The sequence below is a fragment of the Flavobacterium frigoris genome (assembly GCF_900111075.1).
Lineage (GTDB): Bacteria > Bacteroidota > Bacteroidia > Flavobacteriales > Flavobacteriaceae > Flavobacterium > Flavobacterium frigoris.
In genome coordinates this window covers 1-57,078 of the sequence record NZ_FOFZ01000015.1, presented here as the reverse complement: position 1 = coordinate 57,078, position 57,078 = coordinate 1, and the positions used below count along the sequence as shown (strand labels likewise).

The following is a 57,078-nucleotide window of genomic DNA, read 5'->3' as shown; positions in this document are numbered from 1 at the left end:
CAAGAATATACCAAATGCATGCTAACAAGCAAAACCCAATCGATTATATCGAAGCAGGTGATATTGGAGCAGCAGTAGGGTTTAAGGATATCAAAACTGGAGATACATTGTGTGATGAGAAACACCCAATTATTCTTGAGTCAATGAAATTCCCTGCGCCAGTAATTGGTATCGCAATTGAGCCTAAAACTAAGGCTGACGTAGATAAAATGGGTATGGCTTTGGCTAAATTAGCTGAAGAAGATCCTACGTTTACAGTTAGAACAGATGAGGCTTCAGGGCAAACTATTATTTCTGGTATGGGTGAGCTTCACTTAGATATCTTAGTAGATAGAATGCGTCGTGAATTCAAAGTTGAAGTAAATCAAGGTGAGCCTCAAGTTGAATACAAGGAAGCTTTTACAAAAACTGCAATTCATAGAGAAACATACAAAAAACAATCAGGAGGTCGTGGTAAATTCGGTGATATCGTATTTAAGCTTGAGCCGGCTGATGAAGTTGACGGTAAAGTACCTGTTGGTTTACAGTTTGTTAACGCTGTAAAAGGTGGTAACGTACCTAAGGAATATATTCCTTCTGTAGAAAAAGGTTTTAGAGAAGCTATGAAAACGGGTCCTTTGGCTGGTTATCAAGTGGATAGTTTAAAAGTAACTTTAACTGATGGATCTTTTCACCCTGTCGATTCTGATGCACTCTCTTTTGAGTTAGCAGCAAGAATGGGGTATAGAGAAGTTGCTAAGGCTGCAGGTGCTGTTATTCTTGAACCAATCATGAAAATGGAAGTTATTACGCCAGAAGAAAACATGGGAGATATCGTAGGTGATATCAACCGTCGTAGAGGTCAGGTTAATGATATGGGTGATAGAGCTGGTGCTAAAACTATTAAGGCTGATGTGCCATTATCAGAGATGTTTGGTTATGTTACAACATTAAGAACACTGTCATCTGGTAGAGCAACATCTACTATGGAATTTTCACATTACGCGGAAACGCCTTCTAATATTTCAGAAGCAGTAATCAAAAAAGCAAAAGGAAACGCTTAATCTTTAAGAAAATGAGTCAAAAAATCAGAATAAAACTAAAATCTTACGATCACATGTTGGTAGACAAGTCTGCTGAGAAGATTGTAAAAACGGTTAAGAGTACCGGTGCAGTAGTAACAGGACCAATTCCATTACCAACTCACAAAAAACTTTTTACAGTACTACGTTCTCCGCACGTTAACAAGAAAGCGAGAGAGCAATTTGAAGTAATGTCATACAAGAGATTGATTGATATTTATTCATCTTCATCTAAAACTATTGATGCTTTAATGAAATTAGAATTGCCTAGTGGAGTTGAAGTAGAGATCAAAGTTTAAGGATTTACTTAAGAGTAAAAAGGGCACTTTGTTTAAGTGGAAATTTTTTTTGGATTGTGTGTAAATAAGTTATACTTTTGCACCACTTTAAAAATGAGTTCCACTTAAATGATGTGTTCTATTTTTATATTTAATAATTAATAATTAATATTTATGTCTGGGTTAATTGGTAGAAAAATCGGCATGACTAGTATTTTCGATGAAAACGGGAAGAATATTCCTTGTACAGTAATTGAAGCTGGTCCTTGTGTTGTTACCCAAGTCAGAACCATTGGTGTTGACGGGTACGAAGCGTTGCAACTAGGTTTCGATGACAAAAACGAGAAACATTCCACAAAAGCGGCTTTAGGTCACTTTAAAAAAGCGGGAACTGTAGCTAAGAAAAAAGTCGTTGAATTCCAGAATTTTGCAACAGAACAAAAACTAGGAGATCTTATAGATGTTTCTATGTTTGTTGAAGGAGAATTTGTAGATGTACAAGGTGTATCTAAAGGTAAAGGTTTTCAGGGGGTTGTAAAACGTCACGGTTTTGGTGGTGTTGGTCAAGCGACTCACGGTCAACATAACCGTTTAAGAGCGCCAGGTTCTGTAGGAGCTTCTTCTTATCCATCTAGAGTATTCAAAGGAATGCGTATGGCTGGAAGAATGGGAGGAGAAAATGTAAACGTTCAAAACCTTAGAGTTTTAAAAGTAGTTACTGAAAAGAACCTACTTGTTATAAAAGGATGTGTTCCTGGATGTAACAACTCTTATGTAATCATTCACAAGTAATGGAAGTAAAAGTATTAGATTTCAACGGAAAAGATACTGGAAGAAAGGTTGAACTTTCTGATTCAGTATTCGCAATTGAACCAAATAATCACGCAGTATACCTTGATGTTAAGCAATATTTAGCTAATCAAAGACAAGGAACGCACAAAGCAAAAGAAAGAGCTGAAGTAGCGGGAAGTACACGTAAGATTAAAAAACAAAAAGGAACTGGTACTGCTCGTGCGGGTAGTGCAAAGAATCCATTGTTTAAAGGTGGGGGAACAGTTTTTGGACCTAGACCAAGAAGTTATTCATTTAAATTGAATAAAAGCTTGAAACGTTTAGCAAGAAAATCTGCGTTCTCAATGAAAGCAAAAGAATCAAATATTATCGTTCTTGAAGACTTTAATTTTGAAACACCAAACACTAAAAATTTCATTAATGTTTTGAAAGCTTTAGAGTTAGAAAATAAAAAATCTCTATTTGTGTTGGGCGATGCGAATAAAAATGTATATTTGTCGTCACGTAATTTAAAGGCGTCTAATGTTGTAAGTAGCTTAGAATTAAGCACTTATGCTATATTAAATGCTAATAACCTAGTTCTTTTAGAAAGCTCTTTGGAGATAATTGAAGAAAATTTAAGTAAATAATAGGATATGAGTATCATAATTAAACCTATAGTAACGGAAAAAGTAACCAAAGAAAGTGAAGTTTTAAACCGCTTCGGATTCGTTGTTAACAAAAAAGCAAATAAAGTTGAGATTAAGAAAGCTATTGAAGCTGCTTATGGTGTAACTATTTTGAGTGTTAACACGATGAACGTAAGGCCGGATAGAACTACAAAATACACTAAAAGTGGTTTAATCAGTGGAAAGACTAATGCAATTAAAAAAGCAATTGTTCAAGTACAAGACGGAGAAACAATTGATTTTTACAACAATATCTAAGATAGAAAAATGTCAGTAAGAAAATTAAAACCTATTACCCCAGGTCAGCGATTTAGAGTTGTGAATGGTTATGACGCCATTACAACTGATAAGCCGGAACGCTCTTTGATAGCGCCGATAAAAAACTCTGGAGGTAGAAATAGTCAAGGAAAGATGACCATGCGTTATACGGGTGGTGGTCACAAGCAGAGATATCGTATCATTGATTTCAAAAGAACAAAGGAAGGAATTCCTGCGACAGTAAAATCAATTGAATATGATCCAAATCGTACTGCATTTATCGCATTGTTAGCTTATGCTGATGGTGAGAAAACTTATGTTATTGCTCAAAACGGATTGAAAGTAGGTCAGAAATTAGTTTCTGGTCCAGAATCTCAACCGGAAATTGGTAATGCATTGCCGTTAAGCAGAATTCCATTAGGAACTGTAATATCTTGTATTGAGTTAAGACCAGGGCAAGGAGCAGTAATTGCTCGTTCTGCTGGAACATTTGCTCAATTAATGGCAAGAGACGGGAAATATGCAACAATCAAAATGCCTTCAGGAGAAACAAGATTAATCTTGTTGACTTGTGCTGCTACGATTGGAGCTGTTTCTAATTCAGACCACCAATTAGTTGTATCTGGTAAAGCAGGTAGAACAAGATGGTTAGGTAGAAGACCTAGAACAAGACCTGTTGCAATGAACCCTGTCGATCACCCAATGGGTGGTGGTGAAGGACGTTCTTCTGGTGGACATCCACGTTCAAGAAATGGAATACCAGCAAAAGGTTATAGAACTCGTTCTAAGAAAAACCCGAGTAACAAGTATATCGTAGAACGTAGAAAGAAATAATTAAGATATGGCACGTTCATTAAAAAAAGGACCTTTCGTTCATTATAAGTTAGACAAGAAAGTTCAGGAAAACATCGCAGGTGGGAATAAAGGAGTTGTAAAGACATGGTCTAGAGCTTCTATGATTACTCCAGACTTTGTTGGACAAACTATCGCAGTTCATAACGGTCGTCAATTTGTACCAGTTTACGTAACAGAAAACATGGTAGGTCACAAATTAGGAGAGTTTTCACCAACTAGATCTTTTAGAGGTCATGCTGGAGCAAAAAATAAAGGTAAAAAATAAGAAGCAATGGGAGTTCGTAAAAGAGAAACAGCAGATGCGAGAAAAGAGGCTAATAAGTCTATTGCTTTCGCAAAATTGAATAACTGCCCTACTTCACCTAGAAAAATGCGCTTAGTAGCGGACTTGGTAAGAGGTCAGAAGGTAGAGAGAGCATTAAACATCTTAAGATTTAGTTCTAAAGAAGCTTCAAGAAAATTAGAGAAATTGGTTTTATCTGTTATTGCCAACTGGCAAGCAAAAAACCCTGATGCTAATATGGAAGAAGCAGGTTTATTTGTTAAAACGATTACAGTAGATGGTGGAATGATGTTGAAAAGACTTCGTCCAGCTCCACAGGGTCGTGCACACAGAATAAGAAAACGTTCTAACCACGTGACAATCGTGTTAGGATCTATTAATAACACACAAGCAATTTAATACAAGATGGGACAAAAGACAAATCCAATTGGAAATAGACTTGGTATCATCAGAGGATGGGACTCAAACTGGTATGGTGGAAATGATTATGGTGATAAACTTGCCGAAGATCATAAAATCAGAAAGTATATCCATGCTCGTTTATCAAAAGCTAGTGTATCAAAAGTAATCATCGAGAGAACTTTGAAACTTGTAACCGTTACTATCACTACTGCTAGACCTGGTATCATTATCGGAAAAGGTGGACAAGAGGTAGACAAGTTAAAAGAAGAACTTAAGAAAATTACTGACAAAGAGGTTCAAATCAACATCTTTGAAATCAAAAGACCTGAACTTGACGCGTATCTAGTTGCTACAAGCATCTGTCGTCAAATCGAAAGCCGTATTTCTTACAGACGTGCAATCAAAATGGCTATTGCTGCTTCTATGCGTATGAACGCTGAAGGTATCAAAGTTTTGATTTCTGGTCGTTTGAATGGTGCTGAGATGGCACGTTCAGAAGGTTTCAAAGAAGGAAGAGTTCCTTTATCAACTTTCAGAGCCGATATTGATTATGCATTAGCTGAAGCGCATACTACTTATGGTAGAATGGGTATCAAAGTGTGGATCATGAAAGGTGAAGTTTACGGAAAGAGAGATCTTTCTCCGCTTGCTGGAATGGACAAGAAACAATCTGGCGGAAAAGGTGGAGATTCTCCTCGTGGAAAATCTAACTTTAATAAAGGTGGAAAACCAGACGCTCGTAAAAGAAAGTAATTTTTAAATTAAAGAAAAATGTTACAGCCTAAAAGAACAAAATACCGTAAGGTACAAAAAGGTAAAATGAAAGGGAACTCTGGAAGAGGGCATGAACTTTCTAATGGAATGTTTGGTATTAAATCTGTACATGAAGATGGAATGTTTCTAACTTCTCGTCAAATTGAAGCTGCGCGTATCGCTGCAACTCGTTTCATGAAAAGAGAGGGGCAATTATGGATCAAAATATTTCCAGACAAACCAATTACTAAGAAACCTCTTGAGGTACGTATGGGTAAAGGTAAAGGTGCAGTTGAGTATTGGGCTGCCGTTGTTAAACCCGGAAGAATTATGTTTGAAGTTGGAGGAGTTCCTTTGTCAGTTGCAAAAGAGGCGTTACGTCTTGCAGCTCAAAAGCTCCCAGTAAAAACTAAGTTCGTTGTTGCTAGAGATTTCGAAGCATAATCTATATTATATTATGAAACAATCAGAAATAAAAGATCTTTCTGCAGCGGAGTTGCAAGAGAAGCTTAGTTTGACTAAGAAAACATATGCTGACCTAAAAATGGCTCATGCTATATCACCAATTGAGAACCCGCTTCAAATTAGAAGTGTAAGAAGAACAGTTGCGAGATTAGCGACAGAGCTAACTAAAAGAGAATTGCAACAACTGTAATCTGCTGAAAGATGGAAGAAAAAAGAAATTTAAGAAAAGAAAGAGTTGGTGTTGTAACTTCGGACAAAATGGATAAATCTATTGTTGTTGCTGAAGTACGTAGAGTAAAACACCCGTTATACGGTAAGTTCGTGTTGAAAACTAAAAAGTATCATGCACACGACGAAACGAACGACTGTAACATTGGAGATACTGTAAGGATTAGCGAAACGCGTCCTTTAAGTAAAACTAAATGTTGGAGGTTAGTTGAAATCCTAGAAAGAGCTAAATAATTATGGTACAACAAGAATCAAGACTAAAAGTAGCAGATAACACAGGAGCTAAAGAAGTTTTAACTATCCGTGTTTTAGGAGGTACCAAAAGAAGGTATGCTTCAGTTGGTGACAAGATTGTAGTTTCTATCAAAGATACAACTCCTAACGGAAGCGTTAAAAAAGGAGCTGTTTCAACTGCAGTTGTTGTACGTACCAGAAAAGAAGTGAGAAGAGCCGATGGTTCTTATATCCGTTTCGATGACAATGCATGTGTTCTTTTGAACGCTGCAGGGGAAATGAGAGGAACTCGTGTTTTTGGACCAGTAGCAAGAGAACTTCGTGAAAAACAATTCATGAAAATTGTATCATTAGCACCTGAAGTGCTTTAATTCGTTTTAAGATGATAAAGCTAAAAATAAAAACAGGCGACATTGTAAGAGTAATAGCTGGAGACCATAAAGGTTCTGAAGGTAAAGTATTGCGTGTTGACCGTGAGAAAAACAAAGCGATTGTTGAAGGTGTAAACATGGTTTCAAAACATACGAAACCAAGTGCAAAAAGCCCTCAAGGTGGTATTGTGAAAAAAGAAGCTGCTATTCAAATTTCTAATCTTTCTCTAATTGATCCTAAAACAAAGGAAGCAACAAGAGTTGGAATTAGAGTTGAAGGAGATAAGAAAGTAAGATTTTCAAAAAAATCTAATCAAGTACTATAGTAATGGAGTATACACCTAGACTAAAAGAAGAATATAAGAACAGAGTAATATCTGCTCTTAAAGAGGAGTACGGATACACAAACGTAATGCAAGTTCCTAAATTGGAAAAAATCGTTTTGAGCCGTGGAGTTGGAGCAGCAGTTTCTGATAAAAAATTGATTGACTATGCAGTTGATGAATTGACAAAGATAACTGGACAAAAAGCAATATCTACAATTTCAAAGAAAGATGTTGCATCTTTCAAATTGAGAAAAGGAATGCCTATTGGTGCTAAAGTTACTTTGCGTGGAGAAAGAATGTATGAGTTTTTAGATAGACTTATTACTTCTGCTTTGCCACGTGTTAGAGATTTCAGTGGTATAAAAGCTACAGGTTTTGACGGAAGAGGAAACTATAACCTTGGGGTTTTAGAACAAATCATTTTCCCAGAAATTGACATTGATAAAGTAAACAAAATATCAGGTATGGATATCTCTTTTGTAACTACTGCAAAAACGGATAAAGAAGCAAAGTCATTATTGGCTGAATTAGGATTACCTTTTAAAAAGAATTAAGATATGGCTAAAGAATCAATGAAAGCCCGTGAGGTGAAGAGAGAAAAAACGGTAGCTAAGTATGCTGAGAAAAGAAAAGCTTTGTTAGAGGCTGGAGATTTCGTAGGTTTGCAGAAATTACCTAAAAACGCTTCACCTGTTCGTTTGCACAACAGATGTAAAATAACAGGTAGACCTAGAGGTTACATGCGTCAATTTGGTGTTTCACGTGTTACATTCCGTGAAATGGCAAATAACGGATTGATCCCAGGTGTTAAAAAAGCCAGTTGGTAGAAAATTAATTTTAATTGGTTAAAGGTTCGACAGAAAATCTGAAGAAAACCATAGCCGCAAATTTATACATATGTATACAGATCCTATTGCAGATTATTTAACAAGAGTTAGAAACGCTGTGGCTGCAAACCACAAAGTTGTCGAAATTCCTGCATCTAATCTAAAAAAAGAAATCACTAAGATCTTATTTGATCAAGGTTATATCTTAAGTTACAAATTTGAAGACAACGCTGTTCAGGGTTCAATCAAAATTGCTTTGAAGTATGATAAAGATACTAAAGAGTCAGTAATAAAAGATATCCAAAGAATTAGTAAACCAGGTTTACGTAAATATTCAAGTTCTTCAACCATTCCAAGAATCCTTAACGGATTAGGTATTGCTATTGTTTCTACATCAAAAGGATTGATGACAGGAAAAAAAGCAAAACAATTGAATGTTGGTGGTGAAGTAATTTGTTACGTATACTAATAAATAGACTATAAGATGTCAAGAATAGGTAAAAGCCCAATTGTAATCCCTGCTGGAGTAACTGTAGAAGTTAAAGACGGTAATATTACAGTAAAAGGAAAAAATGGTCAGCTGACACAGGAGTTTTCGGACGTAACTGTTACAGTTGAAGACGGTCAAGTTCAAGTAGACAGGTCGTCTGATCACAAGGACCAAAGAGCAAAACACGGTTTGTACAGATCTTTAATCAATAACATGATTATTGGTGTAACTGAAGGTTTTACAAAATCATTAGAATTGGTAGGAGTTGGTTATAGAGCTTCAAATCAAGGACAAAAATTAGATTTAGCTCTTGGATATTCTCACAATATTGTTTTGCAAGTTGCTGCTGAAGTAACTCTAGAAACTATATCTGAAAAAGGTAAAAACCCAATTGTTAAGCTTACATCGTTTGACAAACAACTTTTAGGTCAAGTTGCGGCAAAAATTAGAGCTTTTCGTAAGCCTGAGCCGTACAAAGGAAAGGGAGTTAAATTTGTAGGTGAAGTATTAAGAAGAAAAGCAGGTAAATCAGCTTAAAAAATAAGATTATGTCATTATCAAAACCTGAAAGAAGACAGAGAATTAGATTCAGAATTAGAAAATCGATTAGTGGTTCTGCTACAAATCCAAGACTATCTGTATTTAGAAGTAACAAAGAAATTTATGCTCAACTTATTGATGACGTAAACGGAGTTACTATTTTGGCTGCTTCTTCAAGAGAAAAAGAAATAGGAAAAGGTACTAACGTAGAAGTTGCTATTGCAGTTGGAAAACTTGTAGCAGAGAAAGCGTTAAAAGCGGGGATAGAAGTTGTAACATTCGATAGAGGAGGTTACTTGTATCACGGTCGTATTAAATCATTAGCAGAAGGCGCGAGAGCTGCTGGACTTAAATTCTAATATATTATGTCTAATAAATACAAGAATGTAGAGTTGGTAAAACCAAGTGGTCTTGAATTAAAAGATCGTTTGGTGAGTGTTAATCGTGTTACTAAAGTTACAAAAGGTGGTAGAGCTTTCGGTTTTTCTGCTATTGTAGTTGTAGGTGATGAGAATGGTGTTGTAGGTCATGGATTAGGAAAGTCTAAAGATGTTTCTGAAGCAATTGCGAAAGCAGTAGAAGATGCGAAGAAAAATCTAGTAAAAATTCCTTTGAATGGTAAATCAGTACCACACGAACAAAAAGGTAAATTTGGTGGAGCTCGTGTGTTTTTAATTCCTGCCTCTCATGGTACAGGAGTTATTGCAGGTGGAGCTGTTCGTTCAGTTCTTGAGTCAGTTGGGATTCACGATGTATTGTCGAAATCTCAAGGATCATCAAATCCTCACAACGTAGTTAAGGCGACTTTTGATGCGTTGTTACAAATGAGAAGCGCTTATAGTGTTGCAAAACAAAGAGGAGTTTCTTTAGAAAAAGTTTTTAAAGGTTAATTCAAGGAAATTATGGCTAAATTATTAGTAAAACAAGTTAGAAGTAAAATCAACTGTCCACTTGATCAAAAAAGAGGATTGGAAGCTTTAGGTCTACGTAAAATGGGACAAATTGTAGAGCATGATTCAAACCCTACAATCCTTGGGATGATAAACAAAGTTAAACACTTAGTTTCTGTAGAAGAAGCTAAATAACAAATACTGGTATGAATTTAAGTAACTTACAACCAGCTGAGGGTTCAACACACAGTCAAAATAAGAGACTAGGTAGAGGAGAAGGTTCTGGAAAAGGTGGTACTTCGGCAAGAGGACACAACGGACAAAAATCTCGTTCTGGGTATTCTAAAAAGATTGGTTTTGAAGGAGGGCAAATGCCTCTTCAAAGACGTGTGCCTAAGTTTGGTTTTACAAACATCAATCGTAAAGAGTACGAAGGTGTAAATCTTGATACACTTCAATTATTAGTTGATAATGGTATTGTAACTGATGCTGTCGATATGACAACTTATGTTGCAAACCGTTTGGCTACTAAGAATGAAATCGTTAAGATTTTAGGAAGAGGAGAATTGACAGCAAAATTAAAAGTAACTGCTCACAAATTTACTGCTACTGCAAAAGCCGCTATTGAAGCTGCTGGAGGAGAAGCTGTAACAATGTAATTTTTCAATTAATATGAAGAAATTTATTGAATCAATAAGTAATGTTTGGAAAATCGAGGAACTAAAAAACAGAATCCTAATTACATTGGGTCTGCTTTTAGTATATCGTTTCGGAGCACATGTTACGCTTCCGGGAATCGATGCGACTCAATTAAATAGTTTAGCAGGTCAAACCAAAAGTGGTATTGGATCTATTCTAGATATGTTTACTGGTGGAGCATTCTCTAAAGCGTCAGTTTTTGCTTTAGGAATTATGCCTTACATTTCGGCTTCTATTGTTGTTCAGCTTATGGGAATTGCGATTCCTTATTTGCAAAAACTTCAAAATGATGGTGAGAGTGGTAGAAAAAAGATTAATCAGATAACACGTTGGTTGACTATTGTTATTACACTAGTACAAGGACCAACTTACATCTACAATCTATATAGAACTTTACCTAGTAGTGCATTTTTATTAGGGTTTAATTCTTTTGAATTCTTATTTTCTTCAGTGATTATCTTAGTTACAGGTACGATATTTGCCATGTGGTTAGGTGAAAAGATAACTGATAAAGGAATTGGAAATGGTATTTCGCTTTTAATTATGGTAGGTATACTTGCTAGATTTCCTCAAGCATTTATACAGGAGTTTACTACTAGAGTTACGAATAACAACGGTGGGCCAATGTTATTGGTTATCGAAATTATTATTTGGCTTTTAGTTATTGTTGCTTGTGTTTTATTAACTATGGCAATTAGAAAGATACCAGTACAGTACGCTCGTCGTACAACGTCAGGTGATTTTGAACAAGATATGATGGGTGGTAATAGACAATGGATTCCTTTGAAACTTAATGCTTCTGGAGTTATGCCAATTATCTTTGCTCAAGCTATCATGTTCATTCCTGCTGCTGTAGCTGGGTTGTCTAAATCAGATGCATCACAATCAGTTGTAGGCGCTTTTAGTAATATGTTCGGTTTTTGGTATAACCTTGTTTTTGCAACTTTGATAGTTGTATTCACATTCTTTTATACAGCAATCACCGTTCCTACTAATAAGATGTCAGATGATTTGAAAAGAAGTGGAGGTTTTATTCCAGGTATTAGACCAGGTGTAGAAACTTCTGATTTTCTTGACAAAGTGATGTCGTTGATAACTTTCCCAGGATCTTTATTTCTAGCTCTAATAGCTGTGTTCCCAGCGATTATTGTAAGTCTTATGGATGTTCAACAATCTTGGGCAATGTTTTTTGGGGGTACCTCATTAATAATTATGGTTGGTGTTGCCATAGATACAATTCAACAAATTAATTCATACTTGTTAAACAAACATTATGACGGTTTAATGAAGAGTGGAAAAAATAGAAAAGCAGTAGCTTAATCTTATGGCAAAACAATCAGCAATAGAACAAGACGGATCCATAATTGAAGCATTATCAAATGCGATGTTCCGTGTAGAGTTAGAAAATGGACATATTGTAATTGCTCATATATCTGGAAAGATGCGTATGCATTATATCAAATTATTACCTGGTGATAAAGTGAAACTAGAAATGAGCCCGTACGATTTGTCAAAAGCAAGAATTACTTATAGATATTAAAGGATATTCACAATGAAAGTTAGAGCATCAGTAAAAAAGAGAAGTCCCGAGTGCAAGATTGTGCGTAGAAAAGGGATATTGTACGTTATAAACAAAAAGAATCCTAGATTTAAACAAAGACAAGGATAATTATGGCAAGAATTGCAGGGGTAGATATCCCGAAAAACAAGAGAGGTGTTATAGCACTTACCTATATCTTCGGATTAGGAAATAGTAGAGCTATTGAGATTTTAGAAAAAGCTCAAGTTAGCCAAGATAAAAAAGTTCAAGATTGGAATGATGATGAGATCGGAGCGATTCGTGAAGCTGTATCAGAATTCAAAATTGAAGGAGAATTGCGTTCTGAGGTTTCTTTGAACATCAAACGTTTAATGGATATTGGTTGTTACAGAGGTATCCGTCATAGAACTGGTCTTCCTTTAAGAGGACAAAGAACTAAAAACAACTCTAGAACAAGAAAAGGTAAAAGAAAAACTGTTGCCAACAAGAAAAAAGCAACTAAATAATAAGTAATATGGCTAAAGCAACTGCAAAAAAACGTAAAGTTATCGTTGAATCAACGGGAGAAGCTCATATTTCTGCTACCTTCAATAACATCATTATTTCTTTGACAAACAAAAAAGGTGAAGTTATTTCTTGGTCTTCAGCTGGTAAAATGGGTTTTAGAGGTTCTAAAAAGAACACTCCATACGCAGCCCAAATGGCAGCAGAAGATTGTAGTAAAGTAGCTATTGAAGCAGGACTTAAAAAAGTGAAAGTTTATGTAAAAGGACCAGGAAACGGACGTGAGTCTGCGATTCGTTCTTTACATAACGGTGGAATCGAAGTAACTGAGATTATCGATGTTACTCCAATGCCTCACAATGGATGTCGTCCTCCTAAAAGACGTAGAGTTTAATAATATATTTAAGTATAACTAGGTAGAATAAACGATTATCGAAGGATATGACCTGAATTCATAATCTCTACCTTAATAAAATTTTTAGAAATGGCAAGATATACTGGTCCAAAAACTAGAATTGCTCGTAAATTTGGCGAAGCAATATTCGGAGATGACAAAGCATTCGAAAGAAGAAGTTACCCACCTGGGCAACACGGAATGGCTAAAAAAAGAGGTAAAAAATCTGAATATGCAATCCAATTAATGGAGAAGCAAAAAGCTAAATATTCTTATGGAATTTTAGAAAAACAATTCAGAGGTTTATTTAAAAAAGCATCAGCTACTAAAGGTGTTACTGGTGAAGTTCTTTTACAATTGTGTGAGGCAAGATTAGATAACGTTGTCTTTAGAATGGGTATTGCTCCTTCTCGAAGAGGCGCTAGACAATTAGTATCTCACAGACACGTTACCGTTAATGGTGATGTAGTAAACATTGCTTCTTACCACCTTAAACCTGGTGATAAAGTAGGAGTTCGTGAAAAATCTAAATCATTAGAAGCTATCGAACGTTCTTTATCTAATTCAAGTCATGTTTATGAATGGATTACTTGGAATAATGACGTTAAAGAAGGTACTTTCGTTTCTGTACCGGCTAGACTTCAAATCCCAGAAAACATTAAAGAACAATTAATCGTAGAGTTGTACAACAAATAATAATTGACTTAGTCGAAATTTATGGCAATATTTAATTTTCAGAAGCCCGATAAAGTTATCATGATCGATTCAACCGATTTTGAAGGTAAGTTTGAGTTCAGACCTTTAGAACCAGGTTACGGATTGACCGTTGGTAATGCACTTAGAAGAGTTTTGCTTTCAGCATTAGAAGGTTATGCAATTACATCCGTTCGTATAGAAGGTGTAGATCATGAGTTTTCTACTATCTCAGGAGTTGTTGAAGATGTTACCGAAATTATCCTTAATCTTAAACAAGTACGTTTCAAACGTCAAATTGAAGATATAGATAATGAGGCAGTTACTATTTCTGTTTCAGGTAAGGATCAATTGACAGCTGGTGATTTTCAAAAATTCATTTCAGGTTTCCAAGTTTTGAATCCAGAACTTGTTATCTGTAATCTAGATCCAAAAATCAAACTGAACTTCGATTTAACAATCGAAAAAGGTAGAGGATATGTTCCTGCAGAGGAGAACAAAAAACAGAACGCTGCAATTGGAACTATTTTTACGGATTCTATTTTTACTCCGGTAAAAAACGTAAAATATTCAATTGAAAATTTCCGTGTTGAGCAAAAAACAGATTATGAAAAATTAGTTTTTGAAATAAAAACTGATGGTTCTATCAATCCAAAAGATGCGCTTACTGAAGCAGCCAAAGTTTTAATTCACCATTTCATGTTGTTTTCTGACGAAAGGATTACACTCGAGGCTGATGAGATCGCACAAACAGAATCGTATGATGAGGAATCATTACATATGAGACAATTGCTTAAAACTAAGCTTGTTGATATGGACTTATCTGTAAGAGCATTAAATTGTTTGAAAGCGGCTGAAGTTGATACACTTGGAGATTTAGTATCGTTCAATAAAAATGACCTAATGAAATTCCGTAATTTTGGTAAAAAATCTTTAACAGAACTAGATGAACTAGTGGCTATTAAAAATTTGAACTTCGGAATGGATTTAGCGAAATACAAACTAGATAAAGAATAAATTACTTCATATTTTGATCTCCAAAACGGATAGTATCAAGATGAAAGTATAAAAACACACGTCATGAGACACGGAAAAAAATTCAACCACTTAAGCAGACAGACAGCGCATAGAAAATCTATGTTAGCTAATATGGCATGTTCTCTTATTGAGCACAAACGTATTAACACTACTGTTGCTAAAGCGAAAGCGCTTAAACAATTTGTTGAGCCTTTAATAACAAAATCAAAAACTGATACGACTCATAACCGTCGTATTTGTTTCGCTTACTTACGTAGTAAATATGCGGTAACTGACTTGTTCAGAGACGTAGCTGCTAAAGTAGGAGATCGTCCAGGTGGATACACTCGTATCATTAAAGTTGGAAATCGTTTGGGAGATAATGCTGATATGGCAATGATTGAACTTGTAGATTTCAATGAGCTTTACAATGGCGGTAAAAAAGAAGTTAAAAAAGCAAAAAGCCGTCGTGGTGGAAAAGCTAAAAAAGCAGATGAAGCTACTGAAGCTCCAGTTGCTGAAGCTGATACAACTACAGACGCTGCTGAGTAATTATGAAGATAATCATTCAATAAAATTTAAGGATAAACTATTAATAGTTTATCCTTTTTTTTTGTTTTTTTTTCGAACAAATGAATGTATAGTTTTAGATTTTTCTGCTATTCTGTTTGTTTTGTTACGTTCTATTAAGTAAAAGCGCTCATAAAGGCTAGTTTTTTCTTTTATAATAAATTTTAAAAGTTTGCATCCATTGTATTAATGGATTAAATTTGCACAATATTTAACTACTCATGAAATATACAACACGACAAAGCGCCATACTTTTACTAAGTGATGGAACCATTTTTCACGGAAAATCAATAGGTATCAGTGGAACAACTTTTGGAGAAGTATGCTTTAATACTGGAATGACCGGTTATCAAGAAATTTTTACGGATCCTTCTTATTTTGGACAAATAATGGTCGCCACTAATGCTCATATTGGAAATTATGGAGTAAATGAAAATGAGGTAGAATCTGATGGTATAAAAATATCAGGTTTAGTTTGTAAAAATTTTAGTTTCAATTATTCCAGAGCCGATGCTTCAGAAAGTTTAGAGGAGTATTTCATTAAACAAAACCTTATTTGTATTTCAGATGTGGATACTAGAGCACTTGTAAGTTACATTAGAGATAATGGGGCGATGAATGCTGTTATTTGTACTGACGGTACTTCTGTAGAGGATTTAAAGAAGTCTTTGGCAAATGTTCCTGATATGAAAGGGTTAGAACTAGCTTCAAAAGTTTCTACTAAAGAGGCATATTACTATGGTGATGAAAATGCTATCTACAAAATTGCAGCATTAGACTTAGGTATTAAAACAAATATCCTTCGTAACCTTGCTAAGAGAGATTGTTACATTAAAGTTTTTCCTTTTGATTCAACATACAATGATTTAGCATCTTTTAGTCCTGATGGTTTTTTCTTGTCTAATGGTCCTGGTGATCCCGAACCTCTTTCAGGAGCTATTCAAGTAGCGAAAGAAATATTGGATAACAATAGACCATTATTTGGTATTTGCTTAGGACACCAAGTAATTGGGCTGGCTAATGGAATTTCCACTTATAAAATGTTTAATGGACACAGAGGGATAAATCATCCGGTAAAGAACTTAATTTCTGGAAAGGGTGAGATTACCTCACAGAATCATGGTTTTGCAGTTAACAAAGAAGAATTGGAAAACAATTCTGATTTTGAAATCACACATGTTCATTTAAATGACGGAACAGTGGCAGGAATGAGAATCAAGAATAAGAATTGTTTTTCAGTTCAATATCATCCTGAAGCTAGTCCGGGACCTCACGACTCTTCTTATTTATTTGATCAATTTATTGAAAATATAAAAGGGTAAGATTGTAAGATCATATTTTTTATAGACAACTATTGGGGTGCTTGCTTTTTAAATAAAGGAAGCACCCTTCTTTTATTTAGAATAGTATAAATAAGTAGGGTTAAATAGATAGATTGACAGTGTTTATATTTTGTCAATTTATCTGATGTGATCATTTTTCACGAATAGGTTTAAGTGCTTTTATTGGGTAGAAATACATAAATTGTAGTTTATTTCTATAAAAGGAGAGGTGTAATTTTTATTTGGACATAATTATAACGTTTTCGTTAATAAGATTCATTATTTTCATATTATCATTAGAAAAGATAGAATATATTTGTATTATTAAATTTTAAATAAAGTAATATGAGTATTATTATCAAAATTCACGCAAGACAAATTTTCGATTCGAGAGGAAACCCTACTATAGAAGTAGATGTAGTTACTGAACACGGTGTTTTGGGTAGAGCAGCAGTTCCATCTGGAGCTTCAACTGGAGAACATGAAGCAGTGGAATTACGTGACGGTGGGAAAGCCTATTTAGGAAAAGGAGTTCTGAATGCAGTGAAAAATGTTAATACCCTTATTGCTGAAGAACTTTTAGGAACTTCGGTTTTTGAACAAAATGTAATTGATCAAATGATGATCGATTTGGATGGAACGCCAAACAAATCGAAGTTAGGGGCAAATGCCATTTTAGGAGTTTCGCTTGCTGTTGCAAAAGCAGCTGCTAATGAATTAGGCTTGCCATTATATAGATATGTAGGTGGTGTTTCAGCAAATACATTGCCAGTTCCTATGATGAATATCATCAATGGAGGTTCACATTCTGATGCGCCAATTGCATTTCAAGAATTTATGATTATTCCGGTAAAAGCAGTTTCTTTTACACATGCTATGCAAATGGGAACGGAAATTTTTCATAGTCTTAAAAAAGTACTTCATGATAGAGGTCTTTCTACAGCTGTAGGTGATGAAGGTGGTTTTGCACCAACATTAGCTGGCGGAACGGAAGATGCTTTAGATACAATTAAAAAATCAGTAGAAGCTGCAGGATATTCTTTTGGAGACGAAATAATGGTTGCTTTAGACTGTGCTGCTGCAGAATTTTATGTAGATGGGAAATATAATTATGCTAAATTTGAAGGTGAAACTGGTAAAATTAGATCTTCTGCTGAACAAGTAGACTATTTAGCTGAATTGGTTGCTAAATATCCAATTATCTCAATTGAAGATGGAATGGATGAAAATGACTGGGATGGATGGAAATTACTTACCGATAAAATTGGAGATAAAGTGCAGTTGGTTGGAGATGATTTGTTCGTGACTAATGTAGAACGCTTGTCTACGGGTATCGAAAGAGGTATTGCTAACTCAATTTTAGTAAAAGTAAATCAGATTGGTACATTGACAGAGACTATTGCTGCTGTTAATATGGCAAAAAATGCTGGGTATACTTCTGTAATGTCACATCGCTCTGGAGAAACAGAAGACAACACAATTGCTGACTTAGCGGTTGCTTTGAATTGTGGTCAAATTAAAACTGGATCTGCATCCCGTTCTGATCGTATGGCAAAATACAATCAATTGTTAAGAATAGAAGAGGAACTAGGCGAAACGGCTTATTTTCCTGGAAAAAAAGCGTTCAAGATAAAATAAGATTTGTTATTATAGTTTAAAAAAAGCCATTCGAATTATTCGAATGGCTTTTTTGTTTTATTTAACAATAACATTATCAATTTCGCTTTTTATTTAATGTTATTATCCTTAGATTTGGTAAATTATTAAATATAAAGTTTTATTTTCAAAATATTATGTCAAAAACAGCTATAGTAGAAATTGATGGTAAGAGGTATGAGTTTCCAGTTGTAGAAGGAAGCGAAAACGAAGAAGCTATCGATATTAACAAATTACGAGATTTAACTGGGGTAATTACTCTTGACCCAGGGTATAAAAATTCAGGTTCTTGTACCAGTAAAATTACATTCTTAGATGGAGAACTTGGAATACTCCGTTACAGAGGATATTCGATAGAAGATTTGGCCGACAAAGCTGATTTTTTAGAAGTATCTTTTCTTTTAATCTTTGGAGAGTTGCCAACTGCAGTTCAGTTGAAACAGTTTGAAGATGATATTAGAAAGCATACGTTAGTCAATGAAGAGATGAAAAATATCATTGATGGTTTTCCTAGAACAGCGCATCCAATGGGTGTGTTAGCTGCATTGACAAGTGCGTTAACAGCATTTAATCCAAAATCAGTAAATGTTGATAATGAAAAAGAAATGTATCATGCTGTTTGTAAGACTATGGGGAAATTCCTTGTAATTGCAACCTGGACGTATAGAAAAAGCATGGGTTATCCTTTAAATTACTATGATAACACAAAAGGATATGTCGAAAATTTCATGAAATTAATGTTTGAAATACCAACAGGACCTTATAAAGCAAGTCCAATTGTTATTGATGCATTAAATAAATTGTTTATTCTTCATGCAGATCATGAACAAAATTGTTCTACATCTACTGTAAGAATGGTTGGTTCATCTCACGCTGGATTATTCGCGTCAATATCAGCTGGTGTTTCAGCACTTTGGGGTCCTCTACACGGAGGAGCAAATCAAGCAGTTCTTGAAATGTTAGAAGAAATCCATAATAATGGAGGAGATACTGACAAGTATATGGCTAAAGCCAAAGATAAAAATGATCCTTTTAGATTGATGGGTTTTGGTCATAGAGTATATAAAAACTTTGATCCACGCGCTAAAATTATTAAAAAAGCGGCAGATGAAGTTTTAGAAACTTTAGGTGTTGATGATCCAATTCTTGCAATTGCAAAGAAGTTAGAAGCATTGGCTCTAGAGGATGAATATTTCAAATCAAGAAGCTTATATCCAAATGTAGATTTCTATTCTGGAATTATTTATAGAGCATTAGGAATTCCTACCGATATGTTTACCGTGATGTTCGCTATTGGACGTTTACCAGGTTGGATAGCACAATGGAAAGAAATGCGTGAAAACAAAGAACCTATTGGAAGGCCAAGGCAAATATATACAGGATCTCCCTTGAGAGATTTTAAAACAGTAGATAAACGATAATTCAATTTTAAAAAGCTTCACTCACTAGTGAAGCTTTTTTTTTATCTTTGTCCAAATCAAAATACTATATGTTAAAATTAAATGTAAAGAATGAGACTTCAAGATTGCGGGCAGTAGTTTTAGGAACAGCAATTAGCAATGGTCAAACTCCATCAATAGCAGAAGCATATGATCCAAAATCATTGGAGCACATAGTAGCAGGAACCTATCCGCTTGAAAAAGATATGGTGACTGAGATGGAGGCTTTTAATAAAGTGCTTAAAAAATATGATATCACAATTTATCGCCCCGAATTAATTGCGGATTACAATCAGATATTTACAAGAGATATAGGGTTTGTAATTGACGGTGTTTTTATTAAATCGAATATTTTACCGGAACGCGAGAGAGAGCTTGACGCTATTCAATATGTGATTGATCAGATAGATCCTAAAAATGTAGTTCGTCCTCCTGATGAAGTGCATATCGAAGGTGGGGATGTAATGCTTTGGGACGACCATATATTTATTGGTACCTATAAAGGAAGTGATTATAAAGAATATATTACAGCAAGGACAAATAAGGAGGGAGTACAATTCATTAAAGATTTGTTTCCTAATAAAATCGTTAAAGAATTTGATTTAGTGAAATCAAAAATTGAAGCTAGGGATAATGCTTTACATCTTGATTGCTGTTTCCAACCGGTAGGCCCTAATATGGGAATTATCTATAAAAATGGGTTCCGTGAAGAAGCAGACTATATGTATCTTGTTGATCTTTTTGGAAAAGATAATTTATTTCATATTACAAGGGAAGAGATGTACACTATGAATTCTAATGTGTTTTCTATTGATTCCAATGTTGTGGTTTCTGAAAAAAACTTCACTAGATTGAATAATTGGTTGCGATCTAACGGTTTTACAGTGGAAGAGATTCCTTATGCTGAGATTTCTAAACAGGAAGGATTATTACGTTGTTCGACATTACCTTTAATAAGAGATTAATTCAAGTAATGATGCATTGTAATATATCGTTATATAAATATAAAATAAAATGAAACAAACTACAAATTCTATATTGATGATTCGTCCGGTAGCGTTTAGAATGAACGAACAAACGGCAGTAAATAATTATTATCAAAAAGTATTAGACGGTCTTTTACCGGCAACAGTAAATGCAAAAGCGCAACAAGAATTTGATGCTTTTGTAGAAAAACTAAGAGCTGTTGGTGTTGATGTCACCGTAGTTGATGACACACTAAATCCAGATACTCCAGACAGTATTTTTCCAAACAACTGGATTTCCTTTCATGAAAATGGAGATGTGGCATTATATCCAATGTTTGCAGTGAATCGTCGTCAGGAGCGTCGTGAGGAAATTTTGGATATGTTAGAAGACAAAGGATTCAAAATGGATAATATTGTAGATTATACTTCTGCAGAAGAAGACGGGTTTTTCTTAGAGGGTACAGGAAGTTTGCTGCTTGATAGAGCAAATGAAAAAGCCTATTGCGCTTTGTCTCCTCGGGCTGATGAAGAATTGTTTATTGAGTTCTGTGAAGATTTTGATTATGCACCTGTTCTGTTCGAAGCCTTTCATACGGTAAATGGAGAACGGAAATTAATTTATCATACAAATGTTATGATGTGTTTGGGAGAAACTTTTGCAGTTATTTGTGCAGATAGCATTGATGATAAAAAAGAACGTAAAATGGTTTTAGACAATCTTAAAAAAGATAATAAAGAGGTAGTTTTAATTACAGAAGACCAAGTCAATAATTTCGCTGGAAACATGCTGGAAGTGCGAGGTGCAGATGATAAAAGATATTTAGTGATGAGTACCGCTGCTCATCAAAGCTTAAAGCCAAAACAAGTAGAGCAGTTAGAAAAACACGCTACAATTCTTAGTTCAAGTTTAGATACTATTGAAGCCTGTGGCGGTGGAAGTGCCCGATGTATGATGGCAGAAATTTTCTTACCAAAAGCATAAAAAAAAAGACCTTCAAATATTTTTGAAGGTCTTTTTTTTGAATTTTAGCGATCTGTTTTTTTACATCAAATTTGTTTTGACTATTGTTATAATAGAGCTGATAATGTATTGGACTCCTATCGCGATTACTATAAATCCAACAATTCTTGAAATAGCGACGATTCCGGACGCTCCAAGTATTTTAGCCAGATAGTGTGCACTTCTCAAGACGATAAAAATGGAAATGGCAACTGCTACCATAGCCAAAACGGAAATGATAATTTCGGATGTTTCCTGATGTTCACTGTAAAATGCAATTAACAAGGACATAGATCCCGGTCCAGCAAGCATGGGGATAGCTAATGGAGTTAAAGCAATGTCATTTCTTTTTTGAGCATCACTTTCTACTTTCTTGCTTACGCCTCTTTTTTTGTTAAATTGGCCTGACAGTAATGAGAACCCTGAAGTAGCGATAACAATACCTCCTGCTATACGTAAAGCTTCCATGCTAATTCCAAAAAAGGACAATACATATTCTCCTAAAAAAAAGGAGATAATCATAATCACAAAAACATTTATAGCCGTCCAGAGTGAAATACGGGAGCGTTCTTTTTTGTCGTCATCTTGTGTGAGTCCAACAAAAATGGGAACTGTACCAATAGGGTTTATAACTGAAAAAAGGGCAGCAAATAAATAAATAAAAAGTTCCATGTTTTTTTGCGAAATTAGTTGGTTCTATTGAGGATTAAAGTGTTTTTTGGATTAAAAAAATGTTATATTAAAAAGAATAGAGTCCTAAATAATAGCATTAGAAATCGAAAGATATTAATTTTAATTAAAACGGACTATAGTAATTTACTACTTTTACAAAAAAATAATAAAATAATGAAAAATAAAAAAACTTTAGTTCTTGGCGCATCAGCAAAACCGGAGAAATATGCATACAAAGCAATTACTATGCTTGTTGATAAGGGACACTCTGTTCTTGCTATTGGCCAAAATGCGGGAGAAGTGGCTGGAATAAAAATTCAGACTAAAGCGATTCCTTTAAAAAACATAGATACCATTACCTTATATTTAAACCCAGCGCGTCAAAAAGATTATTATAATTACATAGTCGAAACGAAGCCTAAACGGGTGCTTTTTAATCCAGGAACTGAAAACCCAGAATTGTATCAACTTTTGGAACTGAATAACATAAAATCAGAAGTAGCCTGCACATTGGTTTTGTTGACTACAAATAGATATTAAATAGCTAATTATTTATAATTTTTGAATATCTTAATGCTTTAGGAAAATATAAAATTGTATTCATTTCGTCTCGTTTTAACAAGGGACGAGATGGAATTACAAAAGGCTTCTTTCTAGCCTTGTCTGAAAATTAGAAACGAGTTTCTTCTAAAGTTGGTTTGCTAATCAATAGCAGTCCTATGAAAGTGATTAGTCCATTTATGATAATCAGTTCGTTATCGAATACATATCCAAAAAATAACACTTTTGAATTTTCGCTAAGTAAAAAAGTTAGTACAGGAGATAACAAACAGATAAATGGTACAAATTGATCCTTAACTGTTTTTGTGTTCATAAATAGACCGAAGCTATACAATCCTAATAATGGTCCGTAGGTATAAGAAGCAATCCTGAAAATCATTCCTACTACAGAACTGTCGTTAACAGAATTGAAGAATACAATCACTAAGAACATTAGAAAGCAAAAGCCAAGATGAGTGAAATGCCTTGCTCTTACAGCAGTGGGCTTATTCCTGTTTTCAGTTTTGTCCATCCCCAGAAAGTCGACACAAAAGGAAGTGGTTAGCGCCGTTAAGGCGGAGTCTGTTGTTGCAAATGTAGCTGCCGTCAAGCCCAGTAGGAATATGACTGAAGGAATCAGCGTTAAGTGATGAAACGCAATTTCAGGAAACAGCAAGTCTGTTCTTGGTTTTCCGGTAACCAAATCAGTAGGGACTTCAATTCCGTTTTTTGCAGCATAAATATAAAGTAAGGCACCTACGCTTAAAAAGAATATATTGATCAATACAAATATTCCAGTGAAGGTAAACATATTCTTTTGGGCTTCGCCAATGGTCGCGCAACTTAGATTTTTTTGCATTAAGTCTTGATCTAATCCTACCATAGCAATCGTCACGAAAATTCCGCCAAGGATTTGTTTTACAAAGTGAAATTTACTAGTTAGAAAATCTTCGAAGAAAAATACTTTAGAATAATTACTATTTTTCACGGCTTCAAAAGCTTCAATAATATTCAAGTTTAAGCTTTGGCAAATAAAATAAATAGTCATAAAAACAGAGGTGACTAAGAAAAATGTTTGTAGTGTATCAGTGATGATAATAGTTTTTAAGCCTCCTCGATAGGTGTACGCAAATATTAAAGCTAATGAAATTAATACCGTAGCGGCAAAGGGAATTCCATAAAAATCAAACACAAAACGTTGTAATACAATCACAACGAGATACAATCTAAATGCTGATCCGATGGTTCTACTAATTAAGAAAATCGTAGCGGCAGTCTTATAGGAATAAGTTCCCAGGCGGCGTTCTATATATCCATAAATAGAAGTCAGGTTCATTCGATAATATAAAGGCAAGAGTACTTTGGCAATAAATATAAACCCTATTGCATTTCCAAGAACAAACTGAAAGTATTTGAATTGTTCTCCACTAGGTGCTCCGACTTCTCCCGGAACCGAAATAAAAGTCACGCCAGAAAGCGCTGTTCCGATCATCCCGAAAGCTACTAAATACCACTTAGAGTTTTTATTCGCTTTAAAGAAAGCATCATTTCCACTGTCTTTTTTACTGGTGAAATGAGAAATAGTGAATAATATTCCGAAGTAGATAACGATAAGTGATAGTATGGCGAAGGGTGTCATTTTTTAGATTTTGAAAAGCCAAAATACAATTTTTTAGTTGATCCTTTATTTGATCTCTCTTTTATTTAAATGGGCGTGAATTTATAGTAGGGATTAAGCAAATAAGCATTTAAACAAATAAACAATTTGCTACATTTGCAGTTATGGAATTTTCTTCAAAATTAATAGAGAAAGCGGTTAATGAAATATCTCAATTGCCGGGAATAGGAAAGAGAAGTGCCTTGCGCTTGGTGTTGCATTTATTGAAGCAACCCAAAGAGCAAACTGGTTTTTTGGCTCAAGCATTGGTAAATATGCGAGAAGATATTAAGTATTGTACAAATTGTCACAATATTTCTGACAGCACGATTTGTGAAATCTGTGCCAATAAAAACCGGAATCATCAAATTGTTTGTGTTGTTGAAGATATTCGAGATGTTATGGCAATAGAAAACACAGGGCAATTTAGAGGGGTTTATCATGTTTTAGGAGGTAAAATATCTCCTATTGACGGAGTAGGGCCTAGTCAGTTGAGAATTGCAACATTGGTAGAAAAAGTGAAATCTGGAAGTATAAACGAAGTTATTTTTGCGTTAAGCTCAACAATGGAGGGCGATACTACTAATTTTTACATTTACAAGCAGATAGCAGATGCTGCTATTGTGATATCAACAATTGCGCGCGGAATTGCAGTAGGAGATGAATTAGAATATGCAGATGAAGTTACTTTAGGAAGGAGTATATTGCAGCGTGTACCCTTTGAAAAGTCTTTCAAAAATAATTAATGGTCTCAATAAATAACTAAACTTTTGATATAGTAAATGAAAAGCTATATTTGTTATATAAAATAAAAAAATGAGCAAGCATATATTCTATTTGTTACTTAGTATTAGCGTGTTATTTAGTTCATGTATTCCAACTCATGATTTAATTTATTTGCAAAAAAAGAGTAATTCTGAAACAGAAATAGGGATCTCTGCTATTGTTGCAAAACCATATAGATTGCAAACCAGCGATGTGTTGAGTATTAGTATCAAGGCCATTGACCCAAAATTAGTTGCTATTTTCAGTACTACAAACGAGGGTGGTACCGGTAAATCAGAATCTGGATTGTATTTTGATGGTTTTACGGTTGATGATCACGGAAATATAAGAATGCCAGTTTTAGGAGAAATTAATGTAATTGGTTTTACTTTGGATGAAATACGAGTTAAAATTGAGAAGCAATTGTTAGCGGAATATTTTAATAAGGAAGCCAATATCTTTGTTATTGTAAAATTAGCAGGTTTCAAGTATACCATTAATGGGGAAATAGGAAGTACGGGGACCAAGACTTTATTTCAGGAAAACGTGACTATTATGGAGGCTATTGCAAATGCGGGAGACATAACTATAACAGGAAATAGAAAAGCAGTTACAATTATCAGAAAGTCACCAACGGGAGTACAAATGCATGATCTAGATCTTACGGATATCAATGTTATGAACTCGCCTTATTTTTATTTACAGCCTAATGATTATATTTATATCAAACCACTCAAACAAAAAACTTGGGGAACTGGAAAAACGGGGATAGAATCGTTGGGAACTTTTGTTACACTGTTGTCCTTGGCCACAACGACCTTTTTCTTGCTATTTAAAAATTAAAACAGAGATCCAAAAATGTTAGATATAAAAGATTTTTCGATTTTTGAAAACCAGGTAAGTTTTGACTTTAAAGGGTTTTTAATAAAAATTGGAAGTTACTGGAAGTGGTTTTTATTAAGCTTAATCATGACCTTTACGATCGCCTATCAGGTGAACATTCGGAAAGAGAAAGTATATAGTATGGAAACGCTTATTTCTGTAAAGGAAGAAAGCAATCCGTTATTTACTTCAAACACCAGTCTTGTTTTTAATTGGGGAGGTACTTCTGATCAGGTTCAAACTATTTCGACTACAATACAGTCTAGATCTCACAACGAATTGGTTGTAGATAAACTGCAATACTATATTAACTATTTAGTTCAGGGGAAATATGCTCTCGAAGATGCTTATGGAGCAGTTCCTTTTTATGTTCAGATTGATAAATCAAAAGGGCAGTTAGTAGGAAGTGTTATTGGAATTACTTTTTTGAGCGAAAGTGTTTATGAAATAAGAATTCCATTTGAGAGTCAAAATGCTTCGCTGATTACTTATAGAGATAATTCGTACAGTAACACCACTGTTGCAACGGGGGATTTTGTTAAGCGATATAAAGTGGGTGAAAAAGTATCTTTACCTTTTTTAAATTGGAAATTACAAATAAATGATAATCCGGGATTTTATAAAGGCAATGAATATTTTGTTTCATTCAGTGATTTTAATAGTACAGTTGCGGCGTATAAAGGAATAGATGTTCGTTCAGATGATAAAGGAGGTTCTATAATCACACTTGGAATGCAAGGGGCTAATAAGGCAAGAATGGTTAAATACCTGAATTCGACCGTAGAAATGCTCATCAAAAGACAATTGGATAGTAAAAATCAATTTGCTACAAATACGATCGCTTTTATTGATAGTACTTTAATTGCAATGGAATCGCAGTTGAAAGAAACTGGAAATGAGCTAAAATCATTTAGAAAGGACAAGAATATTTATGATATTGAAGAAGGAGGGGCTAAGTTTTCTGATCAGATGCTCGAATTTGATGTCAAGAGGGATGAAGTAACCCGTAAAATCACGTATTATAACACTCTTAAGTCTTATTTAAAAAACAGCGTTGATTACTCTAAACTTCCAGCGCCGTCAGTAGCAGGAATAGAAGATCCTAATGTGATTACTAATGTTTCCAAGTTGATTTCGCTTTCGGCTCAGAGGGCAGAAATGGCTTATGCCGTAAAAAGCGATAAGATATTTAAAGACTTTGACAATCAAATGGCGGCTATTAAAAATGTATTGTTAGAAAATATTGCGTCTGCAAAATCTTCTTTACAATATGATTTGGCACTGGTAAACAATAAAATTAATCAAACGGAAAGCACGATTAAGAGGCTTCCGGATGACCAGCAGGAATTGATTAAAATAAAGAGAAAGTATGATTTAAGCGATAATATCTACAGTACTTTTCTTCAAAAAAGAAGTGAAGCTGATATTGTAAAAGCAGCAAATTTGTCTGACATTCATTTTATCGATCCAGCGAAAGATGTGGGCGGAGGACAAATAGGTCCAAGAACGTCCGCTAATTATGTTTTGGCCCTATTTCTGGGAATACTGTTCCCATTGCTATTTGTGTTTTTCGTTTTTTTTATTAATAATTCGATACAAAACACGGATGATATTGTAAAGCTAACGCAAATTCCGTTGATTGGAGTGGTAGGTTTAAATAGAGAGAATTCAGAGTTGGCTGTTTATGACAGACCCAAATCAGCATTGTCGGAATCCTTTAGAGCAATACGCTCTTCACTTCAATATTTATATAAGAAGCAAAATGTGGATGGCGCTAAGACATTGATGATAACATCATCTGTCAGTGGGGAAGGAAAGACATTCTGTTCCATTAATATTGCTACTGTTTTCGCTTTAAGCGAAAAAAAGACAGTTATTGTAGGATGTGATTTAAGAAAGCCCAAATTATTTGAGGAGTTTAATTTGTCCAATGAAGTTGGAATCGTCAATTATTTAATCAAGCAAAAAAGTGTTAATGAAATTATCAACCATACTTCCATTCCTTATCTTGATGTTATTCTTTCTGGACCTGTCCCGCCTAATCCGTCTGAATTAATTATTAGTGATGGAATGGGAGAATTGATTGAAGAATTAAAGAAAATCTACGATTATATCATTTTGGATACGCCACCCGTGGGATTAGTTTCTGATGCTTTGGAATTATCCCAATATTCAGATGTTACTTTATATATTGTAAGGCAGAATTTTTCCAAAAAGGAAATGATCACTTTATTGAATAATAGAGTAAAACGCGGGGAACTTGATAATGCAAGTATTATTTTAAATGGCTTTGAAAACAAGGCTAAATATGGTGCCGGCTATGGTTACGGCTACGGTTACGGCTATGGGAATTATTCAAATGGATATACTGATGACGATAAACCAAAGAACTTATTTGAATCAGTAAGTAGAAAAATACGTAATAAGCGCAAAAAATAGTGGTAAGACTTTTAAATTAATAGAAATGAAAAAAGGAACAAAAAGTAGAATATTAATTACTGGAGGAGCTGGATTCATTGGCTCTAATCTTTGTGAATATTTTTTATCCAAAGGACATGAAGTAAGATGCTTGGATAATTTTGCTACGGGACACCGACATAATTTAAAAGATTTTATTAATAATCCAAATTTTAGATTGATTGAAGGAGATATTAGAAATGCTATTGATTGTCAAAATGCAGTTAAAGAGGTGGATTATGTCTTGCATCAGGCAGCACTTGGATCTGTGCCGCGTTCCATTAATGATCCGGTTACGACGAATGATGTAAATGTGTCTGGTTTTTTGAATATGCTGGTAGCGTCTACTGATGCCAAAGTGAAACGGTTTATATACGCCGCTAGCTCTTCTACCTATGGAGACTCAGTTGGATTGCCAAAAGTAGAGGATGTGATAGGGAAACCACTTTCTCCTTATGCAATAACAAAATATGTGAACGAACTGTATGCTGAAATTTTCAGTAAAACCTATGGTTTGGAAACAATTGGGTTGCGTTATTTTAATGTTTTTGGTCGGAAACAGGATCCAAATGGGGCCTATGCTGCAGTAATTCCGAAATTTGTGATGCAATTGATGAATCATGAGCCGATTACAATCAACGGTGATGGGAATTATTCCCGTGATTTTACTTATATTGATAATGTCATTCAGATGAATGAATTAGCATTGACTACAGAAAACCCAGCGGCGGTAAATTCGGTTTACAATACGGCCTTTGGAGATCGAAATACATTGAATGATTTGGTGCGTTATTTGAAGGAATATTTAACAAAATATGACCCTGAAATAGCTCACGTGGAGGTAGTCAATGGTCCAAACAGAGCGGGAGATATACCGCATTCTTTGGCGAGTATCGCTAAAGCAAAAGAGTTGTTGGATTACGATCCACAATATTCCTTACAGCAAGGGTTGAAGGAAGCAATTGATTGGTACTGGAATAATTTGAAGTAGGCGGTTAGTGGTTGTCGATTGTCATAGGATTTGTTTTGGGTTATGAGTAGTGGATTGTAACTTTTAGGTTTGGAGTGATTAGCAGGGACAATATTTGAATGAAATAATTATGTTTTTACTTTTTTTCTTGATAAAAAAAGTAACAAAAAATTATTCACGCTTTAATATTGTTTTTTTGTATTCATGAATCTTCGATTTCACTACCTGAAAATTCATAACTTAAAAACTACCTCAAAACTATGTTCCGCAGCCCGAGCCGTTCGCCTTTCAGGCTCAACTCGCGGACTGCTGCCACTCCGTTTTGTCGTCGTTTTTTGACGTTATTAATTTAAGGGCGGGTTTCGGTTTTGAGTAGTTAGAATTGAGCTGTTTTTGATAGCGATTCACTACTAGTGTTTTACGAAAATAAAATATGATAAAGAATTAAAATTAAAGAAATGAAAATTACAAAAATTTGTTGCATTGGGGCTGGATACGTAGGTGGACCTACTATGGCAGTTATAGCACAAAAATGTCCGCAGATCCAGGTTACTGTTGTTGACTTAAATGAAGAACGAATTGCGGCTTGGAATGACGAAAATTTAGATAATATCCCTATTTACGAACCGGGATTAGATAAAATTGTTGGAGAAGCCAGAGGCAGAAATTTATTCTTTTCTACCCATGTTGAAAAAGCAATCGATGAAGCTCAGATTATTTTTATCTCGGTTAATACGCCTACTAAAACGTATGGTAAAGGGAAAGGTATGGCAGCGGATTTAAAATACATCGAGTTGTGCGCCAGACAAATTGCTAAAATAGCCAAGGATAATAAAATAGTGGTAGAGAAATCAACGCTACCGGTACGAACTGCCGAAGCCATTAAAAGTATTTTGGACAATACCGGTAATGGCGTACAATTTCAAATTTTATCTAATCCAGAGTTTCTTGCTGAAGGAACAGCAGTTCAGGATTTATTGAATCCGGATCGAATATTAATAGGTGGAGATACTACTGAAGACGGACAAAAAGCGATACAAGCTCTTGTTGCTGTTTACGCCAATTGGGTTGCAGCCGATAAAATATTAACTACTAATTTGTGGTCGTCTGAGTTATCAAAGTTGACTGCTAACGCATTTTTGGCGCAAAGAATCTCTTCTATCAATGCCATGTCTGAGCTTTGTGAAAAAACGGGTGCTGATGTGAATGAGGTGGCAAAAGCGATAGGAATGGACAGCAGAATAGGATCAAAATTCCTTAAGGCATCAGTAGGATTTGGAGGCTCTTGTTTCCAAAAAGACATTTTGAATTTGGTTTACATTGCTAAATCCTATGGATTGAGCGAAGTAGCTGATTATTGGGAGCAGGTTATTATCATGAACGATCATCAAAAAAGACGTTTCTCAAATACTATTGTGCAAACACTTTATAATACCGTTTCTGATAAAAAAATATGTTTCTTAGGTTGGGCTTTCAAGAAAGACACCAACGATACTAGAGAATCTGCAGCTATTTATGTGGCGGACGATCTAATAAATGAAAACGCAAAAATTGCCGTTTATGATCCTAAAGTGTCCAGAAAGAAAATTTTGGCTGATTTGGATTATTTAGAAACCAGAACGGCAGAAAAAAATGCCAACAGCATTCTGTCATTTGAAGATCCTTATGAAACTTGTGAAGGCGCACACGCAATAGCGGTCCTTACGGAATGGGATGAGTTTGTTCAATATGATTGGCAACGAATTTATGATTCCATGCAAAAGCCTGCTTTTGTTTTTGACGGAAGAAATATATTGAATGGTTCTGCTCTTAAGGAAATAGGATTTGTTTATCAAGGTATCGGTTCTTAAGTCCTCACCCCGGCCCTCTCCAAAGGAGAGGGAGACTAAGCGAAGTTTGTTTATTAAATAAATTTGTACAAGTTAGATGGCTGATAAAATTTGTTTTCGGTTGTGGTTCTCGAAATATTTTTATAAAAATGCTTTCGCTATTTTATAAAAACTTCGCGAAACGCCCAATAGCTATCGGGATCAGACAGTGAAATCGAAGATTAATTATTACCAAAAAAATAATTTTAAAAACAGGAATATTTGATGGTTATGCCAAGGTATTTTACTTTTTATTACTACGCATTCCGGTATTTCTTTTTTGATCATGACAAATTGGAGTTTTAGCGAATACCGCTTAAAATAAAAATAATTGAGCTAAAGAAGTGAAAGCGTACTAGTATAATAAAAATACAATCGGTACTGAAAGTTGTTTAAATATTATTTTACTACTTTTCGATTAAAACGGTCATGGGGTCAGTCGAGTAGCTCTAATAATACATGGGTTTGTGTAATTCGAGATTAAAAACAATTAGGGAACAACAAATAGATATTTATATAAAATAAAGGAATAACAACAAGATGTTATTTCAACACAAGGCAAATGAAAAATTGGTATGTAGTCTATACAAAACCCAAATGGGAGAAAAAAGTGGCGGAGCAGTTAACGAAAATTGGAATAGAATGCTATTGTCCTCTGATTACTCAGGTACGACAATGGTCAGACCGTAAGAAGAAGGTAATTGTTCCTCTTTTTAATTCCTATGTTTTTGTGCAATTAGCGGAGTCCGATAGGAATTTAGTGTTTCAGTCTGCAGGTGCGGTTCGTTATTTGTTTTGGTTGGGGAAGCCGGCGATTGTTCGTGATGAAGAGATTGTTACCATTAAAAAGTGGTTGGAAACTCCTGATGTTTATGATGTTTCTATAGATGCTATACAAGTGGGAGACAAAATCACTTTAGAATCTGGTCCTTTCTCTGCTCAAGAGGCCGTTGTTCAGGAAGTTACTAAAACACATTATGTACTGGTATTGGAATCATTAGGATGCGTTTTGAAAATGAAAATTAAGTAATACCAATGCTATTTATAAAACAGCCCAATTGTCAGTTCGAGCGGAGTCGAGAACCACTATTGCATCTCGACTCCGCTCGATGTGACAAAAATTAGTTCGGACTATACTGTACTTGTGTTTGGTATAAATTAATTGCTTTTTAATTACTACAAATAAAACAGGATTTCATCCTCAATCATTTGATTTTAACTATAAAAAATTAAAATTTTAGATGGTTAAAGCCTCAAAATTCACCATTTATACTTTGTGAATTTTGGGGCTTTTGCATTATTTCAAGTGAATCTGGATGCGGTTCTTATTTAGTTGGAAGTGGATTAGCCTTTTTTGTGAGCGTCTACTTGGACGTTTCGCTTTCTTAATCTGAATTATTTGTGTAAGACTATTCTTTGAAATAAATTAGAGTGTTTTTTTTCATAGCTATAAATATTATTCTCGTTATATGTTGAAATATAATTATTTACGTTTGTATTTTTTTTTAAAAGTACTGTTTTAGTGGTTTGATATACAATTATAACATAATAAATCGGCTTATTGTACCTATATTTGAGCTCTTTAAAAAAAACATGATTTGAGCCCATTATTGCGGGTTTGATTTGCGAATTTGTGCTTTTTAATGAATAAACGACATGGAAATTAATTTTTAATATATGGACTTGAATTCGAAGATTGCAATTGTAGGTCTTGGTTACGTTGGTTTGCCCTTAGCTAGGTTGTTTGCTACAAAACATGCTGTAGTGGGATTTGATATTAATGAGTCTCGAGTAGCAGAATTAAAATCAGGTGTTGATGCTACTCTCGAAATTGATACTGCAACGTTGCAAAAAGTATTAGTTGAAAAGCAAGGGCATGCTAACGGTTTGTATTGCACAAACCATATTGTCGATATTGCCGACTGTAATTATTACATTGTAACGGTTCCTACGCCAGTGGATAAAAACAATCGTCCTGATTTGACCCCTTTGTATAAATCATCTGAAACGATAGGGAAGGTTCTTAAAAAAGGAGATGTTGTTATCTATGAATCCACGGTATACCCCGGAGTTACGGAAGAGGAATGTGTACCCGTTTTGGAAAGAGTTTCAGGTTTAAAGTTCAACATTGATTTTTTTGCGGGTTATTCGCCTGAGCGAATTAATCCAGGAGATAAGGAACATACCGTTGATAAAATTTTAAAAGTCACTTCTGGTTCTACTCCAGAAATAGGACGAAAGATAAACGAATTGTATCAAAGCGTGATTACGGCTGGTACTTATCTGGCGCCTTCGATTAAGGTAGCCGAAGCGGCCAAAGTAATCGAGAACTCACAACGTGATATTAATATTGCTTTTGTAAATGAATTGGCAAAAATATTCAACTTAATGAATATTGATACGCAAGCCGTTTTAGATGCGGCTGGAACCAAATGGAATTTTTTGCCTTTTAAACCGGGATTGGTTGGAGGACATTGTATAGGAGTTGATCCTTATTATTTAGCTCAGAAAGCACAAGAATTAGGATATCATCCTGAAATTATCTTGGCGGGAAGGCGATTGAATGACAGTATGGGAGACTATGTTGCTTCTCAAATCGTGAAGCTGATGATTAAAAAGGGAATTTCGGTTAATGGGGCTACGTTGTTGATGCTTGGTATTACTTTCAAAGAGAACTGTCCCGATGTTCGCAATACTAAAATTGTAGATGTCATCGCCGCATTAACCGATTATGGGATTACAGTAACTATTTATGATCCTTTAGCCAATCCAGCTGCGGTGAATCACGAATATAATTTGGTTACTACTGCTGTTTTACCCCATCAAAAATTTGATGCGGTCGTTCTTGGTGTGGCACACGCCGCATTTTTGAACTTGGATTTTTCACAATTGCAGAACACAAAAAGTGTGTTGTATGATGTGAAAGGCGTTTTAGGAGATCCGGTAGACGGGAGATTGTAAATTCCTCACCCCAGCTCTCTCTTAAGGAGAGGGAGGCTGTGTGTAAAGCATTTCTTTGTAAAAGGATAACTATTAAAATAGATGTGCGTATTATCGGTGATGAATATAAAGAGGCTGATTTTACGGGTCGCGGTTATTGTGAGGAGAAAGGAATTGAATTCTATTTCAATGTGCGGGACCATCGTTTTTGAAGTAGTAGTCTCCGTAAAGGAGTAGCGGACAAATAATAAAAAAGAATAATATAAAGGTTTAAATCCCCTTAAGATTACTATATGGAAAATAATAATTCAATTACACATGTCATTCTTACCGGTGGAGTAGGAAGTAGGTTGTGGCCATTATCACGTAAAAGCCAGCCCAAGCAGTATCTCGATATTTTTGATGGAAAGTCTTTGTTTGAGATGACTGTCGAGCGAAATAGAAATATTGCGGATAAAGTGATGGTCGTGGGTAATATTGACAACTGCCATTTGAGCAGGAAAGTGCTAGAAAAATCGAATACAGAGTATATTGATATTATTGAATCTACTCCAAGAAATACTGCTGCCGCTATCGCTTTTGCAGCCTTTGCTTCAAATCCAGAAGACATTCTAATTGTGACTCCATCAGATCATATTATTGAAGAAATGGAACACTACGAAGAAGCAATAAAAGAAGCGGTTGAAAAAGCTTCAAAAGGATATATTGTCACTTTTGGGATTGTTCCCACTAAGCCAGAAACGGGATATGGATATATTGAACGCAGGGGCGATACTGTTCTTTCTTTTCGAGAGAAACCAAACCAAGTCACCGCCACCGATTTTATTGCGAAAGGTAATTTTTTATGGAATAGCGGTATGTTCTGTTTTAAAGCAGGAGTGTTACTGGAAGAATTAAAAGCATTCCATCCTGAAGTATATGAAAAAGCAAAAATAACCTGGGATACGAATATCAATGGAAATTTAGCTTTGGATTTGTCACTTGAAATTCCTTCTATAAGTATTGATTATGCGGTGATGGAACGCAGTAAAAAAATTAAAGTTGTTTCGTCTAAATTTGGTTGGTCGGATTTGGGTTCTTTTGAATCGGTATATGACTATTTAGTTACCATAGGTCATGCTGTGGATAAAAATGGGAATATGGTTATTGGGACTAATAATTATACTGCTTTCATAGGGCTTAAGGATACTATTTTTGTTTATACGGATACTGCAAACTTAATTTTGAAAAAAGAATTGTCACAGGATGTTAAAAGTGTTTATAATAAACTGGAAAGGGAAAATCCAGGGTTGTTGGATTAGAAAAATCATTTGTTTTTCCTGGGTTTAAAGGGAGATTTGGTTAAGTGTTTTAAAAATCATTTGTTTTTCCCCAACCCTAAAGGGAGCCAAATGATTTTTGGAGGGAGAGTGTTTTAGGAAATCATTTGTTTTTCCCCGACCCTAAAGGGAGCCAAATGATTTTTGGAGGGAGAGTAATTTAAAAATCATTTGTTTTTCCCCGACCCTAAAGGGAGTCAAATGATTTTTGGAGGGAGAGTAATTTAAAAATCATTTGTTTTTCCTGGGCCTAAAGGGAGCCATCTGATTTTGGAGGGAGAGTGTTTTAGGAAATCATTTGTTTTTCCCCGGCCCTAAAGGGAGCCAAATGATTTTGGAGGGAGAGTGTTTTTAAGTTCAAAGTTTTTCATTTCACCCTTTAGGGCGGGGAAAAAATGAAAAGCGGCATGATAAAAAAAGCTTGACTGAATTAAATTAAGCGGTATGAAAAAGAATGATTTGCAAAATGATGATAGTATGTGGAAGGGAGCTTGTGCTAGTGGATTCTTGAAGGCTCAATCTTTAAGGATAACTATGACAGAAGCGGAAATCTCTTTATGGGAGCGATTAAAATCAAATCAATTTCAAGGATTAAAATTTAGACGACAGCACCCAATTGGTATCTATATTGTAGATTTTTATTGTCATCAACATAAACTTATCATTGAAGTGGATGGCGCGTATCATTCGGCTTTAGAGCAAATTGAAAAAGATCAAAAACGAACTGATTTTTTGAATTTTCAAGGGTTAAGGGTTATTCGTTTTACAAATGAACAAGTAATCACCGAGATAGAATGTGTGTTGGATGAAATTAGAGAATGTTGTAAAGGCTGATTTTCGAAGATTTTAAAAATCATTTGTTTTTCCTGGGCCTAAAGGGAGCCAAATGATTTTTGGAGGGAGAGTATTTTAAAAATCATTTGCTTTTCCCCGACCCTAAAGGGAGTCAAATGATTTTTGGAGCGAGAGTGTTTGAAAAATCATTTGTTTTTCCCCGACCCTAAAGGGAGCCATCTGATTTTTGGAGGGAGAGTATTTTAAAAATCATTTATTTTTCCTGGGTTTAAAGGGAGGGCTCTGATTTTTGGACGCTACTAAAGAGTATCTAATACAATCTCTGGATTTGTTCTTTACTACTTAAAGTGATAGGCGGTCACTGTTATCAAATTGTAAGTGGGTAAGACGACCAAAAGACGGGGATAATCTCTTAGAAAAATATAGGTTTTTATATCACTAAATGTGGTGATATTTTATTTTTGTGGGTGTGTTTTTTTAGTGCTGTATCTGATTACTTTATAGTTAGTTAGTTGCCTTTTTTAGCGCTTTATGGGACTTTGCCTTTTCAATACTTAAAGGAGGAATTTTTTAAGTGCTATATAGTGGCTATATTTGCCGAAAAGATTGATTGTGCTATTGGTGTTACTATTTTTATAGCGGTTTGTCAAAGCGAAGGAGAGCGTAAAAATGAGACTAAGCCATATTTCAAATTTATGTTTTATCGTTATCATATAAAAATGGAGGTATCATTGATTTTTTAATGGTTAGTTTGCCTGTTGTATTCTACTAAAATAGTGTTTTTAGCATAGCGATAAAATGTTAAGTAAAAGACAGCAATTGTTTTTATTTAATCTATTTTTGCAACCTTAAAAAAATTTAGTGCGTCCCTTATGGGAGTCGCTAGGGCGGAGCCGTAGTAAAAACAAACGGTTTTGTACGTTTTTTGCTAATAAAACACTTTAAAAAACGAATTATTCTTTAGATTTGAATTCTAATAAATTGAATATGAAAAAAATTATTACAGTAATCGTCTTGCTTGTTACTCTTTTTCAATCATCAACTGCCACTGCACAAGATTTGTTAAAAAGTACTGATTTAAGTACCTTGAAAGTAGATTACTTGTCAGATAGTGATATTTCGAAAATAAAAGCGCAGTTGCAAAGTAATAACGTAACTATAGATCAAGCAAGACCGATGGCTTTGGCTAAAGGGATGCCTGCTAGTGAATTTGCTAAATTAAAGGAACGATTAGCGATGCCTACTTCAAAAAAAGAGGTTGTAAAGCCATATGATAAGGATGGGAATGAGTCTAATGACCAAGAACAGGAATATGGAAGAGCGCAGGAAAAAATCATCAATAACAAAGTCAAGGATTCGATTAATTCACTTATTTATGGGTCTCAGCTATTTGATAATCCTACTTTAAATTTTGAACCTAATTTAAAATTAGCTACACCTGTAAATTATATCTTAGGACCGGGGGATGAATTACAAATAAGTGTATATGGTGTTCAAGAATTTAATGCGAGCACCCCTGTTACTATTGAAGGAAAAATAAGTATTCAATATGTTGGAGAAATAGTCGTTTCAGGAATGACCATTGAATCGGCAACTCAAAAAATAAAAGCGGCGATTTCAAGAGTGTACAGTACGGTACCTTCTGGACAATCTCAGGTGAGTGTTAGTTTGAGTCGCATTCGAACCATTAAAGTAACTATAATAGGAGGTAAGCAACCGGGAAATTATTCGATCTCGTCTTTAGCAACCGTATATAATGCGCTGTTTTTAGCGGGCGGTCCTGGTAAAAATGGTAGTTATAGAAATATAGAATTGATTCGAAATAACAAAGTGTACCGAACGGTTGATATCTATGATTTTTTAGTGAAGGGGGACCAATCGAGCAATATAGGACTAAAAGATAATGATGTTATTAGAATTCCAGCTTATACGCAAAGAGTTACGGTTGAAGGGGAAGTAAAACGCCCAGGGATTTTTGAAATAAAAAAAGGAGAGTCCTTCTCTGATTTATTGTTGTTTGCTTCTGGGTTTAATGATTTTGCTTATACGGCCGCGGTAAATGTATTACAAAAAACAGGGAAAGAATTTAGAGTGCTGGATATAAAGGATTCCGATTTCAATACGTATCAGCCCTTGTCTGGAGATGTGTTTAAGGTGACTAAAATTTTAAACCGATTTGAGAATCGTATCAAAATTGACGGAGCTGTATTTAGACCTAATACCTATTCTTTTTATGAAGGGATGCGTGTCTCTGATTTGATTGCAAAAGCGGATGGATTGAAAGAAGATGCGTATAGCAATAGAGCGCGTATCATTCGATTAAAATCAGATTTAACAACAGAAATAGTCAATGTCGACTTGGCAAAAGCGTTACAAGGGGATTTAGAGTCTGATCTTACTTTAAGAAGAGAAGATAAGGTGACGGTATATTCCGTTTTAGATTTCGTGGAAAAGTTTAAGATCACCATTGATGGAGAAGTAAAAGATCCCGATGTATATGATTATCATGAGGGACTGACCTTGAACGATTTATTAATTCAAGCTGGGGGGTTAACTGGTTCTGCTTCTAAAAGAGTGGAAGTAGCTAGAATGATAGTATCAGAAGAAATTGATGATGCGAATCCTAATAAGGTTCAGCTGTTTAATCTAGAGATTGATGCGGCACACAATGAGCAGCTAAAGAATTTTGCTTTGCAACCCTTTGACGTGGTCAATGTTCGTAAAATGGCTTTTTATGAGAAACCTGAGATGGTAACCATCAGTGGAGCGGTAAATTATGCTGGTAAATACGTCTTGGCGACAAAGAAAGACAGGGTTTATGATGTGGTGCAAAGAGCGGGCGGTTTAACCTCGTTAGCTAATGTAGCAGGGGTGAAAATAAAAAGACCGATCAAAGTCAAGGAAATTGAAGAAATTGAAAGTGTCGATTTGAACTTAGGGGTACTAAAGAAAGAAAAGTTACCAGTAGCGGTTAGGGATAGTATTAGTAATAGAGTGAAGGACAGTATTCAAAATAGTTCTTTTAAGAAGATGAATGAGGTAGTGAAGTATGCTACCATACCGGTCGACTGGAAGTCGATTGTTAAAAACCCAAATAACAATACCAATGTCATCCTGTTTCCAGGGGACGAAATTGAAGTGGCTGCTTTTAATGAGGGGGTTAAGGTGACAGGAAATGTCTTGTTGACTTCGGAGATTCCTTATGAAAAAGGAAGAGGTTTTGGTTATTACCTGAGTTCCGTTGGGGGAGTAGATGCTAAGGGTTGGAAGAAAAAGGCCTATATTATTTATCCTAATGGAAAAGCAGCTGTAGCTCATTCGTTTTTATTTTTTAAATCTTATCCAAAGGTAACACCAGGTTCCCAAATTATTGTGCCCGAAAAACCAGTAACCAAGAAAATGACTACTGGTGAAGTGGTAAGTATAGGAAGTGTTATTGCAAGTCTTGCTTTATTAATTGTTACTGCTTTTAAATAATAAAGAGATATGAACACGGATCATCAAAATACTGTAAACGACGAAATATCCTTAAAGGAATTAATAGAGAAAGCACAGGAATGGTTCTCCTACTTAATTTCTCAATGGAAAATTATTGTTCTAGCTGGAATTATTGGCGCTACTCTGGGGTTAGCGTATTCTTACAGTAAAAAACCGGTTTATACGGCAACTTTGTCTTTTGCTTTAGAAGATGAAAAAGGTGGCGGTGGATTAGGCGGAGCGTTGGGTTTGGCAAGTTCTTTTGGTTTGGATTTAGGTGGCGGTGGAGGAAGTATCTTCACGGGATCTAATTTAACTGAGTTGTTTAAATCCCGCTCGATGGTGGAGCAAACGTTATTAACTGCGGTTACCTATGAAGGGAAGAAAATTTCTTTGGCTGAGATGTATATTCAAAATAATGGGTGGCGAGACAGTTGGAAAGACAAGCCCAACTTTGCTAGTCTTCAATTTTTACCCAATGAAGACCGTAAGGACTATACTCGAGTTCAAGATAGTATTTTAGGAGTGATGTATGGTAGTTTATCTACAAATGGTTTGACTGTTGGTCAAAAAGACAAGAAAATTGCTATTATATCGATTGATGTAGCCTCTACCGATGAATTGTTTGCTAAATATTTTACCGAAGCCTTAGTTAAAAAAGTTTCTGATTTTTATATTGAGACTAAAAGCAAGAAGTCGCGAGAGAACATGCTTATTTTAGAACGTCAAACCGATTCTATTCGCCGGGAATTGAATGGAGCCATTACAGGGGTAGCAGTTGCTAATGATAATACTTTTGGGTTAAATCCCGCGATGAATGTACGTCGTGCGCCATCGGCTCGCCGGCAGGTAGATGTACAAGCGAATACCACCATACTAGCTGAATTGGTCAAACAAACGGAACTGGCTAAAGTAACGTTGCGTAAAGAAACCCCTTTGATTCAAGTGATTGATCGACCTATTTTACCTTTGAAAAAAGAAAAGTTTGGGAAGGCGAAAGGAATTGTATTTGGGGGATTATTAGCAGGTCTTTTAATAGTTGTTTATTTGGTTTTTATTAGGTTGATTAAATTGATTCTTAAATAGTATTTTATCTTATATATTTGATAATATGAAGCCGGTAATTTTAAATTTTCCAAAAATTCAAGATCCAAGAGGGAACTTAACTTTTATGCAGTTTCCTAACCAAATTCCATTTGAAATTCAAAGAGTTTTTTGGACTTATGATGTGCCTGGAGGTGAAATAAGAGGAGGTCATGCTTATTATGAACAAAAAGAAATAATTGTAGCCATAAGCGGAAGTTTTGATGTTGTTGTAACAAATGCTGACGGTAGCACTGAAAAATTTTCTTTAAATAGAAGTTATTACGGTTTATATTTGCCAGCCCAAACGTGGAGACATATTGAGAATTTTTCAACTAATTCTTTATCATTGCATATTTCTAGTGAGACTTTTTCGAAGGAAGATTACATCAGAGATTTTAAGGAATTTAAAATATTGAAAAATGTATAGTGTTTTTGATTGCAAGATATTAGATTTATCTAAAGTGCACACTGATGCAGGTAATATTACTGTTTTGGAAAATAGTAAAAACATTCCTTTTGATATTAAAAGGATTTATTATCTATATGATGTTCCCATGGGGGCTGATAGAGGAGGGCATGGACATTATGAACTGCAACAGTATATAGTTGCAGCCAGTGGTTCTTTTACATTTGTGTTAGACGACGGTCTTTCTAAAAAAGAGTTTTTTTTGAATGATCCTTCAAAAGCATTACATATTCAACCTGGTATCTGGAGGGAAATTAAAGGTTTTTCGAGTGGTAGTATATGCTTAGTTTTAGCATCGAATTCTTATTCGGAGAGTGATTATATCAGAGATTATGAAGAATTTAAAAATTTTAAACTATGAATAAAATACATAAAACTGTAATAATAGAGGGTGATGTCAAAATAGGAAATAATAATGAGATTTTACCTTATAGCGTTTTAATAGGACCATTAGAAATTGGAGATGATAATTGGATTGGACCTCATGTCGTGATTGGAACTCCAGGTGAAGATACTAAAGATCCAAGGCATGATAGCAGTGATAAATTAATTATCATCGGTAACAGGAATATTTTTAGAGAGCATGTTGCGGTGCAGAAGCCTTGCTATGAGGAACTAACTGTTATTGGGGATGATTGTTTTTTTATGCATGGGTCTCATATTCCTCATGATGCAAGAATTTCAAATCAAGTGACTTTAGCACCAAATGTTGTAGTTGGCGGTATATCAAAATTATTAAAGGGATCAAATATAGGGATGGGGGCTGCCTTGCACCAACATTGCGTCATTGGCCATTATTCAATAGTTGCTACTAATGCGGCTGCAATTAAAAATGTAAAACCTTTTTCGAGGTTCATACCAGGCAAAGCCATTTCAGTTAATACCTATGCAATAAAAAAATATGGTTTTGAAAATTTTGAAAATGAAATTATTGAATATGTACTAAATAATGTTATGCCGAAAAGCGAAATAATTAAAAGTATTGTTGAAGAATTTAATATTTTGCATACTATTTCTAATAGAGGGATTTATTAATTAAGGTTTTTATTTTGCTTACTTTAAGTATGAAAATAATTAGATGTTTTTATTACTGTAGTAACAGAATAGCACTACATTAGTTAGCCAATGGATTTCATGCTTTCCTCATAAATACTTAAAATATAAAGTTGTCAAATAGAAATTAATAGTATATCGTTCATCAGAAAACTGCAAATCAATTACAGTAAAAGCTAAAAATTAGCTCGTTTTTGCTGTTTAGTAAATAAAATTTATAAACCTTTATCTGCAGGCAGTAAAGGTAGATGAATAACAAAAAATACGTTACAATTAGTGTATGTAGCTAAAATTTTTACCATTTGTGAAAGAGCTAAAATTATGATTGTCGTTTATATATCTTTACCGTCTAATATTAAATTTAAGGCAATAAAAATATATGGACGATTTGTTTATATAGTTGTTTGAAAATAATAAAAGAAAATTATATTGAATTTTAATGTATGATAAAATTTTTAGATTTACAAAAAGTCAATGCTCAATATGCAGAAGAACTCAAAAAAGTTGCCGCTGAAGTTATTGATAGTGGGTGGTATTTATTAGGAGATCATGTAAAGCAATTTGAGTCTGGTTTGGTGTCTTTTCAAGAAGGAGGAAATGCAGTAGCTGTTGCCAACGGTTTAGATGCTTTACGTCTTATTTTTAAAGCATATATTGAATTGGGTGTAATGAAACCAGGCGATGAGATAATTGTCCCAGCGAATACCTATATTGCTTCTATTTTAGCTATTACAGACAATCAGTTAACGCCAGTTTTAGTTGAGCCCGATTTTGACACTTATAATTTAGATTTGAACTTGATTGAAAGCAAAATTACTTCAAAGACTAAAGCTATTATGGTAGTTCACTTGTATGGTAGCGTTTGTTGGAATCAAGAATTAGAAATATTGGCTGGTAAGCATAGTTTAAAACTAATTGAAGATAATGCTCAAGCAATAGGAGCTCGATGGAATGGTATTCGAACGGGTAATCTAGGTGATGCTGCTGGTTTTAGTTTTTACCCAGGAAAGAATTTGGGTGCTTTAGGAGACTCTGGAGCAGTAACTACAAAAGATGCTGAATTAGCAAAAGTGGTTCGTACATTGGCTAATTATGGTTCCGCTCAAAAATATGTTAATCAATATCAAGGTTTAAATAGCCGTATGGATGAAATGCAGGCGGCATTTTTAAACGTCAAATTACGTTATTTAGATCAGGAAACCTTACAGCGCCAAAAAATTGGAGCTTATTACCTTGAGAATATCAAAAATTCTAGAATAATACTTCCGAAAGCAGATGTAGTTGCTGAACATGTTTGGCACCTTTTTGTTATTCGTAGCAACAATCGTAAAGAATTACAAGATTATCTGTCAGAAAATGGAGTACAAACCCTAATTCATTATCCAACCCCGCCCCATCTACAGGAATGTTATGTTGATTTTAATAATTTTTCATTACCTATTACTGAACAAATGCACAATGAGGTACTAAGTTTACCAATTAGTCCAGTTATGAGTAAGAAAGAAGTGGAGAAAGTGGTGGAAATCTTGAACAACTATTCTTCTGGTACTGTTTAAAGAACTATGAGTGAAAACCAATCTTCTTATCGTAATATAATTAAAGCCACGTCCATATTTGGAGGTGTTCAAATTTTTACTATTTTGATTTCGATTATACGTTCTAAATTTATAGCTGTATTCCTTGGTTCAGCAGGGATGGGAATTGTTGGTTTGCTTAGTTCAGCGACAGGTTTAATTGGCGGAATTACAAATTTTGGATTGGGAACTATTGCTGTTAGAGATGTTTCAGCAGCTAATAGTAGTGGAGATGAAACTCGTGTTGCTTTGGTCATAACCGTTTTAAGACGTTGGGTTTGGGTGACAGGGGCTTTAGGTACATTGATAGTTTTGTTACTTTCACCATGGCTGAGTCAGATCACTTTTGGGACTAGTAATTATATATGGTCTTTTGTATTGATTTCTATTACTTTATTATTCAATCAACTTAATGTAGGACAGCTGGTAGTTCTACAAGGAATGAGAAAAATAAAATATTTAGCAAAAGCAAGTCTTTCAGGCAGTGTTTTGGGATTATTAGTTACAATCCCTTTGTATTACTGTTTGGGGGTTGATGGTATTGTCCCCGCTCTAATTATTGCATCTTTTGTTTCGTTTGCTATTTCGTGGTATTTTGCTAGAAAAGTTCAAATTAGTCGGGTTAATTTGACTAAATCATTAGCTTTTTCCGAAGGAAAAAATATGCTAAAAATGGGTTTTATGATTAGTCTTAGTAGTTTATTTGTAACAGCGGCTACTTATATAATTCAGTTGTTTATTAGTAACAGAGGGGGTGTTGATCAAGTTGGATTGTTTACTGCGGGGTTTGCTATAATCAATACTTATGTTGGTTTAGTTTTTACAGCTATGGCTACGGATTATTTTCCAAGACTTTCGGCAGTAGCAAAATCAAATGAGTTATGTAAAAAAACGATTAACCAACAAGCTGAAATTTCAATTTTGATTTTAGGACCTGTCATTATGATGTTCTTGGTTTTTATCAAACTTATAATTATTATTTTATACTCTACTAAGTTTGTTGCTATTGAAGATATGGTTTTGTGGTTAGCAGTGGCCACGTTTTTCAAGGCAGCAGCTTGGGCTATAGGCTTTATATTATTGGCGAAAGGAGCTACTAAAATATTCTTTTGGAATGATTTGTGTGGAAATTTATATATGCTTATGTTTGATTTAGCAGGATATTATTTTTGGGGATTAACAGGTTTAGGGATTTCATTTTTTGTAGGTTACTTTATTTATTTTTCCCAAGTTTTTCTTTTGAGTAAAATAAAGTATCATTTTTCATTTAACACTTCCTTTTTAAAGATCTTCGCAATTCAGTTTTCATTAGCGATTAGTTGTTTTGGAGTTGTGAAATTTGTAGATAAACCTTATTCTTACTTGTTAGGTTCAGGATTTATATTATTTTCAGTTTGGCACTCTTATATTGAATTGGATAAGCGATTGGGAATTAAGATGGTTCTGAATGATTTTTTAAGTAAAAGGTTAAATAGATAGTTTATGATTGTTGAAAATGAAATTCCTTTAATTTCTGTTATTGTATTATGTTACAATCAAGAACAAACAATTGGGCGCACTCTTGATAGCATTTTATCGCAACAAACTGATTATTCTTTTGAAATTATTATAGGAGAAGATGCTTCTCCAACTGATAATACACGTTTGATCTGTGAAGAATATGCTGAGAAATACCCTAATATTATCCGTCTCATGGCTAAAGAACCAAATAAAGGTGTGATTAAGAATTATTCTGATTGTTTGGCTTTATGTAATGGAAAGTATATAAGTACTTGTGCTGGAGATGATTGGTGGCATAATTCAAATAAATTACAATTGCAAGTTAAGTTTTTAGAGAATAATGAGAGTTATGGTTTAGTTTTTACGGATTATAGAATCGTTAAATTTGACCCAGTAAGTGGGAATGAAATTTTTTCTAATTCAAATATTATTTCTAACCCTGAAGAAGATGCTTATGAACGATTAATTGTATGTAATTTTATTTCGGCAGGTACTGTACTTTTTAGAAATGATATTTTTAAAAAACATATAGATTTTAAAAAATTTAAATCGTTGGGTTTTTTTATGGAAGATTACCCAATGTGGCTGGAAATGATTCAGCATACAAAGTTCAAGTATATTTCTACTGAAACAATAACTTATACAGTTGCGGAGGGTTCACTAAGTAATAACAAAACTGATTTTAGAAAAACTGAAGAGTTTGAAAATTCAGTTTTAGATATAAAGAAATATTATATTAAAAAATATCCTGTTAAAACTATTGATACTAAAAGATTACTGGAATTGCACCATCATTTTTTAACCAGTATTTTTATTAGAGACGGACATTTTGAAAGAGCAAGATATCATTCTAAATTTTTAATTAATGCTGGAATTAAAGGTTTTATCAAAGTTATCATATGTCATACACCAATGATTAAGTTGTATGCTAGATATCTTAATATGGGTACAAATGAATAAAAAAATCAGATTTTTAACAATTTTTACTCCATGTGAAAACATTCACCTTATTAAAGATGTGGGTATGATTCCTTATGTGCTCTACAAGGATTATGGGTATGATTCCACAATTGCGAGTTATAATAATGGAAAATATTCATATTTGGAAACTGATGTTAAAGGATTAAAACAAGTTTTTATTGGAAAGAGGTTTAAAAGTGATTTTTTAAATTCGTTAGTTTTTATTTTTTTTAATTTTAGGAAATACGATATTTTGCAGGTTTATCATTTTTCGGTTAAACAATTGTTTTTGTTGTGTGTTTTTAAAATCTTAAATTTTCGAAACAAAAAAGCAAGAGTTTATTTAAAGATGGATGTAAATGATTCCATCAAGACTTGGAAGTTTAGCTTTGTAAAACAAATATTTCATAATGTATTATTAAAGAAAATTGATTTATTGAGTTTAGAAAGTAAGAACCTACATGTATACTGCGAAGAAAACAATATTTTTAGAGGTAAAATTCAATATATTCCTAATGGTTTTTATGATAATGGCGTAAGAAATGATATATCGTTTAATGATAAAGAAAACATTATCATCACCGTAGGTCGCATAGGAACGTTTGAGAAAAATAATGAAGTACTGCTAGAAGGTTTTAGAGAATTTTGTAAGGATAATGAGAATTGGAAATTAGAAGTTATAGGGCCAATTGAGGATAGATTTAAATGTTATATTGCTAATTTTTTTAAAATTAACCCAAGTCTTTTAAAAAGAATTGTTTTTACTGGAGCAATTTTAGATCGCAATATTTTAAAAGAGAGATACAACACGGCTAAAATTTTTATTTTATCCTCAAGATCTGAAGGATTTCCTCTTGTTTATCTTGAGGCTATCAAATCAGGTTGTAATATTATTTCTACAGATTTAAATACAGCGTATGATGTCACAGATGATGGTAGATTGGGAGGGATTTTTCCGATTGGAGATTTCATGGAGTTGTCTAGAATATTAAAAGAAAAAGTATCGGATGTAGAAAAATTATCTAATGATTGTAAACTAATTCAGAATTTTGCATATGAAAATTTTTCATGGACAAAGATATGTGGCAACATCGACAGCCTGATACACGTTAAATTAAAAAATTAGAAATGGATGTATCAATTATAATAGTTAATTACAATACAAAACAATTGTTAGCGGACTGTGTAAAATCAGTGTATGCAAACACTTTTGATATAAATTTTGAAGTTATTATAGTAGATAATGCTTCTATCGATGGTTCTACAGAGTATATAAAGTCTAATTTTCCAAATGTTGTACTTATAGAATCTAAAACAAATTTGGGCTTTGGTAAGGCTAATAATTTGGGGGTTGAATATTCTAAAGGGGAATTTTTGTTTCTTCTAAACTCGGATACTATTTTGTTGAATAATGCTGTGTTTGAGCTTTTGTACTTCTTTAGGAGTAATAAGAATTTGAATATTGGTTGTTTGGGAGGAGTTTTGTTAGATAAAGAAGGAAAGAGTAATCATTCATCCGAAAGTTTTCCTTCTAAATCAAGAATTCTTTTTGAGTATGTTAATAATTATTCGTGTAACACTTTTAAATCACCATACAAAAGGGAAAAAAGAGAATTTGCATATGATGATTATTTTGAAGTGGATTATATTACAGGAGCTGATCTGTTTCTTTTAAAAGATTTGTTTCTGAAGATTGATGGTTTTGACCCCGTTTTTTTTATGTATTATGAAGAGTCAGATTTACAAAAGCAAATAAGCAAGTTGGGATTAAAACAGTTTTTGATTAAAGGACCAAAAATAATACATTTAGAGGGAGCCAGTGTTTCTGAAGCTGCTTTTTCAGCAAAAAAACGAATTATGTATCATGACGGTATGTTTAAATACTTTAAAAAAAATTCTGTGAAAGTTAATTATTATATTTTTAGGTTGCTTCTTTTTATTGTCAGGGTACCTATTTTATTTGATAAAAGGATTTCATATAAAGAACGAAGCCAATATCTATATTCATTAATGAGATAAATACTAATTACGGCTAAAATCTCATATCTAAAACGCATATAATTGAAAAACATAGTATTCAAATTTAAAATGCACCTTAATAAATTTTACCATTGCTTACTTATATAATTTTATTTTTATTTTTATTAGCTCTCAGCTTTAGCGATTATATACGTACCCCATCAATTTACAGAAAACTCCTTTTGGTTTCTGGAGGTATATTTGTTTTCATGATTTTGTGGGCATTTGCCAGTTTCAGATGGGAAACAGGAACGGATTGGAATTCTTATTATGATACTTTTTTTTATTTTTCGGAAGCACATGTGATCAATTTTGAACCAGGATATGTGACAATGCTATCTTTTATAAGAGAGTACACATCTAATTATACTGTTTTTTTAGCTGTGTTTTCCTTTTTATGTATTTTCTTAAAGTTTTCTTACTTTTATAAATATCATAAAGAATTTTTTTTTACACTGGTTTTACTTTTCTATTGCTATTACTTTGCTGATATTTTTGCTGTTCGTCAAAACTTAGCTATATCACTAACTTTATTTAGTACGGTATTTATAATAAAGCAAAAACCATTGTTTTTTATATTATTTGTTGGTTTAGCTACAAGCATTCATTATTCGTCAATTTTGTTCTTTTTTGCTTATTATTTTTATTGGAGTAAAGTAAGCGATAAAAGATTTTATTATCTTATTGCATTTAGTGTTGTTTTTGGTTTAATGGGTATAGGAGGACTTATTTTAAATTTATTTTTAAAAGCTTTGGGCCTTGATGGTTTTATTGGTGCAAAAATAAATAACTATTTAAACGAAGACAGTGAAGTTCTTAATACGACTAACAACCCTATTGTTATGTATCTACTGGGGGTTACTAAACGATTTTTATTACTTCCTATATTTATATATGTGAAAAATAGATCAGAAGGAAAGTTCCTTTATTTTCAAGGCTATTTTAATCTCTATATGATAGGAAATGTTATATATTTTTTGTTTGCAAAAGACTTAGCTGTATTTGCAAGAGCTGCGGTTCCCTTCCTTTTATTTGAAATTTTTCTCATAAGCTATGTTTTATTTTATTTTAAGACTGCAAAAAAAAAGATGGTGTTTGTTTTTATTATAGTAATGTTTTTTTCATGGGCAAGATTTAGTGCTTTAGTCAATTCTTATTATGATTTATACGTTCCTTACAATTCAATTTTTGATAAAAAAATAGAAAGAACTAATTTTTAATGAAAGAGATAATAATGATTAGCGAAGTGGTTCATAACGGAGAAGCCCACCTTCAGGTAAATAGCTGTTTTGTTCAAATGGTTTCCATGTTACATCCCTCTAAGAGAATAGTTTTCCGAGCAGAGGCTAAGCATATTGCTGCTTTAAAGAAGAGTCTACCACATAGTGAGTGTAGTAATTTAGAATTTTTGTCTTATGAAAAATATTATAATGAGAAAAAGTATAATTGGGGTTTAAGAATAATTGGAGAAAGTTTGCAAATTATTAAATCGCTACGTAAAGGAAAGTCTCTTGGCAATGAATTGTACATATGGACTTGTTTGTTTCCAACGGGTCATTTTTTTTTAAATTTTCTTCTGTTATTTCAAAGAGATAGAAAGCATTTAATCATATTACATGGGGAGCTTGAGTATTTAAAAGTTAAAAATAAACGTATAATTGAAATTATATTTGGTCTTGTTTTAAGGCTTGGTATGAACTTAAGTACAAAGCAAACTAAGTACATTGTTTTAGGAGATAATATTAAAAAAAGTTTAAGTGATAAAATTGGACAGCGGATTTTAAAAAGAACTTATTCAATTTTACACCCTTACAATTTCTTTGTTGAAAAAGATCTCATAACTGTTAATAATAGTGAATGTTTAATAATAGGTGCTATAGGAACACAAATGTTGTCAAAAAATTCAAATTATATTTATTCGTTGGCAAATTATTTCAAAGAGGACATATTAAAAAGTAAAATTAGCTTTGTGACCATAGGAAAGGTACTGCCAGAGCTTCATCAATATGAGACTGATTTAGTTAAAAAATTTTATTCAAACTCTTTTGTTTCTCAAAAAGAGTTTGAATTTGAAATTTCAAAATTGGATTACATTATTTTCTTCTACGATAATACAGCTTATCAGTTATGCGCCAGTGGTGCAATATTTGAAGCTATAAGATTGGGTGTCCCCGTAATCTCAATCAAGAATGATTATTTTAACTGGCTATTTGATAGCTACGGAGCAATGGGTTTTTTATGCGATACTATGGAAGAATTAGAAATTGTAATTATGAATCTGAAAAATGGGGAGTATAAAAAAGATCTTGAAATTTTCAACAATAATATGGTTCAGTTTAAAGCGAATAACGATATAAAAAATCTAGCTCTTAACCTCAAAAGTATAATATGAATTCTTTAACCATCTCTGTAATTATTCCATGTTATAATGCAGAGAAAACAATTGAGGCTTGCCTTCGTTCTGTATTTTCTCAATCAAAATCTGTAAATGAAATTATAGTTATAGATGATGGAAGCGATGATGCCTCTATATCGATTATTAATAAAATTTTTAAAAATTCAAACTTAAATATTAATTGTATACTTAAAGCGCAAAAAAACGCTGGGCCATCTATCGCTAGAAATAAAGGAGCTATGTTGGCTACTAGTAATCATGTCGCTTTTTTGGATAGTGATGATGAATGGTTTCAAGATCATATATTGATTTCGAAAAAGTTTTTGGAGAACAATGATGATTATAAAATGGTTGCAACCAAGTATTCTTCAGGATATACTAAATTTAGTGGAGTTGTTTCATTTGAACAACTGCTTTGGAAAAACTATTTTTTGACACCATGTGTTATTTTAAATAAAGACTGTTTTTATGACAGTGGAGGATTTAATGTAAGTATGCGATATTCTGAGGATTATTATTTATGGTTAAATATAGCTTACAATAACAAAGTTTATTTGTTAGATTACATAGGTGCTCGAAACGTGGAATTTAAAAAGCCATTTGGTGATAAAGGATTGTCTTCAAATTTAAGAGCAATGCACCTAGGGGTTATAAAATGCTTTGATTCACTTTATCAAAAAAGACAAGTAAATTTTAGAAAGTATGTCACGTTGAAACAATTTGAAAAGCTTAAATATATTAGAAGAAATATTTTAACTTTATTAATAAAAAAATGAAAATAAAGTTTTTAAGTATAATTTTATGCAGTGTTTTATCCTTTTTTTCTATATCTAACAGAAATGAAGTTAAGAATATAAAGGTCGGTAAAAATACTATTTCTGTTATGTTTTTTGGAGCAATGGGTGATGGTGTTACTGATGATTCAGATGCCTTTCAAAAAGCAATTGTTTACTGTGTAAAAAATAATAAAACGCTATATGTTCCACGGACAAGTACTAATTATAGATTAAATAAGACCATAAGAGTTAGTTTGTCAAGCCATGATAAAATTAAAATAATCTCAAATCAGGCTGTAATTATGCCTGAAATTATTAATAGTAGCTCAGCTTACAAATTAACTGCATTTACAGAAAATGTATTTTTATCTATTGGAAGAAAAATGAATTCAATAGATAGTTTTGAAAATCTGGAAGAACTTAACAACACATCAATAGATATATCAGGATTAATTTTTGATGGAGCCAATGTAAAACACCTAGAGCGATTTTTATCCTACAAACAAACAATTTATATTGGAGCTCAACTTATTGCGCAAAGTGTTAAACTTAAGAACTGTGAATTTAGGAATATACAAGGTTATGGCTTAAGAATTCATGAAGTGTCTGCTAGTAAAATTTTAAATTGCAAGTTTATTAATGTAGGAGGAAGAGGGGATACAGCTTTTGTAAATGGTAGTGATTTCGACGCTTTTGGTGATGCAATATATCACGCTAAGGTAAATAAAAATGCTGTTATTACAATTGAAGATTGTGTTTTTATTGGGAAAAAGCAAAAAAATAAAAGAAGTAGATCAGCATTAACTTTTGAGTTTTCTTTATTTCCTTATAATGTTAATTTGAAGAATTTGGATATAGAAGGATATGCAAAATGTTTGCATATTGAAGAAACTGCCGCTACATTATTTAAGATTGTAAATGTTAACATGAAAGATTTTAATTTTGGAATTGCCAATGTACTTAATGATAAAACAGTAATGTATTTGGACAATTGCGTCATAAAAGTCGCTTACAACGATGGCAACGATGCTGGAGACGCCTTGGCATTTTTAAATTATAATAGCACAGCCAAGATATATGTAAATCGATCAATTTTGGATTTTAATGGTAGGCATAATGCTTACCAGAGTGCAGTAGGTTTAATCAATGTTAAAAATTCTGTTATAAACGGGAATAATACTAACTTCTTTTTTGCAGATGGAAGCACCTCATTTTTTCAGTGTAGGTTTATTAATTTTGGCGGAAAGCAAATATCTTTTTTGTCGCTTAACCCTAATAATTCGTATATAATTGAGGACTCAAAATTTGAAGGATTACTTGCTTCAGATATAAAAAGTGATAGCGTTAAGTTAGAAATTAGATGAAATAAATGATTTTTTCGGGGCTTAATTTATAACTTATAGCTCTACTTTTAAACTAGATATTAAATATCATGAAAATTATAATTGTTATTACAGATTATGGGAGTTTTAATAATTTCTTAGCTGAGCTTGCAGTAAGTCTAAGTTCTGAAAATGAAATCCATATTATCTGTTCTGGTTCCAATGTGATAAATATTGTTGATAAGTTTGATTATACTAAATATAATTTGGCTTTTCATACTGTAGATATACCAAGATCAACTTCAATTGTAAAATTGATGAAAACTGCATCTGCAATTAGAAAAATAGTTAAAAGAGTAAGTCCAAATTTGATTTATGCACATTTTACGACAGGAGTTTTTCCCTCAATTTTTTTTAGAAAAAGAAATATTGAGTATTGGGGGGCATTTCATGGGTTGGGAATGAATGCCAGTAGCGGTATTAAGAAGGCTATGTTTACAATTGTAGAATTATACTGTTTTATGAGGCTTGATAAAAGGTTTTTAATCAATAATAAAGATTATGAATTGGTAAGCGCTATGTTCACGCAAAACACATTTAAGTATAATTCTTGTGGAGTTGGTTGTGATATAATAAAATTTGATAGGAATAGATTTATGGAATTAGATAAATCAAATTTAAAAAAAGATTTAAATATCGAGGGTAAGTTTGTAATAACTTATACGGGGAGGTTTGTTGAGTTCAAAGGATTTGATTTGGTTTATCATAGTTTTTTAAAATTGGTAGAGGAATTTCCTGGTGAAGTAATTTTACTTCTAATTGGAGGTAGAGACCCGATACATACAACAGGACTCACAGAAGAAGAAGAGATTGATTTAGTTATAAATAAAAATATCATTAATGTAGGCTATACGTCAGTAGTAGAAAAGTATTTAGCTATTACAGATGTTTTTTTGTTTCCAAGCAAGAAAGAAGGATTACCAGTTTGTATAGTAGAGGCTTTGGCGATGGGAGTACCTGTTGTTACGTTAGATGAAAGAGGGAATTCGGATGTGGTGAGAAATGATGTTAATGGATATTTAATTAAGTCCGTCTCAAAATCAAATGACGTAGATAAAATTGTTGAAAAATTGAAATATTTATTTATTAATGGAAATGTACTTGATTTACTATCTTCAAATTGTTTAATTAATCGGCAGACTTATTCTCGTTCTTTCTTTGTTGAGGAGCAATTAAAACTTATAAATGATTTTAAAGCGCTAATCTAAATTAATATTTTTTTTCACATAAGTTTGAGAATTAATTAGGTGGGTTGTTGAAAAATTAAATAATAGACCTAGAAAAAAATCTAATTTCTTAAACACTATTGAAAAGTTTAGTGAATTTAAAGTTCTAGTGTTGCATCTATAACTTGAATCAACCAATTAATAGAGTTTTTTTATTTTTTTTGATGTCAACAAGCTTATAAAATATTAATTTGTGACTAATTACGATATATATATAGCATGAAAGCCACCATCACAGGAGCCACAGGTTTTGTAGGTAAGAATCTTCAAAACTATTTAACGAATTCACACGAAATAGAAACTATGAGTATTCGTTATATAGCCAATCAGCGATTTAATATAAAAGCGGACGCTATCATTCATCTTGCAGGTAAAGCACATGATTTAAAGAAGGTATCTAGTCCACAGGATTATTATGATGCTAATTTTGAATTGACCAAGCAATTGTTTGATGCTTTTTTAGTCTCTGAAGTTTCTGTTTTTATTTTTATGAGTACTGTTAAAGCTGTAGCAGATGAAGTGGAAGGTATATTGACTGAAGCTGCTGTTCCCAATCCTAAAACCCATTATGGAATTGCAAAACGAAAAGCGGAGCAATATATCTTATCTACAACTTTACCGGAAGGGAAAAGGATATATATTCTTAGACCTTGTATGATTCACGGGCCCGGTAATAAAGGAAATTTAAATTTATTATATCAATTAGTTTCTAAAGGATTGCCTTGGCCGTTGGGTGATTTTCAAAATAAACGTTCTTTTTTAAGTGTCGAAAATTTGTGTTTTGTAATTAAAGAATTACTTGAAAACGAAACTATTCGTTCTGGCATATATAACGTTGCAGATGATCAATCACTTTCGACCAATGAGTTGATTAGCTTGTTGGGCCAAAGTTTAGGAAAGAAAAGTAGGGTTTTGAATATTCCGTCTTCTTGGATTAAAGGAGTAGCTAAATTAGGAGATCATTTGTATTTGCCCCTTAATTCGGAGCGTTTGCAGAAACTAACTGAGAATTATGTGGTGAGTAATGATAAAATCATAACCGCTGTTGGTAAACCTTTACCAGTAACAGCAGAGGAAGGTTTGTTAAAAACTTTTAAATCTTTTAAAAAATAAAATTATATAATGACCATTGAAAAAACTACAATAAAAGATTTAGTAATCATCAATCCAACCGCATTCCAAGACGAACGCGGTTATTTTTTTGAAGCTTATAATCAAGCCAAGTTCCATGAGAATGGAATTATGTATGATTTCATACAAGACAATCAATCTTTTTCAAAAAGAGGCGTGATTCGTGGATTGCATTTGCAAATTAATCCTTTTGCTCAGGCTAAGTTAGTTCGTGTATTGCAAGGGGAAATTTTGGATGTGGCAGTCGATTTGCGCAAAAAATCAGCTACTTACGGACAACATTTTAGTGTGGTGCTAAGTGCGGAGAATAAAAAACAATTGATGGTGCCTCACGGGTTTGCACACGGTTTCTCTGTTTTGAGTGAAACGGCGTCGGTACTATATAAAGTCGATCAGTTGTATCATAAGGAAAGTGAGAGAGGGATCCGTTATGATGATGTTACGCTAAATATTGATTGGCAAGTGGATGCTAATGAAGTTATTGTTTCTGAGAAGGATTTGATTTTGCCAGGATTTGATGGGATTGACTGGGAGTTTTAAATCCCCCTAGCCCCCGAAGGGGGAAAGTTTTAAGTCTATTGGTTTATAATTTTGATGTAGTAAGCGGTTTTCGATACGATTTTAAAATAGCTAACGCAATTTTAAAAATCACTTCCCGATTCTCCTGAAAGCGTTCCTGTCGGGATAAACTAAGCTGACAATTAGCTTTTTAAATATTGCTTTTTTGCAGAACCTTTTATTGGTTTCAAATAGAGTTTAAAACTATGCACTTTCAGTGCATCTCGCTTTAGCTTCTAAAAAAGTTTTTTCGCCACAGATTCACAGATTTTCAAAAATTATTTTTAATCAGTGGATCAGTGGCGAAACTTTACTGGTTTTTCACAATCTAGCCTTGCAGACTTTTAGCCTGCTAAACCAAATCTATGGACTTGAAGTCCATCGTGTTTTATTTGTTGGGTTTTTGCGGGGATAGATGCTTTAACCGCAGAGGGAGCAAAGGTTATGCAAAGTGCACAAAGTGGCTTCGGTTTTTCCTTTATGAATGTTCGGTAAGGGGAGTAGTTATTTAATATTGGAACACATATGACACGGATTGGGCGGATTTTCGCTGATTTCTTATGTAGGGATCTGTTTTCATCAGTTTAAATCCGTGTCATCCGTGTTCCGTTCTCAATATTGGTAGTAAGCTGTTTTCTGTTATCGGTTATGGGTTCTTGAGTGTTGGAAATCGACTAACGATTAAAAGTGCACATTTTCGTTTTTCCCCTCTTGAAGCGTCGGGACTAAAGGGAGCCGAAAATTGGGGTGTGTGGAAATTTTCGTTTTTCCCCGACCCTAAAGGGAGTCGAAAATTGGAGGGTGTGTGGAAATTTTCGTTTTTCCCCGGCCCTAAAGGGAGTCGAAAATTAGAGGGTGTGCGGAGATTTTCGTTTTCCCCCGACCCTAAAGGGAGCCGAAAATTGGAGGGTGTGTGGAAATTTTCGTTTTTCCCCTGACCTAAAGGGAGCCGAAAATTGGAGGGTGTGTGTGAAGATTTTCGTTTTCCCCTGCCCTAAAGGGAGCCGAAAATTGGAGGGTGTGTGGAAATTTTCGTTTTTCCCCTGCCCTAAAGGGAGCCGAAAATTGGAGGGTGTGTGGAAATTTT

The 57,078-nt window shown here is 33.8% G+C and carries 64 protein-coding genes and 1 pseudogene (1 of these 65 only partly in view); 63 read left to right on the top strand and 2 right to left on the bottom strand.

All coding sequences use genetic code 11. The features are described from left to right. The 35 genes from fusA to ctlX all read left to right on the top strand — a co-directional run. Positions 1-1,043: the end of an elongation factor G gene (gene fusA, locus BMW63_RS15355; RefSeq protein ID WP_074724347.1), read on the top strand. Its footprint begins 1,114 nt before the window's first position; only the last 1,043 of its 2,157 coding nucleotides appear in the window; the start codon falls outside the window, past its left edge; the stop codon is at positions 1,041-1,043. An 11-nt stretch (positions 1,044-1,054) separates the two neighbouring features. Next, positions 1,055-1,360: a 30S ribosomal protein S10 gene (gene rpsJ, locus BMW63_RS15350; protein ID WP_011963470.1), complete on the top strand. Its 306-nt coding sequence runs from the start codon at positions 1,055-1,057 to the stop codon at positions 1,358-1,360. Between the two features lie 153 nt (positions 1,361-1,513). Then, positions 1,514-2,131, top strand: coding sequence for a 50S ribosomal protein L3 (rplC, locus tag BMW63_RS15345; protein WP_074724346.1), 618 nt, complete (start codon positions 1,514-1,516; stop codon positions 2,129-2,131). Beyond that, the gene (gene rplD, locus BMW63_RS15340) at positions 2,131-2,760 is read left to right on the top strand and encodes a 50S ribosomal protein L4 (protein WP_074724345.1); all 630 of its coding nucleotides are present in this window, start codon (positions 2,131-2,133) and stop codon (positions 2,758-2,760) included. The genes rplC and rplD overlap by 1 nt, the downstream gene beginning before the upstream one ends. 6 nt (positions 2,761-2,766) lie before the next feature. After that, entirely contained in the window at positions 2,767-3,057 is a 291-nt protein-coding gene (rplW, locus tag BMW63_RS15335; protein ID WP_074724344.1) for a 50S ribosomal protein L23, read from the top strand. A 9-nt stretch (positions 3,058-3,066) separates the two neighbouring features. Further along, positions 3,067-3,891, top strand: coding sequence for a 50S ribosomal protein L2 (gene rplB, locus BMW63_RS15330; protein ID WP_074724343.1), 825 nt, complete (start codon positions 3,067-3,069; stop codon positions 3,889-3,891). Positions 3,892-3,898: 7 nt separating this feature from the next. Next, positions 3,899-4,177: a 30S ribosomal protein S19 gene (gene rpsS / locus BMW63_RS15325; RefSeq protein WP_007136562.1), complete on the top strand. Its 279-nt coding sequence runs from the start codon at positions 3,899-3,901 to the stop codon at positions 4,175-4,177. A 6-nt stretch (positions 4,178-4,183) separates the two neighbouring features. Next, positions 4,184-4,594 carry a 50S ribosomal protein L22 gene (gene rplV, locus BMW63_RS15320; protein WP_007136561.1) on the top strand — a complete coding sequence of 137 codons (411 nt, stop codon included), beginning with the start codon at positions 4,184-4,186 and terminating at the stop codon, positions 4,592-4,594. Positions 4,595-4,600: 6 nt separating this feature from the next. After that, positions 4,601-5,350, top strand: a complete 750-nt coding sequence (gene rpsC / locus BMW63_RS15315; RefSeq protein ID WP_026707012.1) for a 30S ribosomal protein S3 — start codon at positions 4,601-4,603, stop codon at positions 5,348-5,350. Positions 5,351-5,368: 18 nt separating this feature from the next. Further along, entirely contained in the window at positions 5,369-5,794 is a 426-nt protein-coding gene (rplP, locus tag BMW63_RS15310; protein ID WP_016989325.1) for a 50S ribosomal protein L16, read from the top strand. Positions 5,795-5,807: 13 nt separating this feature from the next. After that, complete coding sequence (rpmC, locus tag BMW63_RS15305) at positions 5,808-6,005, top strand: 50S ribosomal protein L29 (protein WP_074724342.1); 198 nt, start codon at positions 5,808-5,810, stop codon at positions 6,003-6,005. Between the two features lie 11 nt (positions 6,006-6,016). Beyond that, the gene (gene rpsQ, locus BMW63_RS15300) at positions 6,017-6,277 is read left to right on the top strand and encodes a 30S ribosomal protein S17 (protein WP_074724341.1); all 261 of its coding nucleotides are present in this window, start codon (positions 6,017-6,019) and stop codon (positions 6,275-6,277) included. Positions 6,278-6,279: 2 nt separating this feature from the next. Beyond that, on the top strand, positions 6,280-6,648 hold the full coding sequence (rplN, locus tag BMW63_RS15295) for a 50S ribosomal protein L14 (protein ID WP_007136556.1): 369 nt from the start codon (positions 6,280-6,282) through the stop codon (positions 6,646-6,648). An 11-nt stretch (positions 6,649-6,659) separates the two neighbouring features. Next, positions 6,660-6,974 carry a 50S ribosomal protein L24 gene (rplX, locus tag BMW63_RS15290; protein ID WP_074724340.1) on the top strand — a complete coding sequence of 105 codons (315 nt, stop codon included), beginning with the start codon at positions 6,660-6,662 and terminating at the stop codon, positions 6,972-6,974. A gap of 2 nt (positions 6,975-6,976) precedes the next feature. Further along, the gene (gene rplE / locus BMW63_RS15285) at positions 6,977-7,528 is read left to right on the top strand and encodes a 50S ribosomal protein L5 (RefSeq protein ID WP_074724339.1); all 552 of its coding nucleotides are present in this window, start codon (positions 6,977-6,979) and stop codon (positions 7,526-7,528) included. Between the two features lie 3 nt (positions 7,529-7,531). Then, on the top strand, positions 7,532-7,801 hold the full coding sequence (gene rpsN, locus BMW63_RS15280; protein ID WP_074724338.1) for a 30S ribosomal protein S14: 270 nt from the start codon (positions 7,532-7,534) through the stop codon (positions 7,799-7,801). A 70-nt stretch (positions 7,802-7,871) separates the two neighbouring features. Beyond that, entirely contained in the window at positions 7,872-8,270 is a 399-nt protein-coding gene (gene rpsH / locus BMW63_RS15275; protein WP_066081018.1) for a 30S ribosomal protein S8, read from the top strand. Positions 8,271-8,285: 15 nt separating this feature from the next. Next, positions 8,286-8,828: a 50S ribosomal protein L6 gene (gene rplF / locus BMW63_RS15270; protein ID WP_074724337.1), complete on the top strand. Its 543-nt coding sequence runs from the start codon at positions 8,286-8,288 to the stop codon at positions 8,826-8,828. An 11-nt stretch (positions 8,829-8,839) separates the two neighbouring features. Beyond that, on the top strand, positions 8,840-9,190 hold the full coding sequence (gene rplR, locus BMW63_RS15265; protein ID WP_016989316.1) for a 50S ribosomal protein L18: 351 nt from the start codon (positions 8,840-8,842) through the stop codon (positions 9,188-9,190). 6 nt (positions 9,191-9,196) lie between these two features. Next, positions 9,197-9,721: a 30S ribosomal protein S5 gene (gene rpsE, locus BMW63_RS15260; protein ID WP_074724336.1), complete on the top strand. Its 525-nt coding sequence runs from the start codon at positions 9,197-9,199 to the stop codon at positions 9,719-9,721. A gap of 12 nt (positions 9,722-9,733) precedes the next feature. Then, entirely contained in the window at positions 9,734-9,916 is a 183-nt protein-coding gene (gene rpmD, locus BMW63_RS15255; protein ID WP_016989314.1) for a 50S ribosomal protein L30, read from the top strand. A gap of 11 nt (positions 9,917-9,927) precedes the next feature. Beyond that, the gene (gene rplO / locus BMW63_RS15250) at positions 9,928-10,380 is read left to right on the top strand and encodes a 50S ribosomal protein L15 (protein WP_074724335.1); all 453 of its coding nucleotides are present in this window, start codon (positions 9,928-9,930) and stop codon (positions 10,378-10,380) included. A gap of 13 nt (positions 10,381-10,393) precedes the next feature. Beyond that, positions 10,394-11,740 (top strand): preprotein translocase subunit SecY, encoded by a 1,347-nt coding sequence (gene secY, locus BMW63_RS15245; RefSeq protein ID WP_074724334.1) that lies wholly within the window; start codon positions 10,394-10,396, stop codon positions 11,738-11,740. A gap of 4 nt (positions 11,741-11,744) precedes the next feature. After that, positions 11,745-11,960 carry a translation initiation factor IF-1 gene (gene infA / locus BMW63_RS15240; RefSeq protein ID WP_007136545.1) on the top strand — a complete coding sequence of 72 codons (216 nt, stop codon included), beginning with the start codon at positions 11,745-11,747 and terminating at the stop codon, positions 11,958-11,960. A gap of 12 nt (positions 11,961-11,972) precedes the next feature. Then, entirely contained in the window at positions 11,973-12,089 is a 117-nt protein-coding gene (gene ykgO / locus BMW63_RS15235) for a type B 50S ribosomal protein L36 (protein ID WP_074724333.1), read from the top strand. Positions 12,090-12,091: 2 nt separating this feature from the next. Then, positions 12,092-12,466: a 30S ribosomal protein S13 gene (rpsM, locus tag BMW63_RS15230; RefSeq protein WP_074724332.1), complete on the top strand. Its 375-nt coding sequence runs from the start codon at positions 12,092-12,094 to the stop codon at positions 12,464-12,466. A gap of 8 nt (positions 12,467-12,474) precedes the next feature. Further along, on the top strand, positions 12,475-12,858 hold the full coding sequence (gene rpsK / locus BMW63_RS15225) for a 30S ribosomal protein S11 (protein WP_007136543.1): 384 nt from the start codon (positions 12,475-12,477) through the stop codon (positions 12,856-12,858). Between the two features lie 90 nt (positions 12,859-12,948). Next, positions 12,949-13,554, top strand: coding sequence for a 30S ribosomal protein S4 (rpsD, locus tag BMW63_RS15220; RefSeq protein WP_074724331.1), 606 nt, complete (start codon positions 12,949-12,951; stop codon positions 13,552-13,554). A 21-nt stretch (positions 13,555-13,575) separates the two neighbouring features. Next, positions 13,576-14,568 carry a DNA-directed RNA polymerase subunit alpha gene (locus BMW63_RS15215; protein WP_074724330.1) on the top strand — a complete coding sequence of 331 codons (993 nt, stop codon included), beginning with the start codon at positions 13,576-13,578 and terminating at the stop codon, positions 14,566-14,568. A 63-nt stretch (positions 14,569-14,631) separates the two neighbouring features. Continuing rightward, a complete protein-coding gene (rplQ, locus tag BMW63_RS15210) occupies positions 14,632-15,120 on the top strand; it encodes a 50S ribosomal protein L17 (protein ID WP_074724329.1) in 489 nt (162 codons plus the stop codon). 239 nt (positions 15,121-15,359) lie between these two features. Continuing rightward, positions 15,360-16,460, top strand: a complete 1,101-nt coding sequence (gene carA, locus BMW63_RS15205; RefSeq protein ID WP_074724328.1) for a glutamine-hydrolyzing carbamoyl-phosphate synthase small subunit — start codon at positions 15,360-15,362, stop codon at positions 16,458-16,460. A gap of 345 nt (positions 16,461-16,805) precedes the next feature. Then, positions 16,806-18,098, top strand: a complete 1,293-nt coding sequence (gene eno, locus BMW63_RS15200; protein WP_074724327.1) for a phosphopyruvate hydratase — start codon at positions 16,806-16,808, stop codon at positions 18,096-18,098. 155 nt (positions 18,099-18,253) lie between these two features. After that, the gene (locus tag BMW63_RS15195) at positions 18,254-19,537 is read left to right on the top strand and encodes a citrate synthase (RefSeq protein ID WP_074724326.1); all 1,284 of its coding nucleotides are present in this window, start codon (positions 18,254-18,256) and stop codon (positions 19,535-19,537) included. A 68-nt stretch (positions 19,538-19,605) separates the two neighbouring features. After that, positions 19,606-20,520 carry a dimethylarginine dimethylaminohydrolase family protein gene (locus BMW63_RS15190; RefSeq protein ID WP_074724325.1) on the top strand — a complete coding sequence of 305 codons (915 nt, stop codon included), beginning with the start codon at positions 19,606-19,608 and terminating at the stop codon, positions 20,518-20,520. A 49-nt stretch (positions 20,521-20,569) separates the two neighbouring features. After that, the gene (gene ctlX, locus BMW63_RS15185) at positions 20,570-21,505 is read left to right on the top strand and encodes a citrulline utilization hydrolase CtlX (RefSeq protein WP_074724324.1); all 936 of its coding nucleotides are present in this window, start codon (positions 20,570-20,572) and stop codon (positions 21,503-21,505) included. Positions 21,506-21,565: 60 nt separating this feature from the next. On the opposite strand, the gene BMW63_RS15180 is transcribed toward ctlX, so the two are convergent. Then, complete coding sequence (locus BMW63_RS15180) at positions 21,566-22,195, bottom strand: MarC family NAAT transporter (protein WP_074724323.1); 630 nt, start codon at positions 22,193-22,195, stop codon at positions 21,566-21,568. Between the two features lie 174 nt (positions 22,196-22,369). Here BMW63_RS15180 and BMW63_RS15175 point away from each other — a divergent pair, with 174 nt between their 5' ends. Next, complete coding sequence (locus tag BMW63_RS15175; RefSeq protein WP_074724367.1) at positions 22,370-22,735, top strand: CoA-binding protein; 366 nt, start codon at positions 22,370-22,372, stop codon at positions 22,733-22,735. Between the two features lie 130 nt (positions 22,736-22,865). Here BMW63_RS15175 and BMW63_RS15170 read toward each other — a convergent pair whose 3' ends face one another. After that, positions 22,866-24,374 carry a sodium:solute symporter gene (locus BMW63_RS15170; protein ID WP_074724322.1) on the bottom strand — a complete coding sequence of 503 codons (1,509 nt, stop codon included), beginning with the start codon at positions 24,372-24,374 and terminating at the stop codon, positions 22,866-22,868. A gap of 143 nt (positions 24,375-24,517) precedes the next feature. On the opposite strand from BMW63_RS15170, the gene recR reads away from it, so the two are divergent. From recR to rfbC, 27 genes and pseudogenes are all read left to right on the top strand, one after another. After that, positions 24,518-25,138: a recombination mediator RecR gene (recR, locus tag BMW63_RS15165; protein WP_074724321.1), complete on the top strand. Its 621-nt coding sequence runs from the start codon at positions 24,518-24,520 to the stop codon at positions 25,136-25,138. 70 nt (positions 25,139-25,208) lie between these two features. Further along, entirely contained in the window at positions 25,209-26,000 is a 792-nt protein-coding gene (locus BMW63_RS15160) for a polysaccharide biosynthesis/export family protein (protein WP_074724320.1), read from the top strand. A 15-nt stretch (positions 26,001-26,015) separates the two neighbouring features. Then, the gene (locus BMW63_RS15155) at positions 26,016-28,478 is read left to right on the top strand and encodes a polysaccharide biosynthesis tyrosine autokinase (RefSeq protein ID WP_074724319.1); all 2,463 of its coding nucleotides are present in this window, start codon (positions 26,016-26,018) and stop codon (positions 28,476-28,478) included. A 25-nt stretch (positions 28,479-28,503) separates the two neighbouring features. Beyond that, the gene (locus BMW63_RS15150; RefSeq protein WP_074724318.1) at positions 28,504-29,487 is read left to right on the top strand and encodes an SDR family oxidoreductase; all 984 of its coding nucleotides are present in this window, start codon (positions 28,504-28,506) and stop codon (positions 29,485-29,487) included. 437 nt (positions 29,488-29,924) lie between these two features. Further along, positions 29,925-31,316, top strand: a complete 1,392-nt coding sequence (locus BMW63_RS15145) for a UDP-glucose 6-dehydrogenase (RefSeq protein ID WP_074724317.1) — start codon at positions 29,925-29,927, stop codon at positions 31,314-31,316. Between the two features lie 580 nt (positions 31,317-31,896). Then, complete coding sequence (locus tag BMW63_RS15140; protein WP_074724316.1) at positions 31,897-32,364, top strand: UpxY family transcription antiterminator; 468 nt, start codon at positions 31,897-31,899, stop codon at positions 32,362-32,364. 647 nt (positions 32,365-33,011) lie between these two features. Next, positions 33,012-34,295 (top strand): nucleotide sugar dehydrogenase, encoded by a 1,284-nt coding sequence (locus BMW63_RS15135; RefSeq protein ID WP_074724315.1) that lies wholly within the window; start codon positions 33,012-33,014, stop codon positions 34,293-34,295. Between the two features lie 74 nt (positions 34,296-34,369). After that, positions 34,370-34,486: pseudogene (locus BMW63_RS18480) on the top strand (adenylyltransferase/cytidyltransferase family protein); the annotation flags it as partial. 81 nt (positions 34,487-34,567) lie between these two features. After that, the gene (locus tag BMW63_RS15130) at positions 34,568-35,575 is read left to right on the top strand and encodes a mannose-1-phosphate guanylyltransferase (protein WP_074724314.1); all 1,008 of its coding nucleotides are present in this window, start codon (positions 34,568-34,570) and stop codon (positions 35,573-35,575) included. 462 nt (positions 35,576-36,037) lie between these two features. Then, positions 36,038-36,427: an endonuclease domain-containing protein gene (locus BMW63_RS15125; RefSeq protein ID WP_074724313.1), complete on the top strand. Its 390-nt coding sequence runs from the start codon at positions 36,038-36,040 to the stop codon at positions 36,425-36,427. A gap of 948 nt (positions 36,428-37,375) precedes the next feature. After that, on the top strand, positions 37,376-39,865 hold the full coding sequence (locus BMW63_RS15115) for an SLBB domain-containing protein (RefSeq protein WP_074724311.1): 2,490 nt from the start codon (positions 37,376-37,378) through the stop codon (positions 39,863-39,865). Positions 39,866-39,874: 9 nt separating this feature from the next. After that, positions 39,875-40,951 (top strand): Wzz/FepE/Etk N-terminal domain-containing protein, encoded by a 1,077-nt coding sequence (locus tag BMW63_RS15110; protein WP_074724310.1) that lies wholly within the window; start codon positions 39,875-39,877, stop codon positions 40,949-40,951. Positions 40,952-40,976: 25 nt separating this feature from the next. After that, positions 40,977-41,378 carry a sugar 3,4-ketoisomerase gene (locus tag BMW63_RS15105; protein ID WP_074724309.1) on the top strand — a complete coding sequence of 134 codons (402 nt, stop codon included), beginning with the start codon at positions 40,977-40,979 and terminating at the stop codon, positions 41,376-41,378. Then, the gene (locus tag BMW63_RS15100; RefSeq protein ID WP_074724308.1) at positions 41,371-41,778 is read left to right on the top strand and encodes a sugar 3,4-ketoisomerase; all 408 of its coding nucleotides are present in this window, start codon (positions 41,371-41,373) and stop codon (positions 41,776-41,778) included. Before BMW63_RS15105 ends, BMW63_RS15100 begins: the two co-directional genes overlap by 8 nt. Beyond that, entirely contained in the window at positions 41,775-42,452 is a 678-nt protein-coding gene (locus BMW63_RS15095; protein ID WP_074724307.1) for an LbetaH domain-containing protein, read from the top strand. The genes BMW63_RS15100 and BMW63_RS15095 overlap by 4 nt, the downstream gene beginning before the upstream one ends. A 461-nt stretch (positions 42,453-42,913) precedes the next feature. Further along, on the top strand, positions 42,914-44,026 hold the full coding sequence (locus tag BMW63_RS15090; protein WP_074724306.1) for a DegT/DnrJ/EryC1/StrS family aminotransferase: 1,113 nt from the start codon (positions 42,914-42,916) through the stop codon (positions 44,024-44,026). A gap of 6 nt (positions 44,027-44,032) precedes the next feature. After that, a complete protein-coding gene (locus tag BMW63_RS15085; RefSeq protein WP_074724305.1) occupies positions 44,033-45,523 on the top strand; it encodes an O-antigen translocase in 1,491 nt (496 codons plus the stop codon). A 3-nt stretch (positions 45,524-45,526) separates the two neighbouring features. Next, on the top strand, positions 45,527-46,504 hold the full coding sequence (locus BMW63_RS15080) for a glycosyltransferase family 2 protein (protein ID WP_074724304.1): 978 nt from the start codon (positions 45,527-45,529) through the stop codon (positions 46,502-46,504). Then, complete coding sequence (locus BMW63_RS15075; protein WP_074724303.1) at positions 46,497-47,630, top strand: glycosyltransferase; 1,134 nt, start codon at positions 46,497-46,499, stop codon at positions 47,628-47,630. Before BMW63_RS15080 ends, BMW63_RS15075 begins: the two co-directional genes overlap by 8 nt. Before the next feature lie 2 nt (positions 47,631-47,632). Further along, complete coding sequence (locus tag BMW63_RS15070) at positions 47,633-48,523, top strand: glycosyltransferase family 2 protein (RefSeq protein ID WP_074724302.1); 891 nt, start codon at positions 47,633-47,635, stop codon at positions 48,521-48,523. 92 nt (positions 48,524-48,615) lie between these two features. Continuing rightward, complete coding sequence (locus BMW63_RS15065; protein WP_139174264.1) at positions 48,616-49,743, top strand: EpsG family protein; 1,128 nt, start codon at positions 48,616-48,618, stop codon at positions 49,741-49,743. Beyond that, on the top strand, positions 49,743-50,915 hold the full coding sequence (locus BMW63_RS15060; RefSeq protein ID WP_074724300.1) for a hypothetical protein: 1,173 nt from the start codon (positions 49,743-49,745) through the stop codon (positions 50,913-50,915). Before BMW63_RS15065 ends, BMW63_RS15060 begins: the two co-directional genes overlap by 1 nt. Beyond that, a complete protein-coding gene (locus BMW63_RS15055; RefSeq protein WP_074724299.1) occupies positions 50,912-51,694 on the top strand; it encodes a glycosyltransferase family 2 protein in 783 nt (260 codons plus the stop codon). The genes BMW63_RS15060 and BMW63_RS15055 overlap by 4 nt, the downstream gene beginning before the upstream one ends. Further along, positions 51,691-53,058 carry a glycosyl hydrolase family 28-related protein gene (locus BMW63_RS15050; protein WP_074724298.1) on the top strand — a complete coding sequence of 456 codons (1,368 nt, stop codon included), beginning with the start codon at positions 51,691-51,693 and terminating at the stop codon, positions 53,056-53,058. The genes BMW63_RS15055 and BMW63_RS15050 overlap by 4 nt, the downstream gene beginning before the upstream one ends. A 68-nt stretch (positions 53,059-53,126) precedes the next feature. Further along, the gene (locus tag BMW63_RS15045) at positions 53,127-54,284 is read left to right on the top strand and encodes a glycosyltransferase (protein WP_074724297.1); all 1,158 of its coding nucleotides are present in this window, start codon (positions 53,127-53,129) and stop codon (positions 54,282-54,284) included. 237 nt (positions 54,285-54,521) lie between these two features. Beyond that, positions 54,522-55,415: an NAD-dependent epimerase/dehydratase family protein gene (locus BMW63_RS15040; RefSeq protein WP_074724296.1), complete on the top strand. Its 894-nt coding sequence runs from the start codon at positions 54,522-54,524 to the stop codon at positions 55,413-55,415. A 9-nt stretch (positions 55,416-55,424) separates the two neighbouring features. Continuing rightward, a complete protein-coding gene (gene rfbC / locus BMW63_RS15035; protein ID WP_074724295.1) occupies positions 55,425-55,973 on the top strand; it encodes a dTDP-4-dehydrorhamnose 3,5-epimerase in 549 nt (182 codons plus the stop codon). Positions 55,974-57,078: the final 1,105 nt, after the last annotated feature.

What these genes read in the sequence shown, in the direction of transcription:
- rpsJ (WP_011963470.1), top strand. Translation starts at nt 1,055, where the DNA reads ATGAGTCAAAAAATCAGAATAAAACTAAAATCTTACGATCACATGTTG.
- rplC (WP_074724346.1), top strand. Translation starts at nt 1,514, where the DNA reads ATGTCTGGGTTAATTGGTAGAAAAATCGGCATGACTAGTATTTTCGAT.
- rplD (WP_074724345.1), top strand. Translation starts at nt 2,131, where the DNA reads ATGGAAGTAAAAGTATTAGATTTCAACGGAAAAGATACTGGAAGAAAG.
- rplW (WP_074724344.1), top strand. Translation starts at nt 2,767, where the DNA reads ATGAGTATCATAATTAAACCTATAGTAACGGAAAAAGTAACCAAAGAA.
- rplB (WP_074724343.1), top strand. Translation starts at nt 3,067, where the DNA reads ATGTCAGTAAGAAAATTAAAACCTATTACCCCAGGTCAGCGATTTAGA.
- rpsS (WP_007136562.1), top strand. Translation starts at nt 3,899, where the DNA reads ATGGCACGTTCATTAAAAAAAGGACCTTTCGTTCATTATAAGTTAGAC.
- rplV (WP_007136561.1), top strand. Translation starts at nt 4,184, where the DNA reads ATGGGAGTTCGTAAAAGAGAAACAGCAGATGCGAGAAAAGAGGCTAAT.
- rpsC (WP_026707012.1), top strand. Translation starts at nt 4,601, where the DNA reads ATGGGACAAAAGACAAATCCAATTGGAAATAGACTTGGTATCATCAGA.
- rplP (WP_016989325.1), top strand. Translation starts at nt 5,369, where the DNA reads ATGTTACAGCCTAAAAGAACAAAATACCGTAAGGTACAAAAAGGTAAA.
- rpmC (WP_074724342.1), top strand. Translation starts at nt 5,808, where the DNA reads ATGAAACAATCAGAAATAAAAGATCTTTCTGCAGCGGAGTTGCAAGAG.
- rpsQ (WP_074724341.1), top strand. Translation starts at nt 6,017, where the DNA reads ATGGAAGAAAAAAGAAATTTAAGAAAAGAAAGAGTTGGTGTTGTAACT.
- rplN (WP_007136556.1), top strand. Translation starts at nt 6,280, where the DNA reads ATGGTACAACAAGAATCAAGACTAAAAGTAGCAGATAACACAGGAGCT.
- rplX (WP_074724340.1), top strand. Translation starts at nt 6,660, where the DNA reads ATGATAAAGCTAAAAATAAAAACAGGCGACATTGTAAGAGTAATAGCT.
- rplE (WP_074724339.1), top strand. Translation starts at nt 6,977, where the DNA reads ATGGAGTATACACCTAGACTAAAAGAAGAATATAAGAACAGAGTAATA.
- rpsN (WP_074724338.1), top strand. Translation starts at nt 7,532, where the DNA reads ATGGCTAAAGAATCAATGAAAGCCCGTGAGGTGAAGAGAGAAAAAACG.
- rpsH (WP_066081018.1), top strand. Translation starts at nt 7,872, where the DNA reads ATGTATACAGATCCTATTGCAGATTATTTAACAAGAGTTAGAAACGCT.
- rplF (WP_074724337.1), top strand. Translation starts at nt 8,286, where the DNA reads ATGTCAAGAATAGGTAAAAGCCCAATTGTAATCCCTGCTGGAGTAACT.
- rplR (WP_016989316.1), top strand. Translation starts at nt 8,840, where the DNA reads ATGTCATTATCAAAACCTGAAAGAAGACAGAGAATTAGATTCAGAATT.
- rpsE (WP_074724336.1), top strand. Translation starts at nt 9,197, where the DNA reads ATGTCTAATAAATACAAGAATGTAGAGTTGGTAAAACCAAGTGGTCTT.
- rpmD (WP_016989314.1), top strand. Translation starts at nt 9,734, where the DNA reads ATGGCTAAATTATTAGTAAAACAAGTTAGAAGTAAAATCAACTGTCCA.
- rplO (WP_074724335.1), top strand. Translation starts at nt 9,928, where the DNA reads ATGAATTTAAGTAACTTACAACCAGCTGAGGGTTCAACACACAGTCAA.
- secY (WP_074724334.1), top strand. Translation starts at nt 10,394, where the DNA reads ATGAAGAAATTTATTGAATCAATAAGTAATGTTTGGAAAATCGAGGAA.
- infA (WP_007136545.1), top strand. Translation starts at nt 11,745, where the DNA reads ATGGCAAAACAATCAGCAATAGAACAAGACGGATCCATAATTGAAGCA.
- ykgO (WP_074724333.1), top strand. Translation starts at nt 11,973, where the DNA reads ATGAAAGTTAGAGCATCAGTAAAAAAGAGAAGTCCCGAGTGCAAGATT.
- rpsM (WP_074724332.1), top strand. Translation starts at nt 12,092, where the DNA reads ATGGCAAGAATTGCAGGGGTAGATATCCCGAAAAACAAGAGAGGTGTT.
- rpsK (WP_007136543.1), top strand. Translation starts at nt 12,475, where the DNA reads ATGGCTAAAGCAACTGCAAAAAAACGTAAAGTTATCGTTGAATCAACG.
- rpsD (WP_074724331.1), top strand. Translation starts at nt 12,949, where the DNA reads ATGGCAAGATATACTGGTCCAAAAACTAGAATTGCTCGTAAATTTGGC.
- BMW63_RS15215 (WP_074724330.1), top strand. Translation starts at nt 13,576, where the DNA reads ATGGCAATATTTAATTTTCAGAAGCCCGATAAAGTTATCATGATCGAT.
- rplQ (WP_074724329.1), top strand. Translation starts at nt 14,632, where the DNA reads ATGAGACACGGAAAAAAATTCAACCACTTAAGCAGACAGACAGCGCAT.
- carA (WP_074724328.1), top strand. Translation starts at nt 15,360, where the DNA reads ATGAAATATACAACACGACAAAGCGCCATACTTTTACTAAGTGATGGA.
- eno (WP_074724327.1), top strand. Translation starts at nt 16,806, where the DNA reads ATGAGTATTATTATCAAAATTCACGCAAGACAAATTTTCGATTCGAGA.
- BMW63_RS15195 (WP_074724326.1), top strand. Translation starts at nt 18,254, where the DNA reads ATGTCAAAAACAGCTATAGTAGAAATTGATGGTAAGAGGTATGAGTTT.
- BMW63_RS15190 (WP_074724325.1), top strand. Translation starts at nt 19,606, where the DNA reads ATGTTAAAATTAAATGTAAAGAATGAGACTTCAAGATTGCGGGCAGTA.
- ctlX (WP_074724324.1), top strand. Translation starts at nt 20,570, where the DNA reads ATGAAACAAACTACAAATTCTATATTGATGATTCGTCCGGTAGCGTTT.
- BMW63_RS15180 (WP_074724323.1), bottom strand. Translation starts at nt 22,195, where the DNA reads ATGGAACTTTTTATTTATTTATTTGCTGCCCTTTTTTCAGTTATAAAC.
- BMW63_RS15175 (WP_074724367.1), top strand. Translation starts at nt 22,370, where the DNA reads ATGAAAAATAAAAAAACTTTAGTTCTTGGCGCATCAGCAAAACCGGAG.
- BMW63_RS15170 (WP_074724322.1), bottom strand. Translation starts at nt 24,374, where the DNA reads ATGACACCCTTCGCCATACTATCACTTATCGTTATCTACTTCGGAATA.
- recR (WP_074724321.1), top strand. Translation starts at nt 24,518, where the DNA reads ATGGAATTTTCTTCAAAATTAATAGAGAAAGCGGTTAATGAAATATCT.
- BMW63_RS15160 (WP_074724320.1), top strand. Translation starts at nt 25,209, where the DNA reads ATGAGCAAGCATATATTCTATTTGTTACTTAGTATTAGCGTGTTATTT.
- BMW63_RS15155 (WP_074724319.1), top strand. Translation starts at nt 26,016, where the DNA reads ATGTTAGATATAAAAGATTTTTCGATTTTTGAAAACCAGGTAAGTTTT.
- BMW63_RS15150 (WP_074724318.1), top strand. Translation starts at nt 28,504, where the DNA reads ATGAAAAAAGGAACAAAAAGTAGAATATTAATTACTGGAGGAGCTGGA.
- BMW63_RS15145 (WP_074724317.1), top strand. Translation starts at nt 29,925, where the DNA reads ATGAAAATTACAAAAATTTGTTGCATTGGGGCTGGATACGTAGGTGGA.
- BMW63_RS15140 (WP_074724316.1), top strand. Translation starts at nt 31,897, where the DNA reads ATGAAAAATTGGTATGTAGTCTATACAAAACCCAAATGGGAGAAAAAA.
- BMW63_RS15135 (WP_074724315.1), top strand. Translation starts at nt 33,012, where the DNA reads ATGGACTTGAATTCGAAGATTGCAATTGTAGGTCTTGGTTACGTTGGT.
- BMW63_RS15130 (WP_074724314.1), top strand. Translation starts at nt 34,568, where the DNA reads ATGGAAAATAATAATTCAATTACACATGTCATTCTTACCGGTGGAGTA.
- BMW63_RS15125 (WP_074724313.1), top strand. Translation starts at nt 36,038, where the DNA reads ATGAAAAAGAATGATTTGCAAAATGATGATAGTATGTGGAAGGGAGCT.
- BMW63_RS15115 (WP_074724311.1), top strand. Translation starts at nt 37,376, where the DNA reads ATGAAAAAAATTATTACAGTAATCGTCTTGCTTGTTACTCTTTTTCAA.
- BMW63_RS15110 (WP_074724310.1), top strand. Translation starts at nt 39,875, where the DNA reads ATGAACACGGATCATCAAAATACTGTAAACGACGAAATATCCTTAAAG.
- BMW63_RS15105 (WP_074724309.1), top strand. Translation starts at nt 40,977, where the DNA reads ATGAAGCCGGTAATTTTAAATTTTCCAAAAATTCAAGATCCAAGAGGG.
- BMW63_RS15100 (WP_074724308.1), top strand. Translation starts at nt 41,371, where the DNA reads ATGTATAGTGTTTTTGATTGCAAGATATTAGATTTATCTAAAGTGCAC.
- BMW63_RS15095 (WP_074724307.1), top strand. Translation starts at nt 41,775, where the DNA reads ATGAATAAAATACATAAAACTGTAATAATAGAGGGTGATGTCAAAATA.
- BMW63_RS15090 (WP_074724306.1), top strand. Translation starts at nt 42,914, where the DNA reads ATGATAAAATTTTTAGATTTACAAAAAGTCAATGCTCAATATGCAGAA.
- BMW63_RS15085 (WP_074724305.1), top strand. Translation starts at nt 44,033, where the DNA reads ATGAGTGAAAACCAATCTTCTTATCGTAATATAATTAAAGCCACGTCC.
- BMW63_RS15080 (WP_074724304.1), top strand. Translation starts at nt 45,527, where the DNA reads ATGATTGTTGAAAATGAAATTCCTTTAATTTCTGTTATTGTATTATGT.
- BMW63_RS15075 (WP_074724303.1), top strand. Translation starts at nt 46,497, where the DNA reads ATGAATAAAAAAATCAGATTTTTAACAATTTTTACTCCATGTGAAAAC.
- BMW63_RS15070 (WP_074724302.1), top strand. Translation starts at nt 47,633, where the DNA reads ATGGATGTATCAATTATAATAGTTAATTACAATACAAAACAATTGTTA.
- BMW63_RS15060 (WP_074724300.1), top strand. Translation starts at nt 49,743, where the DNA reads ATGAAAGAGATAATAATGATTAGCGAAGTGGTTCATAACGGAGAAGCC.
- BMW63_RS15055 (WP_074724299.1), top strand. Translation starts at nt 50,912, where the DNA reads ATGAATTCTTTAACCATCTCTGTAATTATTCCATGTTATAATGCAGAG.
- BMW63_RS15050 (WP_074724298.1), top strand. Translation starts at nt 51,691, where the DNA reads ATGAAAATAAAGTTTTTAAGTATAATTTTATGCAGTGTTTTATCCTTT.
- BMW63_RS15045 (WP_074724297.1), top strand. Translation starts at nt 53,127, where the DNA reads ATGAAAATTATAATTGTTATTACAGATTATGGGAGTTTTAATAATTTC.
- BMW63_RS15040 (WP_074724296.1), top strand. Translation starts at nt 54,522, where the DNA reads ATGAAAGCCACCATCACAGGAGCCACAGGTTTTGTAGGTAAGAATCTT.
- rfbC (WP_074724295.1), top strand. Translation starts at nt 55,425, where the DNA reads ATGACCATTGAAAAAACTACAATAAAAGATTTAGTAATCATCAATCCA.